Below are 48,158 nucleotides of genomic sequence, written 5' to 3' on the forward strand. Positions count from 1 at the left end.
AGGACTCGCTCCTTTTAACTTAAATGCCGGTTTGCTTGGTTTGCACATTAAGCATGGCACATAGTTAGGAGGGCGGGGCCATCTCATTTCCTACATGATTTGCAGGCTATAGGTTGAGGGAGATGTCCCAGTCTTTCCAGACGACTTCGCGGCCTTGGGCGCGGATGGCGTTGGCGACGTCGGTAACGCTGCGTTCGTCGCTGACTTCAAATTGCTCAAGAGCCTGTTGGGCGTCGTCGGCGTAGCCACCCGGCTGGGTTTTGGATTCGGCGCTCATGGTGGTAAAGCCCATACGCGCGGCGTGATTTCGAAACTCTGCCGATTCGCGGGTAGAGAGGCTCATTTCTAAGTCTGCATCGAATAAGCGCCATGCGGCGATTAGTTGCACCAGTTCTAGATCGGAGATCACGGACTTGGGCTCGATGCCGCCCGCACAGGGGCGGATGCGTGGGAAGGCGACGCTAAAGCGTGAGCGCCAGTAGCGTTTTTGCAGGTGTCTTAGGTGGTGCGCCATCATCATGGAGTCGGTGCGCCAGTCGTCTAACCCAAGCAATACGCCTAGACCGATTTTATGCACCTTGGCTTGGCCGATGCGATCGGGTGCGTCCAAGCGGTGGTTAAAGTCAGATTTGTTACCGCGAAGGTGATGCTCAAGATAGGTGCTGCGACGGTAGGTTTCTTGGTAGACCAACACGCCATCAAGACCCAGCTCTTTGAGCCGTGCATATTCGTCCGTTTCCAGCGGCTGTACCTCCATGGAGAGCTGACTAAACGCCGGTTTAAACAGCGGCAGCATGCGCTCGAAGTATGGCATGGAGACTTTTTTAGTTTCGCCTGTTACCAGCAAAATATGATCAAAGCCCTTTTGCTTAATCGCCGCGATCTCGCGCTCGATTTGTTGTTCGTTCAGCGTGAGGCGTTTGATCGCGTTGCTCATGGAGAAACCACAGTAGGTGCATTCATTGGCGCAGGTGTTGGACAAATACAGCGGCGCAAACAGGCTAACGATGTTGCCAAAGCGCTGCTGAGTTAAGCGCTCGCTTTGCGCCAGCATCTCATTAAGAAACGGTTTGGCGGCTGGCGATATCAACGCCGCAAAGTCGTTGATATCACGTTGTGGTTTGGCCAATGCTCGGCGCACATCGGCCTCGGTCGCGTCTACATGCTTCGCCGTGGTGGCGTCCCAATTTAGCGATTCTAGTGCTGCGCTAAACTGGCCGTCTACCGCGGGACTTTGGTGTAATACGCGAACGGTGCCACTCATGATAGCTCCTTTAAGAACTCGGTAAAGGGGCTGGAGGCGGCGGCCGTGTGCTGCACTTGCCCTGTGCCCGATTCATAGGCCATGCGCCCTGCTTCGACGGCGAGTTTAAAGGCTTTACCCATGGTTTCAGGTTCGCTTGCCACCGCCATGGCCGTGTTCACCAATACGGCATCGGCCCCGGCTTCCAGCGCTGCGGCCGCATGAGACGGCGCGCCAATACCAGCATCCACGATCACCGGCACGTTGCTCTGCTCAATGATGATGTCGAGAAATGGCTTAGAGGCCAAACCTTGGTTGGATCCTATCGGCGCGCCAAGGGGCATGACACATTGTGCGCCCACTTCTTCTAAGCGTTTGCACAGCACGGGGTCGGCGTGAATGTACGGCATCACCACAAAGCCCAAACGTACCAGCTCTTCAACGGCTTTTAACGTCTCGATCGGGTCGGGCATGAGATAGCGTGGATCGGGGTGGATTTCGACTTTCACCCAGTTGGTGCCTAGGGCTTCTTGTGCCAGTTGTGCGGCGTAGATCGCTTCTTTGGCATCCCGAGCGCCCGAGGTGTTGGGCAGCAATTTGATGCCCAGTTGCTGTAGCGGTTTGAGAATGTTGTCCGACCCGCTTTTGAGATCCATACGGCGCAATGACAGCGTGGTCATGTCGCTGCCGCTGGCGACAATCGAAGCGATCATTTGCTCTTGATTAGCGTATTTGCCCGTGCCCGTGAATAAGCGCGAGCTGAAATCGTGACCTGCTATGGTGAATGACATGTTAACCCCCTGCGATGGATTCAAAGATATCGATACGGTCGTTGTCGTTTAATAAACACTCAGACCACTGACTGCGCGGCACCACTTGTTGATTCACCGCGACGGCCACGCGTTGCTCACTGCTCACGAGCGCATCGATCAGAGCCGATAACTGACGGTGCTCAGATTGCACCAGCTCATCATTCACATACAACTGCATAAGCATCCCCTTCTTTCTTCGTTACGGCGTTTAATAAGCGTCGTGTGGCCGCTTTGGGATCTTCGGCTCGAGTAATGGCGGTCACCAGAGCAATCGCATCCACGCCAGTGGCGTTGACCTTGGGTAAACGCTCGGCGTTGATGCCCCCGATGGCGACGGTGGGATAAGCGCCATCGATCAGCGCCACGTATTGACCTAAACGCGTGACGCCCTGAGGCTGGGAGGGCATGTCTTTGGTCACGGTCGGGAAGATATGACCCAGCGCGATATAGCTGGGCTTGAGGTTGAAAGCACGCATGATTTCAAAGTAACCGTGAGTACTGATCCCTAAGCGCACGCCCGCTTGCTGGATGGCAGTTAAATCCGCCACTTCAATGTCTTCTTGCCCCAAATGCACGCCATAGGCGCCCAGCTCAATCGCCAATTGCCAGTAATCATTGATAAACACCTGCGCGCCGTATTGCTCACCCAAGGCAATGGCCTGCTGCACCTTTTGCTTTAGATCTGGGTCACTCGGGTCTTTAATGCGTAATTGCGCGGTGGTCACCCCTTGCTCGAGCACGAGTGCCAGCCACGCCACGCTGTCCACCACCGGATACAAGGTGAATTGCTCTTTGCGAATCGGACTAAATGCAGCGCCTTCTGGAATCACATGATCGTCGGCAAAACAGGTACGTGGAAACCAAGTGCGATCTTCAGGCCAGCCTGCACCCGCGGCGCATGCTTGTTGCGTTAGCCACGCCAACGCTAAAGTCATCGCATCCAGATGCTCGTAGCCCTGTTCGATAAAGCAGGCCAAGGCGACGGCCAGATCGTTACGATTAACCTTAAGAAGCTTGGGGGCTTCTAGCATGGCAACACGCTGATCCGGCAGCTGTACCGTTACTTGGCTGCCTTGGCAACTGGCCTGATACGCTTGGTTATCGCTGCTAAGGGCACTGACAAAGTGCCAAGTTTCACTCTGAGTTTGTAGCGTTAAGCCCTGCGCCGTTGGCTCGATACGGGCGCTGTCTGTTGTGGCATGACCCACTCGACACCCAAGGTGTCGAGTGCTGTCCAGAACAGATGACTTGAATCCTGCGTCGGTCAACGCGATGGTCTTAATCTCTGTATCGCGCATTTACTGCTCCGTTTCGGCTTCAGCCAGCTTGTCTGTGCTTAACTTATCGGTGGTGAGATACACATCACTGCCCAGCTCTTTAAAATGCTCAGACATCTTCTGCATGCCTGCTTCGGCGGTGACATCGAGCGCTTCGATTTTCTCAAGGCCCGCGGCGTAGTCGCGCACCTCTTGAGTAATCTTCATTGAGCAGAATTTTGGCCCACACATAGAGCAAAAGTGCGCCACTTTGCCTGACGCTTGTGGCAGCGTTTCATCGTGATAGGCACGCGCCGTTTCAGGGTCTAGCGACAAGTTAAACTGATCTTCCCAGCGGAATTCAAAGCGCGCTTTTGATAGCGCATTGTCACGTACTTGCGCGCCGGGGTGACCTTTCGCCAAATCTGCTGCGTGGGCCGCGATTTTGTAGGTGATCAGACCTTGCTTCACGTCTTCTTTGTTGGGTAAGCCAAGGTGCTCTTTAGGCGTCACGTAACACAGCATGGCACAGCCGTACCAACCAATCTGCGCCGCACCGATGCCGGAGGTGATGTGGTCGTAACCTGGAGCGATGTCTTGCGTCAATGGGCCTAAGGTGTAGAACGGCGCTTCGTGACAATGCTCCAATTGTAGATCCATGTTCTCTTTGATCAGCTGCATCGGCACGTGACCGGGGCCTTCGATCATCACCTGTACGTCGTAATCCCACGCAATCTTGGTTAGCTCGCCTAGGGTACGCAGCTCCGACAATTGCGCTTCGTCGTTGGCGTCCATGATGGAGCCTGGGCGCAGGCCGTCCCCTAGCGAAAGGGCCACATCGTAGGCGGCACAGATGTCACAGATCTCTTTGAAACGGGTGTACAAGAAGTTTTCTTCGTGGTGCGCCAGACACCATTTCGCCATAATCGAACCACCGCGTGACACGATACCCGTTAGACGTTTCGCCGTCATGGGCACGTAGCGTAACAATACGCCACAGTGAATCGTGAAGTAGTCAACGCCCTGCTCCGCTTGCTCGATCAGTGTATCGCGAAACACTTCCCAGTTAAGATCTTCAGCGACGCCGTCGACTTTTTCTAAGGCTTGGTAAATCGGTACGGTGCCGATCGGCACTGGCGAGTTACGCAGAATCCATTCGCGCGTTTCATGGATGTTTTTGCCGGTCGATAGATCCATCACGGTGTCGGCACCCCAGCGTGTAGACCATACTAGCTTCTCCACTTCTTCTTCGATCGAAGAGGTCAGCGCCGAATTACCGATGTTGGCGTTGACTTTCACAAGGAAGTTACGACCAATGATCATGGGTTCGGTTTCTGGGTGGTTAATGTTGTTAGGGATGATCGCGCGGCCTTCGGCGACTTCTTTGCGTACAAACTCCGGCGTAATCTGCGTTTGAATATTGGCGCCAAAGCTATGGCCTGGATGTTGTTTTAGTAGCAACTCAGACTTAATCGCTTGCAGGTTTTGGTTCTCACGGATGGCGATGTATTCCATCTCGGGTGTGATGATGCCTTGACGTGCGTAGTGCATTTGCGTCACGCATTGACCCGCTTTGGCTTTACGCACACGTGGCAGGTGTTTGAAGCGTAGCTCGTCCAACTCATCGTTGGCTAAACGCGCTTGAGCGAAGTTTGAACTGACACCTTCTAGGATTTTCGTGTCATTGCGAGCGTCAATCCATGGCTGACGCAGAGCCTTTAGACCCGCGTGTACGTCAATGCTTTCAGCTTGATCACCGTATGGACCCGAAGTGTCGTACACATAGATCGGCTCTTTGAGTTCAAACGTCAGATTGTCTGGGTCTGAGCCAATCGGTGTGTCGCTTAGATTGATTTGGCGCATGGGCACTTGAATAGAGGCGTCTGAACCTTGTACATAGATACGTTGCGACGATGGAAACGGTGTTGCCTGTAAAGATTCAATAAACGCTTTGGCGTCTAGACGGGCTTTTTCGCGTGTTTTTTTATTGGGTTTTGGTGGTGCAATCGACATAAGCAAGTTCCCATTTATAGTGGTTTGGAAAAAATGCTTGTCAGGAGGACACACGCTTCCACGCATGTGCGGTTGTTTTTGGGCCGTCCTTCGCAGGGGGCAAACAACGCTATTTCGGCAGAAAAGAAAAGATGCTTTCTTGTTCCCTTCGCAGGTATTAGCCTGATCAGGTTCTGCGGATCCCGCATCTAAATGCGATCTCAGCCAATTAAGGCACTCCGACAAGTTGAAACGCAAGTATACGCGTTTGGAAGTCGCTGTAAACTCCCAAACGGTGTTCGCTAATTTAGCAGATTAGGATTCGTTCATTACCAGCGCTTGTTTATACAAGGCATTTTTCTTCTCGCCTGTGATTTCTGCGGCTAAAGCTGCGGCTTGTTTCACTGGCAATTCTTTTAGCAATATCGTGAGTACTTTAAGGGCTTCAGTATTGCCTTCTTGCTCGGCAGGAAGTGACACCATCATGACGAATTCACCACGGGTTTGGTTGCTATCGTCTTCTAAAATTTGCTTAATCTCAGAAACCGAACCAGACAAGAATGTCTCGAATGTTTTCGTTAATTCACGTGCCAAGGCAACTTGTACTGTGTCGCCCCAAACCGTATTCAGGTCTTCTAAGCAGTCTAAAATGCGGTGTGTCGATTCATAGAATACTACGGTACCGAGGCTGGGTACCCAACTGGACATCTCATCACGACGCGATTTGCTTTTGGCCGGTAAAAAGCCAACAAAACTAAAACGGTCGGTGGGTAACCCCGATGCACACAACGCCGTGATTAGTGCCGATGCGCCCGGGACCGGCACAATGCGATGCCCCTCTTGACGTAAAAAATGAACTACATGATACCCTGGATCAGAAATCAGCGGCGTACCCGCGTCGGAGATCAAAGCGACGTTTTTACCTTCGTCTAATAACGATGCAATGTACGCGGCTTTGTCTCGCTCATTGTGGTCGTGCAAAGCAAATAATCGAGTCTCAATACCAAAATGATTCATCAATCGTTTGCTGTGTCGAGTGTCTTCCGCCGCTATAAAGTCAACTTCTTGTAAAACTCGTTTCGCACGATCCGTAAAATCATCCAGATTGCCAATTGGGGTCGCTACAATGTAGAAGGTTCCTCTCACATCATTATCAGACTGTGTTACCATGTTTCCTCTTTATCGGCTTAAGTATTGCGTACATATGAGTTTGTTTAGATCCCGTATCATACCATTATCCTTAGTCACATTGTCTCTTATTGGCTGTGGAGCCATGGAAACTTCCACATCCAATCAAAGCCCTGTGATTGCACAACAAATGCAGCAAGGTGATCTTCTTGATTACGAGTTTGCTATGGCTCAGGCTAAACAACAGTCTAGCCCTGAACAGTCCGCGCCATTTTATCTCGCTGCCGCAAAAGCCTTAGTGAGAGATGAGCAATATCTACAAGCTCGTATGATCCTTGAAGCGCATGTTATTAACCTCGATACGCCATCGAAATTTGGCGGTTTACTTGAGTTAAGCACAGTCGCTATTGCGCTTGAAGTGCCCATGTTAGCAGTGCAGGTACTGAGTCAAGCGGGTCAAATGCCCATCGCGCAACGGCCAGAGAACAATATTAAGCTGTTACAGCATCATGCCGCGGTCATGTCTTCTTTAGACAGTTGGCCAAGTGCTGTAAGAGACTATATGCAGCTTACTTTGATGCTGCCTGTTGAACAGCAAGAAGCCAATCGTCAACAACTTTGGCTAGCCATTCAAAACCTTACCGACAATGAAGTTTCTTACTTAGAAAGCAGCCCTATTCCGCTACTCGATGGCTGGCTTCAAGTGTCAAAAATCTTACGCGAGCAAGCACAGACGGTTGACCAGCAAGTACAAGCTTTCCACATCTGGCAAGCTCAGAACCCAGGCCATCCTGCGTCAATGAACCCGCCATTAGATTTCCAGATCATGGCATCACTTGAGCAGCACATGCCAACCTCTGTTGCCATCATGCTACCGATGAGCAAAGAATTAAAAACCGCATCTGACGCGATTTTAGATGGTATTTTACAACAATATTATTCCAACACATCGGTGCAACCGGACCTGCGTATCATCGATACGGATTCTTTTACTACCTTCACAGAAGCGTATCAAGCAGCCTTAGCAAGTGGTGCAGAAACTATTTTAGGACCTTTGCGAAAGCAGAACGTTGCTCAACTTCCTAACCTGGTTACAGATGTGCCAACTATTGCACTGAACCAACTTGAAAGTAATACGATCGTAGCAAACTTATATCATTTTTCTTTGAACGTAAGAGACGATATTCGTGAATTGATGACGTTTGCCAAGAAAGAAGGCGCTCAAAACTCTGCTGTTTTGTCTATGCAGCCAACTTGGGCTTTACGCCAAAGCGATCAATTCCGCGAGATTGCCAACGAGCTTAACATACCCGTACTAAACGCCATCTCTTATGAGAATACCCCTACGGGTCGTGCCTCAGCGGTTAAACAGTTACTCCAAGTGGACGAAAGTGAAGCGCGTATTCACAAAATTCGTCAATGGACAAAGCAAGATGTTGAGTCAACACCTCGAGCACGCCAAGATTTGGATTATGTATACTACGTTGGCAAGCTTGACGATGCGAAACAGATACGCCCTCTGCTAAACTTCTATTTTGCCGAAGATATTCCGTTATTAGCGTCGCAAACGATCCACGACAAAGCACCAAACTCCACCACTAAAAGTGAAGACATTGAACGCATCATTTTTACGGAGCTACCTGCAGTCCTAGATACATCTAGCAAAACCGGGGATACGCCGTTTGTTCTGCAACGGTTGACCGCGTTGGGAAATGACAGCTATTTACTTGCTAAGAGATTAGCTTTGTTTACCAATGTAAAATCAGCAAGAGTATCCGCTAGAACAGGGATCATTACGCTAGATGACGACGGAATCTTCAATCGACGACCAAATATAGTGACGTATAAGCAGGGAGAGCTTATCGATGCTAAAGAAAGTTATTTCGCCCAGAAAAAAGAACTCTGATGGAGAAAATGCAGAGCGATTAGCCGAACAGTTCTTGGTCTCTCAAGGTTATGTTGCTATCGCTCGAAATTTCCATTCGCGTGTTGGTGAGGTCGATTTGATTATGCAACATCGATCTACCTATGTATTCGTTGAAGTTCGCTACAGGGCCAACGCCACACGAGGCAGTGCTAGCGAAAGCATCACAGCCGCAAAATATCGCCGAATTCTGAAAACCGCAGAATATTGGTTAATGAAAAACAATCTGCAGCATAGCCAATACCAAATTGATGTAATTGCCATAGATGGCCTTTTAGATTTACATCATATTGATTGGCTACAAGCAGTGTAGACACAGTAGTTGTTATGGATTATCAAGAAGCCATTTATACCCAATTCGCACAAAGCTTTGAGTCTCAACAGTATGCTCTGGAAACATTACCCGCTCACATAGAGCATGCCGCTATTGTGTTATTTAATAGCATTGCAAATGGCGGTAAGGTCGTTGCCGTTGGGAATGGAACAGGCTCATTTATTTCACAATACTTTAGCACGCTGTTGTTAGACCGCATGGATCGTGAACGTCCAGGTCTACCTGCAATTTCTCTAACCAGCAATGGCAACGCTCTACTCGCGATCACTCATAACGACAGTTACCACGATGTGTTTTCAAAGCAGATTACAGCACTGGGTAATCCTGGTGACGTGTTGTTTGTGGTAGCAAATAAAGGCAATACGTCGCCGATTATTCAAGCAATTCAGGCAGCACACGAACGTAAGATGAGCATTGTTGCATTGACTACTCCGGACGCTAAGAATGTCTCATCACTCACATCACGGGATGATACGGAAATAAAAATCAATCTAACGGGAACGGCACGCGTACAAGAGGTACAAACAACTGTCGTTCACGCACTGGTAGATCTTTTGGAACGACAGCTATTTGGTTACGATGACTAAGGCGCTATTTCACAACTTTTAGTGTGAAGCCTTTTTTTGGCGGCTCTGGCGGCGTTGGTTCTGGCTCTGGAGTCTCATCACCAAATTCCTCTGGCGGAAAGGCCAACCCATCCCCATTTTCTTTCGCATAAATCGCTTCAGCGGCGGCCATCGGCACAAACACCTGCATTGGCTTTCCACTAAAACGCGCTTCAAACGAAACACCGGCTTTATCAATATGCAAATGACGCACAGCACTCATACTGATGTTTAAGACAATTTGACCGTCTTTCACAAACTCAAGCGGTACAACCGCCCCTTCATATTCAGCATTTACCAATAGGTAAGGCGTCATCTCGTTGTCTGCAATCCACTCATAGGTTGCATTCAATAAATAAGAACGCTTTGGAATCATTACTTGCACTCCAGATAAAATAAAAGGGGCAATATGCCCCTTTTGTTATTCGTAATTAACCTTAATCAAGGCGCATTTCTTGTTCAGCTTCAGAAAGGCTTTCTTTGAACGATTCACGTTCAAATACTAGATCCATGTATTTGTACAAACCAGGCGCTTGAGATTTTTCAATATCAACACCCAGTATTGGCAAACGCCATAATACTGGAGCAAGACAGCAATCAACAATAGTGAATTCTTCACTCATGAAGTAAGGCTTTTCTTCAAAAATTGGTGATACGCTTACTAAGCTCTCACGCAATTCTTTCTGGGCTGTTTCAACTGTTTCACGGTCTTTACTTGTCAATATTGTATCAACTAATACCGCCCAGTCACGCTGAATACGGTACATGTAAAGACGGCTTTCGGCACGTGCAACTGGATAAACCGGTAGCAATGGTGGATGCGGAAAACGCTCATCCAAGTATTCCATCATTACGTTTGGCTCATACAAAACAAGTTCTCGGTCAACCAGCGCCGGCAACTCGTTGTAAGGGTTAATATCCGCCAATTCCTCTGGCTTGTTGAAAGGATCAACATCAATAATATCTACGGTTACCGCTTTTTCAGCCAACACAATACGTACGCGATGGCTGTAGTGATCTTCTCCATCAGAGAAGAACGTCATTGAAGAGCGCTTTGCAATAACACCCATGTATAACCCCTATTCAATAAACAACGAAAACCCCATGAAGGGGTTAACTTAACAAACTATTGTGTAAATGTCCCTCCATTGGAGGGACATTTCGAGCAAAACTCAGCTGTTCATTAGTGAATTTCACGCCAATATTCTTTGTTCAATAGGTATGCGAATATACCAAACAGAACAATGAATAGTAACACTTTTATGCCTAATGATTCAGCCTGTAGACGGCTTGGCTCACCCATATATACTAAGAAATTTGTAACGTCGTAAGCAACTTGGTCAAATTCCTCTTCGGACAATTGCCCTTCAGTCTTTTGAACCACAACGTTACATTGCTCTTCAGTTAAGATATCACCTGTAAGTGTATCAAATTTTGGCTTGCCATGCTCATCCAAAGATGGTGCTTGTGCGCACGTCATGTGACGCACACCTTGTAGATGCTCAAGTACGTTCGGCATCCCCACACTCGGGAAGATCGTATTATTCACTCCCCATGGACGAGTCTCATCTTCATAGAACGATTTCAGGTATGTGTATACCCAATCATGGCCGCGCAGACGCGCCTCAAGCGTTAGATCTGGAGGTGTCGCACCAAACCAGTTCTTGGCATTGTCGGCATCCATTGAATTCGTCATCAATTCGCCAATCTTCTTACCAGATGGCAGAAGGTTTTGCTCAAAGATATCTGCTGGAATACCTAAATCTGTCGCGGCACGTTCATAACGGGCGTAACCCATTTCGTGACAACCGGCACAATAGTTAGTGAAAACCTGCATACCGCGCTGTAGAGACGCTTTGTCATGCAAATCTGGAGCCATATGCTCTAAGTGAACCGCAGAACCACCAGATGCGAAAGTCATCGCTGACGCAAACACTAGCGCCACTGTTGCGAACATCTTTTTCATCATTACACCCTCTCCGGAACTGGTTTAGTACTTTCCCATTTTGTATAGAAAGGCATCAAAATGAAGTATAAGAAGTACACTAGTGATGCAATTTGCGCGATCTTAGTACGGCTCTCAGTTGATGGCAGCACACCTAATACACCCAAAGTCACGAAACTAATACAGAACAAGATTAGGGCAACTTTACTCATCCACCCTTTATAAAGCATCGATTTAACCGGGCTACGATCCAACCAAGGCAACACAAACAGAATGGCAATTGCACCGCCCATTGCAACTACGCCCCAGAACTTAGCATCCAGACCAAATAGCGGGTACGTTACCGCACGCAAAATGGCATAGAACGGCGTAAAGTACCAAACAGGCGCAATATGCGCAGGTGTCTTCAACGCGTTAGCCGCTTCAAAGTTAGGCTTCTCAAGGAAATAGCCACCCATTTCAGGGAAGAAGAAAATTACACCACAGAAGACAAATAAGAACACTGCCACACCCACAATGTCATGCACTGTATAGAAAGGGTGGAATGGAATACCATCTAAAGGAATGCCGTTTTCATCTTTATGCTTCTTGATATCAACACCTTTAGGGTTGTTTGACCCCACATGATGAAGTGCTAACAAGTGCAATACAACCAAAGCAACCAGCACCAAAGGCAAGGCAATGACATGCAAAGAGAAGAAACGGTTCAATGTGATACCTGAGATCAAGTAATCACCACGGACCCATTGCGCTAGGTCGGGACCAATCACTGGAATGGCACTGAACAAAGAAATAATTACCTGAGCACCCCAGTAAGACATCTGCCCCCATGGTAACAAGTAACCCATGAACGCCTCAGCCATTAACGCTAGGTAAATCGCCATGCCAAACAACCACACTAATTCACGCGGTTTTTGGTAAGAACCATACAAAAGGCCGCGGAACATATGCAGATACACAACCACGAAGAACGCTGACGCACCAGTTGAATGCATGTAACGAATTAACCAACCATATTCTACATCACGCATGATGTATTCTACCGAAGCAAACGCGCCTTCAGCCGATGGGTTATAACTCATCGTCAACCAAACACCCGTAAGCAGTTGATTAACCAATACCAGCAAAGACAACACACCAAACAAATAGAGAACGTTTAGGTTCTTAGGTGCGTAGTATTTGCTCATGTGCTTTTCGAAGGCTTGAGTCACTGGAAGACGAGCATCCACCCACGCCATGAAGTTTTTCATAACAGCCATTACGCGTTACCTCCAGTATCGACACCAACTTCAATGACCGCATCACTAAGGAAACGGTGCGGCGGCACAACAAGGTTAGTTGGCGCAGGGACTCCTTTGTAAACTCGGCCTGCAAGATCAAAACGGGAACCATGACATGGGCATAAAAAACCACCCAACCAGTTCTCCCCAAGATCTTCAGGGGCAACTTCTGGTCGATAGGTAGGAGAACAACCAAGATGGGTACAAATACCTAACAAAACGGCGAACTCAGGATTGATTGAGCGATATTCGTTTTGCGCGTACTCTGGCTGTTGCTCAACAGCAGATACTGGATCCGCTAATTGGTCATTTAATTTGGACAGATCTGCAACTGTTTCCTTAGAACGACGAACAACCCATACAGGCTGACCACGCCACTCCACGATCATTTGCTGACCAACTTCTAATTTACTAATATCGGCCTTCACCGGTGCACCAGCCGCTTTCGCTTTGGCACTTGGATTCCATGAGGCAACAAAAGGCGTTGCAATCCCTACTGCACCCACTGCGCCAATCGCGCTGGTTGCACCCAGTAGAAATCGACGACGGCCTTCATTCACGCCGCTTTGACTCATTATGGTTCTCTCCCACCAATTTACTGTCAACGAGTTCAAACCCATAAAAACAATAAGGATTTGAATGCTTTAAAGGATGGTATGGGAAAGGCATTTTGTAGACAAGGCAACATTTTTGCACAATCACAAAACACTGATTTGAGACATAAAAAAACGCCTGCTATGCAGGCGTTTTGAAAATACGAAGCGTAGTAGAAATTAACGCTTAGAGAACTGAGGACGACGACGAGCTTTACGTAGACCGACTTTCTTACGCTCAACTTTACGAGAGTCACGCGTAACGAAACCAGCAGCACGAAGGCTGCGACGTAGTGTCTCATCGTATTGCATTAGCGCACGAGTAATACCGTGACGGATAGCACCGGCTTGACCAGAAATACCACCACCGCTTACAGTAACGTATACGTCGAATTTTTCAGTTGCATCAACTAGTTCTAGTGGCTGACGAACAACCATGCAAGAAGTTTCGCGACCGAAGTATTGCTCTAGAGAACGGTTATTGATAACTAGGTTACCAGAACCCGCTTTAAGAAATACACGAGCAGTAGACGTTTTACGACGACCTGTTCCGTAGTATTGAGTAGCTGACATATTGACCTTCCCGTATTAGATGTTAAGTTCTTGTGGCTGTTGAGCTGTGTGCGGGTGATCTGTACCAGCATACACTTTCATTTTCTTGTGCATTGCACGGCCTAGAGGACCTTTAGGCAACATACCTTTAACAGCGATTTCAAGAACGCGTTCTGGAGCGTGATCAATCAACTTCTCAAAGCTCATAGAACGTAGGCCACCTGGGTAACCAGTATGACGGTAGTAGTTCTTATCAGCAGCTTTGTTACCAGTTACACGTACTTTCTCAGCGTTGATTACAACAATGTAGTCGCCAGTATCAACGTGAGGAGTGTATTCTGCTTTATGCTTACCGCGTAGGCGACGAGCAATTTCTGTAGCCAAACGACCAAGAGTTTTGCCTTCAGCATCAACCACGAACCAGTCGCGGCGTACTTCAGCAGGTTTTGCAGTAAAAGTTTTCATTAAAAAACCCTTTATCATTTACATGCGAGTGCGCATGTCAATACCTATTATTATTGGTTATGAAGTCACAAAATGATTTCATAACGTACACATACTCAATTTCAGAGCGCGCGAATTATAACCAAAGACACGGTAAAACTAAAGCATTTTAATAAAAAAATTACGGTCGATGCTCTAGTGACAGGTATTCTTCAGACTGCATTTCGAGCAGTCGACTTACCGTTCGATCGTATTCAAATGCCAACCGCGTCCCTTTATAAATATCAGCAATGCCGACCTCAGAAGAGATAATGACTTTTACGTGACGATCGTAAAATTCATCAATCAAATTGATAAAGCGGCGCGCCATATCATCGCGAGACGAATCAAACTGCGGCAAATCAGAAATAATGATCGTTGAGTATTGCTTCGCAATTTCAATGTAATCTACCTGACTACGCGGACCATCACACAACGCTTTAATATCAAACCAAGCAACATCATCATAACTTCGCAAGAGAGGGATCATTCGCCCTTCGATCTCAACGCCCCCACCTTCATCAACATTATTACGATTCACTACCAAACTCAAAAAACGCTCAGATAATGCGTTTTGCGATTCTTCTGACAAAGGAAAATGATACAACTTTGCTTGCTTCAATGTGCGTAAGCGGTAGTCCACACCACCATCAACATTCATTACCTTAGTATGCTTATTGACAAGATCAATGGCAGGTAAGAAGCGTGCGCGCTGCAAACCGTTTTTATAAAGGCCATCAGGCTCAATGTTAGACGTCGCAATCAACACTGTACCGTTGATAAACAACTGCTCTAAAAGACCAGCCAAAATCATCGCATCGGTAATATCCGTTACAAAAAATTCATCAAAACATAACACCTGAGCCTTTTCAGAAATTTGCTTACCAACAATTTCCAGCGGATTTTTAGTATCATTTAGCTTACGCAGCTCTTGATGAACCATCTGCATAAAACGATGAAAATGTAAGCGCATTTTGCGCTCTATCGGTAGACACTCATAGAAGGTGTCCATCAAATACGTTTTACCTCGGCCAACGCCACCCCAAAAGTACAAACCTTGCTCAACTTTAATCTCTGGTTGCTTTTTCTTAAAAAAACCAAACAGAGATTTCTGTGGTTTAACGACACTTGATCCATTTGCGACAATACGCTCATACAAATCTTGTAGGGCCTGCACAGCTTCCTCTTGCGCTGGATCATAATTAAAGTCTGGACGCTCTAAGTCTTCCTGATATTTCGATAACGGGGTCATTGTCTGGGAATACACCATTGCATGTTAGATTGCGACATCTTACCAAATTGATACAGAAACCTCACTATTCCCTATATTTCCTATGGTGTATTTCCGTTATAATTATCGGAGCTGTTTTTGGGAGTAAACCATGGAACTAGAAGTATTCGATATTATCGTCTTTGTTACAGGCATCATTATTGGTTTTGCTGGCGCATTGATTTTCCGCTCACTTAGCAAAAAAGGCTCGAGCGATAAACACCGCTCTGCCGGCGCAACCATTGAAGCTTTGCAGCAAGAACTAGAACGACGCCAAGTATTGGCTGATGATCATTTTTTACAGCTGCATGCGCACATCTCTGCTGCAGAGAAAAAGTTAGCTGACGCTCGTAAAGCCGTACTAGAAGGCGCTTCATCATTGGCGACCGTTGAACTAGAAAAACCGGAAGAGACTAAAGAGACCGATTCGGACTCAGAGTTCACCACTGCGCCACCGCGAGATTACGCTGCCAAAGAATCTAGCGATGAGGGCACACTTAGTGAAAGCTATGGCCTGCACCGCAACGCCTCTGAAGAACCAAGCCGCGCTATTTAATTAAAGTTTTGTTGCTAACAGCTAAATCTATACCCATAAAAAAGCCTGCTTTAAGCAGGCTTTTTTATGTTAAGCAGGATTTGGAATATCAATAAATTCGCAGTCAACCCCCCACTCCTCTTGAATGTATCCAGCTAATGCACGTGGACCAAAACATTCTGTCGCATGATGACCTGCAGCACAAAAATGAATACCTTCTTCACGGGCTGTATGAATCGTTTTTTCCGACACCTCTCCAGTGATAAAGACATCCGCATTCGCTGCCAAAGCTTTATCTATATACCCCTGAGCACCGCCAGTACACAACGCCACCTCAGTAATTAGATCCTCAGAGACCGCTTCAAACAAAACCTCACGCCCTACAGCGGTTTCAATTTTCGCCTTAAAATCAGCTGGAGAGACGCCCTCATGAATTCGGCCAACAACGCCAATGCTTTCCTCCAATGGCTTTTCCTTCTCAAGAGGCCTCAACTCCATCAACCCAAGCGCACGCGCCAAACCGGCATTATTGCCTGCCAGTAAGCTCGCATCCATTGGCAAATGATAACCAAACAAATTAATATCATTTTTTATCAAGGCAGAAATACGGCGATACTTCATACCAACAATTTCTTCACTTTCGCCTTTCCAGAAGTAACCATGATGAACAATAATGGCATCGGCTTGCTTCTCAATTGCAGCCTCAATTAAGGCCATAGAGGCCGTTACACCCGTTACAATCTTGTTAATCTCTTGTTTGCCTTCCACTTGTAAACCATTAGGCGCATAATCCTTAAAGACTCGCGGCCGATAGAGTGCCGTCAACTTTCTTTCAAGCTCTGTTCTATTCATGAAAACTCCTAATGCATTAAATATCTTAACAAACCGTAATAGCTTCGTCTGGGGGCTATTAGGCTTGTGGCTTGGCACTATTCTATTATTTATTCAGCATTTTCAAAATGAAGGCTCGCAAAATTTTGCCAATGCTGCTGCAAAAACCGCCAATTCAGTGGTAAATATTTACACTTTCTCCAATCAAGATTCACCCTTCGATCACACCAGTAAGCAAAAAATCACCAATCTTGGCTCAGGCGTTATTATCACCAATGATGGCTATATCTTAACGAACCATCATGTTATCCAAGGTGCCAGCACTGTGATTGTCTCATTAAACGATCAACGACAGACAAGAGCACGACTTATTGGAAGTGATCCTGCGACAGATCTAGCCGTATTAAAGGTTGAGCTAAGTGATCTAACCCCAATTCATTTGGGAAACAGCGATCGCATTCGTGTCGGGGATCAGATTCTCGCCATAGGCAATCCATTTGGCATCGGCCAAACCGTCACTGCGGGTATCATCAGTGCAAAAGGTCGTGACAGCATAGGCCTTAACACCTATGAGAACTTTATTCAGACAGATGCGGCCATCAATCCTGGCAACTCCGGTGGCGCCTTAGTAGATCTAAAGGGCAAACTTGTTGGCATTAGCTCAGCAATATATTCAAGCTCCGGTGGCTCACAAGGCATAGGCTTCGCTACTCCCATCAATGACGCCATCAGCATTATGCAATCCATCATCAAGCATGGCAGTGTCGTTCGAGGCTACCTTGGCTTACAAGTACAAGAAAACAATACTCAAGTCGCTATTGCGCTAAATTTACCTACTGCAGAAGGACTCATTGTCACAAGCGCTGTTCCAGAAGGCCCGGCAGACAAAGCCGGACTACGCGCTAGAGATATTTTGATTGCTATCGACGATCATACCGACCTCAGTGCACACAACGCACAGCAGCTAGTTTCAAGCTTAACACCCGGCAAACGCGTTACAATTAAAGGTATCCGAGGTACGCAAAGCTTTATAACGAAAGCCTTGGTAGAGAAACTGCCTGCGATGCAGGCAGTTGAATAATCTATTACTGATTAAGGTTCGCTAAACTTGTTTCAATATTGCTTCCAGCAATTCGATTTGCCACTAAAGCCAAATAGGGACTTAAGAAGCCAGCATCCAATTCACCTTCAATGACCCATTGCAGCTGAGTTTGACCCGTATTTGAAGTCGTAATCATTAGCGAATTTGGGATTGGCTGTGTTTTCTGATTTGGCTGAACAGTAAACTCAATTGAGTTACTGGAAACCGAATCAATCACTATTGAACCCTGTTTCGTTGTCTCACCATCATAAACAATCAAATAACGATCACCTGAGGCTAATGCTTGAGAACCCTCTTTAACCACTAAGTGCCCTGATTCAATATGCATCCATTCAACCCATTCAGCGGGGTTATATAAACGTTCTTGCAGCAGATCATATTTGGCACTGGAAACAGTAACGTTCCGTTCAATTCGATAGTCAGCAGGCAGAAAAAAACCCACAGCAACGGCCACTAATATAATGACAGCTGCAATGCGGGTTATATATCGCAGTGACACAAGCGCTTGTGTTGGCTGCACCGATTCTACCCCTTAGGCTTTATCGATCATACGGAACTCAGCGGAAAGAGCGTGCGCCTCAAGTGACTCGCCACGAGCCAACGGAGAGGCAATTTTCGCCATTTCACTAGCACCTTCATGTGAACAGAAGATGATTGAGCTACGTTTTTGGAAATCATAAACGCCTAATGGCGAAGAGAAACGTGCTGTACCTGATGTTGGTAGAACATGATTTGGACCTGCACAGTAATCCCCTAACGCTTCTGGCGTATAACGACCCATAAAGATCGCACCAGCGTGTCGAATTTTACCGACCCATTCTTCTGGGTTTGCAATAGACAATTCCAAATGTTCTGCAGCGACGATGTTAGCCACTTCTACCGCTTCTTCCATCGATTCAACATGGATCAAAGCACCACGGCCTTCCAAAGAGGTTTTTATGATCTCTTGGCGCGACATGTCATCAATCTGACGCTCCATCGAGGCTTTTACTTTCTCAATAAAAGCAGCATCTGTGCTGATCAGGATAGATTGCGCATCTTCGTCATGTTCAGCTTGCGAAAACAAGTCCATGGCAATCCAATCTGGATTAGACTCACCATCACTTACCACAAGAATTTCAGATGGACCGGCAATCATATCAATACCAACAGCACCAAAAACCATGCGTTTAGCAGTTGCCACATAAATATTGCCAGGACCTACAATCTTATCAACTTTTGGTACCGTTTCCGTGCCGTAAGCCAATGCGGCAACAGCTTGCGCACCGCCCACAGTAATCACACGATCAACCCCTGCCACATGCGCAGCGGTTAACACGATATCATTTACTTCACCGTCCGGTGTCGGTACGACCATGACGATCTCACCCACTCCAGCAACTTTTGCCGGCATAACGTTCATCAAGACGGAAGACGGGTACGCTGCTTTACCGCCAGGTACGTAAACACCCACACGATCTAACGGCGTAATTTGCTGACCCAATATCGTGCCGTCTGCTTCTTCGTATTGCCATGAAGGCTGAACTTGACGCTCGTGGTAGCTCTTAACACGCTCAGCGGCCTGCTTTAACGCATCTACAATTTTGCTATCAACACGCTCAGCCGCTTGCGCCAACTCATCGGCTTCAATGACAAGCTCTGCTGCACAAGAAACCGTTCGACGGTCAAACTTATTCGTCAACTCAATCAATGCCGCGTCCCCCTCAAGGCGAACACGGTTGACAATCTCTTCGACACTTTTCTGAACTCGCGTATCGGAGACACTTTCCCATGACAGCAATTGTTCTAGGTCTTTACGGAAATTTGCATCTTTTGATGAGAACTGTCTGATATTTAATTGCATAACTTATACCTCAGCAGACACTGCACCGTTCAACATATCTAGAATAGGCTGAATGTGCTCATACTTGGTTTTGTAAGCAGCTTTGTTCACTACAAGACGCGTACTGATATCAGCAATCAAGTCTCGAGCCTCAAGGCCATTTGCACGCAGTGTATTACCAGTATCGACGATATCAACGATCAAATCTGCTAGCCCCATTATCGGTGCCAACTCCATTGCGCCATAAAGCTTTATGACATCCGCCTGAATACCTTGCTCAGCAAAATACGCTTTTGCCGTTTTGGTAAATTTAGACGCAACCTTCAAACGGCGGTTAGGTAATTCTTGGCCCTGAACACCTGCCGTCATCAAACGGCACTTGGAAATCTTCAAATCCAAAAGTTCATATAGGTTGCTAGTATTCGCTTCCATCAACACATCTTTACCCGCAACACCAAAGTCCGCTACACCATGCTCAACGTAAGTTGGCACATCTGTTGCTCGCAGGATCACAAGTTTAATATGCTCATGATTAGTGTCGAAAATAAGCTTACGGCTTTTGCTAATATCTTCCAGAGGAAAAATATTCGCTTTCTCAAGCAGAGGAAGCGTTTCTTTTAAAATGCGCCCTTTCGATAGCGCTATCGTTAAGGTTTCGCTCATATTAATTCAGAACCCTTGAAATCTTCGCACCCAATGCACCCAGTTTTTCCTCGATGCACTCATAACCGCGGTCGATGTGATAAATTCGATCGATCTTTGTTTCGCCTTCAGCAACCAGCGCTGATAACACCAATGAAGCTGACGCACGTAAATCTGTCGCCATCACAGGCGCACCTTGCAATTTTTCTTTACCGCGAACAATTGCCGTATTGCCATTCACTTCAATGTCTGCCCCCATGCGCATCATTTCATTGACATGCATAAAGCGATTTTCAAAAATATTTTCAATGACACTGCCTACACCGTCCGCAACAGCATTAAGCGCCATGAATTGTGCTTGCATATCCGTCGGAAAAGCCGGATAAGGCGCAGTTGAAATATTCACTGCTTTTGGTCGACGACCCTCCATATCCAACTCTATCCAGTCATCACCACAGGTAATCTTGGCACCCACTTCTTCAAGTTTTGCCAGCACAGCCTCTAAGCTGTCTACATCGGTATCAATCACGCGCACTTTACCGCCCGTGATCGCACCAGCGACTAAGAATGTTCCTGTTTCAATTCGGTCAGGCATCACTGAATAGGTTGTACCAGACAAACGCTCTACACCTTCAATAGTAATAGTGTCCGTACCATGACCCGTGATTTTTGCACCCATCGCAATTAGACATTCAGCCAAATCAACAACTTCAGGCTCGCGAGCAGCATTTTCAAGAACCGTGGTTCCTTCTGCCAAGGCCGCCGCCATCAATAGGTTTTCGGTCCCAGTCACTGTCACTTTGTCAAAGAATATACGAGCACCTTTTAGACGACCATCAACTTGCGCAATAATGTTACCGTTATCAACCACAATTTCAGCACCCATCGCTTCTAGACCACGAAGATGCAAGTCAACTGGACGACTACCGATGGCACAACCACCAGGCAGGGATACCACTGCACGACCAAAATGTGCTACCAAAGGGCCTAACACCAAAATTGATGCACGCATTGTTTTCACTAGTTCGTAAGGAGCCTCACAGTTATCCAGCGAGGATACATCAAGCTCTACATTCATACGTTCATCTACGACAACGCCACACCCCATTGAACCTAAAAGCTCCAACATTGTGGTAATGTCATGCAAATGTGGCAAGTTACGGATCGTAATAAGATCCTTGGTTAGTAATGTAGCAGCAAGGATTGGTAGGGCAGCATTCTTTGCACCTGACGCACGCACAACTCCATTAAGAGTGTTACCGCCAGTAATCAGCAATTTATCCATTTACATCTCTCTTAGATTTTAAAGACTTTCAAACTGAACTGGCGTGTAGGTTTTCATGGTTACCGCATGGATGGCACCCGATGAAATAGCGTCTTGCAGATGAGAGTAAACAAGCTGTTGTCTTTTAACGGTATTCAGACCTTCAAAGGCCTCCGCTACAACAATAATTTGGAAATTACAGCCTTCACCTAGAGAGGTTACTTGGCTACCTTCAATTTTCGATTCTAATAAAGCTTTCACTTCGGAGGCGTTCACAAAAACTCCAATATTTATTCAATGTTCTATGCGGGTATTGTACCTTACCCAATCATCTTTTTGTCAGCTTTATAACGCAAAAACAGGAGTTTCCTCCTGCTTACGATTTCTATGCAAACTGAAAGATGCACTCGACACCATAGAGTTTTAACATTTCTCGAAATTCTTCTCGACATCCTTTTAATGTCAAGGAGTCGCTGTGCCGCCTTATCTCAATCATCAGCGCGATGACGGGAGCATTAATTGACTTCAACTCAGACAAATCAAGAACACCATCTTGCTGGGTCTCTTGTCGCATCAACTTTTGCTTAATCTTTAATAAGCTGTCAGCGGTATAATGCCCCTCTAAACGCCACCCCTGATTCGAGGAGTGCATTTCCATATTATTCTTCTCCGCTCGAAGCCAGTGACGCCTGCCAAGCCGCAATCGCCTGATCAATATCATTACCATTTTGCTGCATCATAACGCCAAACTGTTTGCGAAAGGTTAGGCCGAAATTAATGTTATTGATAACAACATTACTGAGCACCCAGTCATCATCAGACTTAGGCTCCATGTAGAACGCAATATCCACTGGGCTGCCATCACTCAGCTGAAACTTAGCATCCACTCGAACTTCTTTACCTGGCTTTTGACGCGCCAAAGGCAGCACAGTTAGTCGCTCTGGATCAAAGTCGATGACTGCCGCACTGTAAGTTCTTAACAACGTACCTTCGGTCACTTCAACAAAATCGGATATTTGCTGCGCAGTGGCACGACGATAATATTTGCCCATAACTTTTTTAGCTAAATCATCAAAATCCACCACCGGCGAAATAATCTCCTGCATAGTAGAGCGAAGCTTCTGAGGATCGACCGATAACTCTTCACGCTGATCAACGATCTTTGTTTTGAAGTCATTTACAACACGCAAGACCTCTGAACGAGCACCTTCAGGATTGACCGCCGCAAAGGCCGCTGATGAAAGCACCATCAATACACTTAATAAACCCAAAATAAGTTTACGCATTAGCTGTCACTCCCCGCATTCATTAAAAATTGGCCAATTAGGTTTTCAAGTACCAATGCAGATTGGGTATCATAAAGTTCGCCACCGTCCTTTAGAACCTCTTCTTCTGCACCAATAGAAATACCTAGATATTTCTCACCGATCAACCCGCTGGTCAAGATAGCCACGGAGCTGTCTGTCGGAATATTATCAACCTCTGAGAAAATGGTCATTACAACCTTAGCCATATAATATTCTTTGTCGTACTCAATACTCTCAACTTGGCCCACTGTCACACCTGCGATGGTCACCTTAGCACGATCAGTTAAACCACCAATGTCGTCAAATCTAGCCTGAATCGTGTAACCTTGAGTTTTATCATTAAACGCGAGCCCACTTACCTGCATTGCAAGATAAATAAAGGCCGCTACGCCTAAAAGCATAAAGATGCCAACTAATAAACCGGCTTTCTTATCCTTCATCACTAAAAATCTCCAAACATCGCTGCTGTTAACAGAAAATCTAAACCTAATATTGCCAATGACCCCATCACAACCGTTCGAGTGGTTGCGCGCCCAATACCTTCAGACGTTGGCTGACATACATAACCTTGATACACCGCGATCCAGACAACGGCAACAGCAAATACAAACGACTTGATAACACCGTTCATAATATCTGTATCAAAAAAAACTGATTGCTGCATACTCGCCCAGAAAGAGCCTTCATACACACCTAACCAATGCACTGATACCATCATACCCGCCCAAATACCTACAGCAGAGAAAATCAACGCTAAAATAGGCATACAGGTGATACCAGCTAAAAGACGAGGCGCAATGACTCGACGCAGTGGGTCAATCCCCATCATTTCATAACTTGATAACTGTTCAGTGGCTTTCATAAGGCCAATTTCAGCCGTTAATGCTGAGCCAGCTCGCCCCGCAAACAACAACCCAGTCACGACAGGCCCAAGCTCTCTTAGAAGCGTTAGCGCCAACAATTGACCAACCGCCGATTCTGAACCATAACTGGTCAAAATACTGTAACCCTGAAGCGCCAACACCATACCTATGAAAGCCCCAGATACAATGATGATCACCAGTGACAAAACACCGACAGAATACACTTGGCGGACATACAATCGAACGGCTTCCCCCCATCGAACAGGCAAACGAAACAACGATTGAAAAAGAAATATGCCAGATTGTCCTAACGATTCAATAAAGCCATAGACACCAGCAAACAAATTTTTAACCAATCCCATCAATTACGCTCCAACAGCTGCTCGCGATATTCTTGCGCGGGATAATGAAAAGCAACCGGACCATCAGCATGCCCTTGTAAAAACTGCACTACACGCTCATCTGTCGATGAACGCACTTCTTCTGGTGTGCCCGATAAGATCACCGTACCGCCAGAAAGCAGACATACATGATCTGCAATACTGAGCGATTCCTCTACATCATGGGATACCAACACGCTGGTAATGTTCGCAGCGCGATTGAGTCGCTGAATTAACTCCACCAGCACACCTTTTGAAATAGGGTCTTGACCGGCAAAAGGTTCATCATACATAACTAGGTCAGGATCTAAGGCTATGGCACGAGCGAGAGCCGCTCGACGAGCCATGCCACCAGATAACTCAGAGGGCATTAAATGTGCCGCACCACGCAATCCGACGCTTTGCAGCTTCATTAGCACAATATCGCGGATCATGGTTTTATCGAAATTAGTGTATTCTTGCAGCGGAAGCGCCACATTTTCAAAGACACTCATGTCACTGAATAATGCGCCACTTTGAAACAACATCCCCATTTTGCGACGCGCTTCAAATAATTCTTTGCGGGAGGCTTGAGCAATATTCACACCGTCAACAGCAACCGTCCCGCTGTTTGGCATCACTTGACCACCAATCAGTCTAAGCAGTGTCGTTTTACCTACGCCACTCGGCCCCATGACAGCGGTAATTTTTCCTTTGGGAATCTGTAAGGTAACATCGTCATAAATGGCACGACCACCCCGACTAAAGGATAAATTCTTAACGTCAATATATACTTCCACAGACGACTCCCTATAACAAAATCGAACGGATACTAGCACCGCATTATAGTAAAAGATATGCCAACTGAATTCGTTACGCTTATGCAAGTCTTGAAATCCTTCAATAAACCACATTAAATGGGGCGTTTTACAAAACTCTCTCACTTTTCATCAGGTATAAAGCAGATGCTCTTGTTCTCCGCAGCCTTAATTGCTGGTCTCATATTACTCGTACTAAGCTCAGATAAGTTTATCGAACACGCCGCACTGGTTGCCGAAAAACTTAATGTAAGCCCTATTGTAATAGGTATTACGCTAGTAGCACTGGGTACGTCTGCTCCAGAAATGGTCGTTTCTGCTATAGCAGCCCTCGACAATGCACCAGGTATCGCAGTGGGTAATGTTATTGGATCGAATATCGCCAATATTGGTTTGGTTTTTGGTGCCACCCTTGTCCTTGCCGCCGTTCCGATTAACGGCAGCCTGGTTAAAAAAGAAATCCCTCTAGTCTTAGGCGTAACAATCCTTGCCGGCGTACTTCTGCTCGACCAAGCCCTTAGCGTGACAGATGGCGTTATATTAATAATTGCCTTTTTTGTGGTGTTATTTCTTTTACTACGCAACTCAGGAAATCTTGAAGATGAGTTAACCGAAGAATTACCCGAAGATGATGGCGGCAGTGTCACGCGTTCAGTGCTGATCGCAATCGCAGGTTTAGCGGTATTAATTGGCAGCTCTAAATTATTGGTTTGGGGGGCCGTCGGTATCGCCTCAGCACTAGGGGTTTCTGATCTCATTATTGGCTTGACCATTGTAGCCATCGGCACAAGCCTTCCAGAACTGGCCGCCTCTATTACCAGCGTACGTAAAGGCCACCATGATATTGCGATCGGCAACGTGCTCGGCTCGAACATTTTCAACCTTGCTACCGTGCTTCCGCTGCCAGCATTAATTGCCCCAGGAATGATTGATGCAACCGTGATCAATCGTGATTATTGGTGGATGTTAGGCTTTACCCTACTGTTCGCCTTAGCAGTTATCGTATACTCCAAGCATCGTAGCGTTAGCATTCCAAGATGGTTTGCCATCCCTTTACTGGGCGGCTATGCAGCGTACCTTTACCTACTGGCTGTTTCAGGATAACCCATGCTGGATTTTTTGAGAAAAACACTGAACCCTAAGGGCATAGCTGGGCTTTCCGCCTTAGTCATTGTCTTAGTAGCAGTGTTTTTGTTAGGCAACCGCCCTACCCTGTATATTTTAGAAGAGCAGAAGCTGTCCAATGCACCAGACTTCTTTTTAGAAGGCGTTACAGTGAAGTCTTTCGATCTTAATGGGCAACTGACAGAGACCGTAACGGCCGACATAGCGAATCATTACACGCAGAAGCAAACGGACTTAGACCATCCAGTCATTACTAGAATAGACGGTAATAGCAGCTCTATTGCCAGCGCTGAAACAGGATTTATTAATGACACCTCAAACAGCTTCACGCTGAGCAAAAACGCACAAATAACGCGCTTTAAAAATGAAACTGAAACGGCAAAGATCAAAGCAAATACAATAACCTACAATGACGAAAGCCAAACCATCGTAGGGACTCAGCAAAGCCAGCTCATAACCCCCCAAGGGGTAACCAAATCCGATATAATAAGCTTTGACTTAGCTAAAGAAACCGCCATTTTAAGCGGAGGCGTAACAGGACAATATGAAACCCCAACTCACTAAACATGCAATTTTAAGCGTTGCTCTTATGTTAGCGTATAGTGCGAGCTATGCTTTACCAAACGACAGACAGCAGCCCATCAGCATTGAAGCCGATTCAGCGTTTTTCGATCAAAACAAAGGTACCGCTAACTACAGTGGAAACGTCGTCGTAAAACAAGGTAGCATATTAATTGAAGCCCAAGACTTGTCGATTATTACTGATCCTACGACAGGCGATTTTAGAGCGTTAAGCGCTAAAGGCTCACCATCAAAGTTCTCTCAGCAGCTGGATCAAACAGGCAATACTATGCATGCGAACGGAGACACCTTAGATTACGATGTCACCAAGGGGCAGCTTGAGATACACAATAATGGCTACTTACAACGTGGTGAAGATGAAATTTCAGCAGACTATATTCACTATCTTCTGAATGATGGCACATTTAAAGCCGAAAACCGTGGTAGCGGTCGCGTTAACATGACTTTACAGCCTACCCTTATTGATCAAGCAGACTAATTTTCATGGCCATTCTTGAAGCAAAAAATCTAGCAAAAAGCTATAAGAAAAGACAAGTTGTAAAAGACGTATCACTCGAAGTAAGTTCTGGAGAAGCCGTAGGTTTACTGGGCCCTAACGGCGCTGGTAAAACCACCTGCTTTTATATGATCGTTGGCATGGTGGCTAACGATTTTGGTGGAATTTTTATCGACGGTGAAGATGTCACCAAAGATGCAATGCATACGCGAGCGCAGAAAGGCATTGGCTATTTACCGCAGGAAGCGTCTATTTTTCGCAAAATGTCAGTTGAAGACAACATTTTAGCAATTTTAGAAACACGCAAAGAACTTTCAAAGTCACAACGACTTGAGAAAATGGAAAGCCTTCTTGATGAGTTTCACGTTACTCATATTCGCAAGAACCTAGGAATGGCGCTGTCTGGCGGAGAGCGTCGACGCGTTGAGATAGCTCGAGCGCTAGCAATGAACCCGAAGTTTGTATTGCTTGATGAACCCTTTGCTGGTGTAGACCCTATTTCCGTCGGCGATATTAAAGAGATCATCAAACATTTACAAAGCAGCGGCATTGGTGTTTTGATCACTGACCACAACGTTCGTGAGACCTTAGATATCTGCGACAAAGCCTATATTGTGGGTAACGGGCACATCATTGCATCGGGTGATGCCGAGTCTGTTATCAATAACGAGCAAGTCAAAAAAATCTACTTGGGCGACAACTTCAGACTATGAGCCCCCTTATTTTTCGGGCAAAAAGGGAGTACTATGCATAAGTCATTCCAAAAACATCATAATAAAAGAGTTGCGTCATGAAGCAGTCTTTGCAACTTAAAATCGGTCAACAGTTAACTATGACTCCACAGCTGCAGCAGGCAATCAAACTGCTTCAGTTGTCTACGCTCGATTTGCAACAGGAAATTCACGAATTTCTTGAGTCTAACCCCTTGCTTGAACTAGACGAAGACGAAAACTTTCAGTCTGACTTAGAAATCAAACGAGGCGACTCATCCAGTACCAATGAGACTTCTCAAAAAGAAACGACTGAAGCAGCTTCTGAAGAAACGCCCCAAGTAGAATCCGAATGGACAGAAAGCATCCCTAATGAGCTATCCATTGATAGCAACTGGGATGATACTTATCAAAATTCAGCCGCTGCAGCAGACGTTCCTTCCTATGACGGCGAGCAAGATTTTGACAGCCGCAATGCCCTAGCTGAAAACATCCAAGATCATCTAATTTGGCAATTAAATTTAACCCATATGTCTAATCGAGATATTGAAATTGCCTATGCCATTATTGACAGTGTTCAAACCGATGGCTACCTATCAATCACCTTAGATGACATCTTCACGTCACTTAGTAAAGAATTAGAAGATCTCGAATTCGATGAAATTGAAGCTGTTCAGCATCGCTTGCAACGATTTGACCCTGTCGGTGTTTGTTCGCAAGATCTACGCGAGTGCCTATTGGTACAATTAGAAGGTTTTAAAGAGCATCCTTTGTACCGCTCTACCTTTAACATAGTTGACCAGCATTTAGCATTGCTTGGCAATCGTGATTATGCGCAACTGGGCCGCAAAACTAAGCTGAAAGAAGAAGCATTAAAAGATGTCATTACCCTTATTCAGCAGCTAAATCCGCGCCCAGGCTCAGCCATCGACACCAGTGAAACTGACTACGTCATCCCTGATGTCAGCGTGAAAAAACACAATGGCATTTGGCAAGTGGAGCTTAACAACGACGCTCTACCGCCTGTCAAAATCAATGAAACTTATTCTGCAATGGTTAACACCAAAGCATCCAGTGAAGACATCTCCTACATTAAGAACTCGCTTCAAGAAGCCAAATGGTTTCTGAAAAGCCTCCAGAGTCGTAACGAAACACTGCTAAAAGTCGCCAGCTGCATTGTTTCCAAACAGGTCGATTTCTTTGAGGTGGGTGAGGAAGCCATGAAACCTATGGTACTGCACGATGTCGCAGAGGAGGTTGGCATGCACGAATCAACAATTTCACGTGTCACCACACAAAAATACATGCATACTCCGCGTGGTATTTTTGAGCTAAAGTATTTCTTCTCCAGCCATGTAAACACCGCCTCTGGCGGCGAATGCTCGTCTACAGCAATTCGTGCAATGATTAAAAAGCTGGTGGCAGAAGAACCTGCAAAAAAACCATTAAGCGATAATAAACTGGCAATCATTCTTGCAGAGCAAGGCATACAAGTTGCTCGACGCACTGTTGCAAAATATCGCGAAGCTATGAACATTCCGCCGTCAAACGAGCGGAAACGACTTATTTAAAGGCCGCAACAATGTCTGTTAAAAACTTAGTCAAGCCTGAGTTAGTATTTGCTAAGCAACAAATTTCTAGCAAAAAACGATTGCTAGAACAATTGGCTGAATCCGTTGGCGATCGCATGCACTGCAACGCCGACGAAGTCTACGACGCACTTTTAGGTCGTGAAAAACTGGGCAGTACGGGCGTTGGCAATGGCATCGCCATTCCACATTGTCGCCTAGAGCAAGTAAACCGTGCCACCATCGTATTAATGTCACTCGAAACACCGATTGATTTTGATGCCATTGATCGACGTCCAGTGGATTTGATTTTTGCCCTACTTGTACCACCACACCAATGTGATGAGCACTTAGCAACGTTAGCGCAGATCGCCGAACTGGCTCAGTCCGAAGATAAGCTAGCACTTCTACGTGAAAAACAAACCAACAGCGAATTACTGGCAGCGTTTGACTCTTTGATATAAGGATATCCCCATGTTGGAACAATCTGTAGAGATTATTAATAAACTGGGATTGCACGCTCGAGCAGCGGGCAAATTAGTTGAAACAACAACCCGTTTTAATTCCGATATTACCATCGAAAAAGAAGGTCGTAATGTCGATGGCAAAAGCATCATGGCAATGATGATGCTGGCCGCCGCTAAAGGAACAACAATTAACGTCAAAATTAACGGCGACGATGAAGACGCCGCAATGGAAGCCGTGATTGCATTAATCAATGACCGATTTGGTGAGGGCGAATAGCCTATATGAGCGATCAGACTACGCTTGAACACTTACAAACTGTCGCTGACTCTCTTGAGAGCGGCGCAACGATGCAAATTCGCTATTTGCTGAACGGTGCTCTACCTGCGCAGGATGTTGCTCGCCTTTTAGAATCCTCTCCGCCTAGAGAACGTAAACTGTTGTGGGACTTAATTGACCACAATAACCAAGGCGACGTCTTACAATACGTTTCTGAAGAAATCAGTGTTCAGTTCATGAAATCCATGGACAGAGAGCGCCTACTGGCGGTTTCTGAACACTTTGATAACGATGATTTAGCCGACATCCTTCAACAGCTACCTGAAACACTAGTGAAGGAAGTTTTAGCCTCCATGACCGCACAGAATCGTGCGCGCATGGAGTCTTTGATGAGTTACTCGGAGGATTCTGCTGGCGGTCTGATGAACACAGACACCATCACCATCCGCCCGAACATCACCATTGATATCGTCTTCCGCTTCCTAAGACGCCACAATGAACTTCCTGAAATGACTGATAACCTCCTTGTTGTCAGTCGATCGGATCGTTTTTTAGGTATTCTGCCACTGCGCAAGCTACTGGTCGCCGACACGGACACGACAGTCCGAGACATCATGGAAACAGATTGTGATGTCATTTTTGCACACCAAACGGCAACCGAAGTAGCAGAGCTATTTGAAAAGATGGACTTGGTCTCTGCGCCCGTCATCGATCCGAACAGCAAAAAACTACTCGGTCGTATTACCATTGATGACGTGGTCGATGTAATACGTGATGAAGCAGAGCACTCCATGTTATCGATGGCAGGCTTGGACGATGACGAAGATACTTTCGCACCGATTATGCAAACGACTCGGCGTCGTGCTGTATGGCTTGGCATCAACCTTATTACGGCGTTTATTGCGTCTTACGTTATTGGACTTTTCCAAGATACATTGGACAAAGTCGTAGCACTCGCTATCCTTATGCCTATTGTGGCAAGTATGGGTGGCATAGCTGGATCACAAGTTTTAACACTTGTTATTCGTGGTATTGCACTTAACCAAATAGGTTCATCTAACGCCCGCTGGCTGCTGAACCGTGAAGTCATTGTAGGCCTCATAAATGGTATAGTATGGGCCACCGTGATTGCGATGCTCACTGTCGTTTGGTTTGATGACATTAAAATTGCTTATGTCATCGCTGGTGCCATTGTAATCAATTTACTCTTTGCCGCCTTGACGGGCACTCTTTTACCGATTGCCCTGAAAAAATTAGGAATCGACCCAGCCCTTGCTGGTAGCGTTATCTTAACCACCGTTACCGATGTTGTTGGCTTCTTATCCTTCCTTGGATTGGCGACATTATTTTTAATATAGAACGAATTAACCATGACTGATTTTGAATATTACGACGAAAACGAAGAAGACTATAAAAGCAAAACCCAGATCAAAAGGGAAATGGAAGCTCTACAAGACTTGGGCGCTAAACTGGTCAAGCTGAACCCTGCCCAACGTAAAAAAGTACCGATGTCAGATACTATGCGCGATGCTTTAGTGGAAGCAGACCGAATTAAACAGTGGAGCGCACAGCGTCGCCACTTACAATACATCGGAAAAGTGATGCGCACTGAAGATGCAGACGCTATCTCTGCACGTCTAGAGTTATTTGATAGCACATCAGCGGCCAACAACAAACGCTTCCATCAACTGGAAGGAACGCGTGATGCGTTAATTGGTGACGGCGGCAAAGAAATACTGGACCAGTATATCGTTGCCAACCCTCATGTTGATATTCAACAACTGCGCTCTCTGGTTCGTATGGCCAAAAAAGAAGTGGAGCAGAATAAGACAACAACAAGCCGTAAAAAGCTGTTTAAGTTCTTACGCGAAGCTCAAGATGCAAAGCTAGGTTTACTTTAAATCCTAGCGGATACGGCGATGCCCTTTACAAGGCATCGCCCGTCTGACCTTCTCAATCTCATTAAGGTCGAGCGCCACATTCAATATTGAAACCTCTTGATCATCTAAGCACCCCAACATGTCACCCCACGGCGAATAGGCTACCGTATTACCAAAAGTACGCCGAGTCTCATTGTGCCAACCAGCTTGATTTACTCCTAACATAAAATACTGATTCTCAATCGCTCGCGCCTGTAACAATGTATGCCAATGAGCAGACCCTGTTTTATGGGTAAACGCTGAAGGTACAACAACTAAGTCCGCATCTTGCTCTAACAAACAGCGATACAGCTCTGGAAAGCGCAGATCGTAACAAATACTCAAACCTAATTTAACGCCCGCCATGTCATAGACCACAGTCGAAACATCACCGGGCTCAATAAAACGCGATTCTTGGTACACAGCCGCCTTATCATTGACTAACACATCAAACAAATGCACTTTATCATAACGCGCTACCAACTTACCCTCATGGGAAATCAGCAAACAAGACTGCCTTACTCTACCGTCTTTAACATCACTGCCATCAGGGCGCTTTGCCATTGGATGAGAACCAATTAATATATACACCTGATGCTGACGAGCAAACGACATGATTTCAGACAGGATAATCTCTGTTCCTTCCCCCTCAGCCAATGCACGCATTTGCTTGGCGTCAAATAAAAATATATTCTCAGGCAGAACGATAAGACTAGGCTGAAAGGCTAACGACTGAGCCATTAACTCTACAGCTTGCTTTAAATTCCAGCGCCAATCCGTAGAGCTAGTAAATTGAACCAAAGAAACGTTGAACATAGTCGTCTCCTAATAACTCTATCTAATAGGGGAATAAGGCACTGGAGTGACTGTTGGCTCACTAAAGTCACCTTCTATCTTATATTGAATACTGGTTACCTTAGATATTTGATCACCAATGAGCTTATCTGTAATAAAAAGCAGGCCAGCTATCTGGGGCGTCGCTAACAGTAAGCCTGCAACGGGCAAGGAACTACTAATGGGCACTGTCGCAGTCAAACGCTCATTTAACGTTTCATTCACCAAGTTCGCAGAACCTTCGAGCGTTATTTCCGCCGTTGGCGATACCACTTTAACTGGCTCTGTGGTTTTCAAAATACCATTGGTAATGGTCAATACACTACTAAAGCGATCAAAAGGTGTGCCAGATTCATACAAATCTGAAAAATCAAATGTTAAGCGTTTAGCTAACGCATCCACGTTGAATATACCCAACAATCGAAGAAAAGGCGGTAATTGATCAACTTGGTTAAAGTTGCCATCACGCACTTGGAATTTAATTTTTCCATTTAATGACGATCGATCGAATGCAAGCAACGAATCAGCCCAATCCAACGACACATCGACATCATAATTTTTAGAAGTTAAAAACGGTGTTGGCGAGAACTTTTTAGTCAGCTCTCGAGCATTTTCACCTTTCGCTTGGATTGTTAACTTAACAGACTGCTCAAGCCCACCCTGCCATAAAATCTGCCCATTAAACTGGCCTTTTGGCAACTTAGTTGAAACATCCTCTATACGCACCGAATCCCCAAGATTCACCACCCTACCCTGCCAATCACCGTAAGGGCGATTATCTACGTACACTTCATCTACTTTAAGTGAGATCGACGGAATAACGCCTGGCTGAAATACTGTTTCATCAGTTTCAGGTTGATCGTTCGATGCATCTTGTTGAGTACGCCAATTTAGATAAGCAATGTAAAGCTCAGGACCCGCATCCGTTTGTCGTAAGACTGCGTTCATCTCATCTGACGTTATCGCAAGTGGATGCCCGTCTTTTGCACGGGTAAAGGTAACCTTTACATTATTCAATTCATTATTGTCATTAATAGGCAATTTATCGACAATGATATCAGCGGAACGCATCCACTCTGGTAATTCTGTCGTGAAAGGTTGAACGTCATCGCTCGCATTGCCCCCTGCCTCAACGTGGCTAAATTCACTCATGATAGGCGACCAAGGAAGCCAGTCCAACTGAGTAAATTGACCATAGAGTGCAATGCCTTTTTTCACTACCATGTCACTTTCTAGAGGCTTAAACGCTGAAATACTGCCACCTTGCAACGCACCCTCGGCTATTAGGAATTTACCATACAACCAATCCGCTGAGGACACGTCTAAAAAAACCTCACCCTGCATCACTGTCACAGATACCGATGTAGGCCGAATCTCATCCGAGCGCTTAGCCAAGGGCAAAGGCATAGCGAAAGAGACACCTTTTAAATCAGAAGTAACATTAAAATCAACTTGCTCAGGTTTAGAGCGACCTATTGCAAGAGTCGCTTGATACGATGTCTCACCTTCTAAGCGCGTAATAATAGGCTGAGGAGCCTGTCGCCAAATCGCTAGCTGCTTACTATCGAACACTCCGCTAATCACACCGTCGACCGCAAGGCCTCCTGACTCCAACCGTTCAGATGACAACGCTATGTTGCTATGAGCCCCCAGCGCCGCCACCTTGAAATTGGTATTGTAAAGACCCTTTTGATCACTATAATGTAGCGCGCCAGAGACAACTTTCACCGGCAAGTCAATCTGTGAGACCCGAACATTGTTTTCGGAAAATGCAAGGTCAAGAGATACGTTTGGCTCATCCTTTTGCCCTGATATCGGTACTGCCACAGCAAAAGAGCCCGAGACCTTCCCCCCCACTTCCCAATCAACAAAAGACTCAAGAACCGACTCTTTTAACGGCGTTTGATTTAAAGCCGCCAATAAATTGCTGGCCTTGTCAGAAACCTGTCCAGATACCTCAACCCAACCAGAGTGATCTCCCTTTAAAGGCACGACAATACTTAATCCTTTAACGGGTAAACCGGCAAAAACAGCACGCTTAACGACAACATCGACCTTATCGGAGTCAACCATCACGCGTCCCACTACTGACTTAGCCGAGGGCCAATTGCTATCAAATGTAACTTGATCTAATTCAGCATCGATGGCTAAACGCACATACGGCTGGTCACCTTTTTTTAAGCCCGTTCGTAACAGTAAATCAAGATTTTCAACCTCACCTGCGCCCAGAGATTGACTCAACCACGTTTGCAATGAGTCGGATAATGCATTAGGCGGGACAAAGATAAGACGGTCTTCCTCTTTAATATGCTGAGCATTCATATTTAAAGCCAGCCAGTCCTCACCTACCCCATTTTCAAGAGGCTGCTCTAAACGAAAACCACCCTGAATGGTTGCCCCATTACGCTGAATATTTAGTGACTGCCCCGTCACCACAAAGGCTTTATCTTGTCGCGTCCAACTTACTTCACCTTCAGCACTGGCAATATCCCATACATCATCATAGAGCGTTGGAAACGCCAATTGACTATTATGCGCCTTAAATTCAATACCACCCTGAGAGTCCGTAAGTGAAAATAAACCATTCACATGGTTAACTGCTGGAATACCGTCATGTCCTTTCACTTGGGCATCAATAATGTTACTCAAGAATTGATATCTTAATGTGTCATGTTCATCCCAAAGACGTAACGAAGCATTCCGCGCCTCTCCCTGAGGATCCAATCCCGTTAAGATTTGCGCTAAACGCCAGTCCTCAGGTATAAAGTTCAACGCGACACGCGTGGCAATTTGCGCATCCATTTTGTTAAATACAATATAAGCACGATTTCCATTTCGCTCCCACTCCGCATTAATGCGAACATCTTGATAAGAACGCTCACCGTCATCGAAGCGCAAACTGTCTATGGATGCATTGACACCGTCAGGTGTGTATTTAACTTTCCAATCGCCTTGCCCCTTAAGTGGCATCTGATCTTCAAAAGCCAATTCAAATGCACTATTACGGGCTTGTGCGGTGACGCCTTTTCCAGGCTGATAGGTAAGCCAGTATTGGCCTGCTAAAGATACCGAATTCAAGCTCTTCAGTGCATCCATACCCACCCAATCGAGCGGCAAGGTAACTTGAGGAACATCAATATAAGTAACAACTTGCTGCTGCAAGAAATTGGTTAAATCCGTGCTAATTTGAGCCCGCACTTGAACTGGGTCGTCCATGTCATTAACAAATATATCGGACCGCACAAGAGTTTTAGAAAATTGCTTAATGAGATACGTCGCGGGAACGGAGACATTTAGATCATCAAATCTAGGACTGGAAATGTTAACATCTACATCAATGAGTGACATTTGCTGCTGATCTGCAGCGTAATTAAGCACGCGAGAAATAGCAACTGAGTCACCACCTGATGTTTTAGTGGATTCTGCCAACCCCTTTAATGCAACATTCCCTGTACCATCTTCATGCAACAACAAGCTCACACCTGATAGCGCTACATTTTTAAACTGCGGGGAGAACGTTAAAAGCGTACGAGGAATATCTAACTCTAGAACGAGATGTTCAACACTAATAGCACTTGCTTGATAAGCTGTATCAATATGAATCCCTGAACCTCTCAGCTCAACATTGATCCCATTTAACTCACCAAACACCTCACCAACGCGTACTTTCATACCCGTTAGTTGTGTCAAATTACGCTCAATTTGAGGCTGGTATACGTTAACTAAGGGCAAGCCTACTTTTGCAAGCAAGACAACGCCAGCCAGCAGCACACTCGCAACAACCAGCACCCAAAACGTAAAATTAAACGCTGTCTTTATAACCCGCATAAGTAGAACCCCTGTTAGCGCAATACCACATCATATTGATCTTGGGTATAAACAGGGTCCACTTGAAAACGAATCGTTTTACCAATAAAAGCTTCCAGTTCAGCCACTGCCGTACTGTCTTCATCCAAGAAACGCTCTACTACTGAACTGCTTGCTAACACAGTATAGGTCTGAGAATCATAAGCTCGGTCTGCGCGCATGATTTCACGAAGCACTTCATAGCACACAGTTTCAGGTGTTTTGACAAAGCCACTACCACGACAAGAACGACAAGGCTCGCATAATACTTGCCCTAAACTTTCACGTGTACGCTTGCGAGTCATCTCAACTAAGCCCAGCTCCGATACGCCAGTTATCTTAGTCTTAGCGTGGTCGCTCTCTAAGACTTTTTCAAGCATACGCAACACTTGACGTTTATGCTCATCATCCTCCATATCAATAAAATCGATAATAATGATGCCACCAAGATTTCGAAGACGCAGTTGTCGACCAATCGCCGTTGCCGCTTCTAAATTGGTTTTATAGATTGTTTCTTCTAAATTCCGGCTTCCAACAAACGCACCAGTATTCACATCAATGGTCGTCATTGACTCTGTTTGCTCTATTAGTAGGTAGCCACCCGATTTAAGCTGAACTTTACGGTCAAGTGCACGCTGGATTTCATCTTCAACACTGTATAAATCAAAGATTGGACGCTCACCGGGGTAATACTCAATCCGATCCAGTAAGTCTGGAATAAAGTCTTCGGCAAAACCACGTAACTTAGCGTAGTTTTCTTTCGAATCAATGCGGATCTTCTCTGTCGAAAGACTGACCAGATCGCGCATAGTACGTAGGTGCAAGGGTAAATCTTCGTAGATTACGGCGGGAGCTTTGACATTGGAAATACGCTTTTTAACGGACTGCCATAATCGAGTTAAGAAATTGATATCGGAAAGAATTTCTTCTTCTCCAGCACGCTCAGCTGCCGTTCTAAGAATGTAACCACTGGTTTCGTCACGATCCTCAAGCGCCTTAGAAACCAACGATTTCAATCGATCACGCTCCACCTCATCCTCGATACGCTGACTCACACCGACATGTGCTTGATCTGGCATGTACACCAAATAACGGGAAGGAATAGACAAATGTGTCGTTAAACGCGCACCTTTGGTACTAATAGGATCTTTTGTTACCTGAACCACTAAAGACTGGCCTTCACGTAAGTAATCACCTATTTGGTCGCTGGGATTGACTGCATCTCGATCGGCCACTTCAGAAACATGGATAAACGCAGCGCGCTCCAGGCCAATGTCTACAAATGCGGCTTGCATCCCAGGCAAGACACGCACAACTTTACCTTGATAAATATTGCCTACGATCCCTTTTCGAGTAGAGCGCTCTATATAGACTTCTTGCAGCACACCGTTTTCAACGAGCGCTACCCGAATTTCCATGGGTGTCACATTGATTAATACATCTTCACTCACGAATTTTCTCCTTTAATGGGCTCACACCGAATTCAGCCAAAAGTTGCGTCACCTCATAAACAGGTAACCCAACAACAGCAGAAAAGGAGCCGGAAATATGTTTTACAAACATTCCACCCAATCCTTGAATAGCATAGGCTCCAGCTTTGTCAGCAGGCTCGCCAGTATTCCAGTAATGCTCAATTTCAAGATCCGAGATCTCACGAAACTCAACATCAGAGATTACATTACTTGTCGCAACACGGTTCAAACCAGCATTACAGACACACAAGGACGTCATTACTTGATGCTTTCGTCCTGACAGGGCTCGTAACATACTTTTTGCATGTTCGAAATCTGCTGGTTTACCCAAAATACTCTCTCCCAATACCACACTGGTGTCAGAAGCAATCACAATGTCCCGATGTGACAAGTCATGCTGACTGGCAACAGCCTCAGCTTTCTCTCTGGCCATGCGTACCACATATTCATCGGGGTTTTCTAAAGCATAAGGGGTTTCATCAATGTCTGCTGGAATGATTTGAAACTCATTCACCAGTTTAGAGAGCAGTTCTTTTCTTCTAGGTGACGCGGAAGCAAGAATAATCATTTAAAAGCCTATTATTGAATCGAATATAGCCTGCGAATACTGCGTAACAACACAAACAACCATGGCCATAAAATGGCAGACACCACGGCGGGCATAAAGATCATCAGTGTCGGGTCCGCATCACCGGTATAATGATCAATCCAAAACCCAACCAGCTGATTGATTGATATAAGCAGAAATATAAAAATACTCTGTTGCCAGCGACGATACATACGAAGCCGCTTATACAGGCTCGCACAAGCCGCCGTAACAATCACATATGTCAATGAGTGCTGACCAATGACACCCCCTTGCAACAAATCAACCAACAACCCTAAAAACCAAGCAATACCCACACCGACTTTAAACGGCAGCGCAATCACCCAATACAGAATAACGAGCAAAGTCCATTCTGGTTTGTACCAAATTAAATCGGAAGGAAACACCAACCCTTCTAACATCAAAGCCGCAATAAACGTCAGTCCAAAAATAATGGTAGATTTCATTTCTCTACCTCTTCGGCTCGCTCAATCAGCATAACATGTCGGCTTCGACCTAACTGGGCAAGCGGCACGACATCTACGTCAGCATAAGGCTTACCAGAAATGTGTCGTACATTTCGCACCACTCCAACGGGGTAACCCACAGGAAATCGATTTGCCAGACCATTTGTGGTCAAAATATCACCTTTTTTTATGTCCGCCGTATGCGGAACACTCATCAGTTCCATTCGTCGCATATCACCTGTGCCCCGCAACACACTTCTGAGGCCTGTCCGAGCCAACTCAACAGGTACAAAATGACTTGCATCGGCAATCAATAATACTCGACTAGTATACGCTGAGGTCTCAACCACTTGACCAAGCACGCCAGTGGCATCCAATACCGGTTGACCTACATAAGCACCATTAGAGAAACCTTTATCAATTAATACCTTATGGCTGTATGCATTTTGATCGAAGCCAATAACTTCTGCCATCACCACTTTCTCGTCAACACGCTGGGAAGCATCTAATAGTTCACGCAGACGTACATTTTCAGCCTTCAACGAATCTAACCGTTGCAGCTGACCACGTAACATAAGTAATTCTTGATTCAGTGATTGATTATGAGCAACAAGATCCTCACGACTATCAAGGTGCATTTCTGCCCAACTGATCATCTTTTGAGGTGCACTAACCACAACCTGAATCGGCGTCACCAGCCAAGTCAGGTAAGGACGGATAGGAGTAAAGACTTTATATTGCAACTCTCCCACAATCATTGCGAGGGATAGCAATACCAGCACAACAAAACGTGCGCTGGAAACTTTACTCGATAAAAACGCAGAACTGCTAATGGGAAAGGCTCCTAATCTTAGTCACTCTCAGGAGAGAATAATTCAGAAGCGTGTTTGTCCATCATTTCTAATGCCATACCACCACCACGCGCAACACACGTAAGCGGATCATCGGCAACGATTACAGGCAACCCTGTCTCATCACTGATCAATCGATCAATTTCACGCAACAACGCACCACCGCCCGTTAACACGAGACCAGATTCAGCAATATCAGCAGCTAGCTCCGGCGGAGATTGCTCTAGCACGCCTTTAATCGCTTGTACAATTTGAGCCAAAGGCTCCTGTAAAGCCTCTAGGATTTCAGTGCTTTTTAACGTGAAGGCACGAGGTACGCCCTCAGCTAAATTACGGCCTCGAACATCAATCTGAAGCTCTTCACCAGTGTGGTACGCCATACCGATCTCTGTTTTAATGCGCTCTGCCGTGGCATCACCAATCAAACTGCCGTACTGACGACGCACATAAGTAGTAATCGCTTCATCAAAGCGGTCACCACCAATACGAATAGATTCAGACGTTACGATGCCATTCAAGGAAATGATCGCAATTTCAGTGGTACCACCACCGATATCAATTACCATTGAACCAGAGGCTTCAGCAACCGGAAGACCTGCACCAATTGCAGCGGCCATTGGTTCTTCAATAATAAATACTTCGCGGGCCCCCGCTCCCAAAGCCGATTCTTTAATTGCGCGACGCTCAACTTGCGTTGATTTACACGGCACACACACTAAAACTCGAGGACTTGGTTTTAACATACTGTTTTCATGTACTTTAGAAATAAAGTACTGAAGCATTTTTTCGGTTACATGGAAGTCGGCAATTACACCGTCCTTCATCGGGCGGATAGCCGTAATGTTTCCAGGCGTACGTCCTAACATGCGCTTCGCGTCAGCTCCAACAGACGCTACAGTTTTTTGATTACCATTGTGACGAATTGCTACAACAGACGGCTCATCCAAAACGATTCCACGATCGCGCACGTAAATAAGGGTATTGGCTGTTCCCAAGTCGATGGATAGGTCGCTTGAGAACATTCCCCTAATTTTTTTAAACATGAATTTCTACACCCTGAAAAGATCCATTACGAATAGTGAGAAAATGTAACAACCCGAGGTACTTTGGGCAAGTCGAAAGGGCATAAATATGCGATTTCTTTACGCATATATCTTTGTTTATTGGTGGTTTTTCACTTGGCATAGGAATAATCGATATTTTTACTCCATGCGCTTTCTACCTTTTCGTAATGGCGCTACAATGAGCCTATTTTTTGAAAACCGATAAAATTAGGTGAAACATGTCTCTAGAAAAGCAAGACGTGCTCAAAATCGCGCACCTTGCTCGTTTATCGTTAGATGATAACGATGCCGAGCAATACCAGAATTCTTTAACAAGCATTCTTGATTTGGTTGAACAAATGCAATCCGTCGATACTGATGGAGTTGAGCCGCTATCTAATCCGCTCGAAGCAAAACAGCGCTTACGTGATGACGTCGTGACGGAGGGCAATCGTCGTGAAGCCTTCCTTGCAAACGCACCTCAAACCGAAGCGGGCCTTTTCTTGGTTCCTCAAGTTATCGAATAAGAGCTTAATTAAATGGTTGATCAAAGCATTACTTCGCTCGCCAAAAAATTGCGAGCAAAAGACATTTCCAGCGTTGAACTGACGCAAGACTATCTAGCGCGCATCAAGCAACTAGACGGCCAATTGAACAGTTACATTACCGTGAGCGATGAAATCGCCCTTGCCCAAGCAGAAGCCGCCGACAAATTAATCGCCAGCGGCTCAACAAGTGCGCTAGCAGGGATCCCCATTGCCCACAAAGATTTATTTTGTACTGACGGTATTTTAACGACATGCGCATCAAAAATGCTGCATAACTTCATACCGCCATACGAATCAACCGTAACCGGCCGTATGCAGGCGTCTGGCGCCATCACATTGGGCAAGACCAATATGGACGAGTTCGCCATGGGCTCTTCAAATGAAAACAGTCATTACGGCGCCGTCAAAAACCCTTGGAATCTAGACAAAGTACCCGGTGGCTCTTCTGGTGGCTCCGCTGCCGCGGTGGCTGCAGGCTTATGTGTAGCAGCAACAGGCACTGATACAGGTGGTTCGATTCGTCAGCCTGCTTCTTTTTGCGGCATCACAGGCCTAAAACCAACGTATGGTCGCGTTTCTCGTTTCGGTATGATCGCATACGCCTCCAGCCTTGACCAAGCCGGCCCTATGGCTCGCTCAGCAGAAGATTGTGCGCACATACTGCAATCGATTGCTGGCTTTGATACAAACGATTCAACGTGCTCAGAAATAGCAACAGAAGACTACACTGCAAACCTAGATGCACCCTTAAGCGGTTTAAGCATCGGCCTTCCAAAAGAGTACTTTGGTGATGGACTGAACAACGACGTTGCCAAAGCGATCCAAGATGCAGTCAAAGAGTTTGAAAAACTGGGCGCAACGGTTAAAGAAATCTCTTTACCAAACCTAAACCTAAGTATTCCATCTTATTACGTCATCGCTCCTTCAGAAGCATCCTCAAACCTATCTCGCTTTGACGGCGTTCGTTACGGCTACCGCTGTGAAGATCCAAAAGATTTAATGGACATGTACAAGCGTTCACGTGGCGAAGGCTTCGGTAAAGAAGTTCAAAAACGCATCATGGTTGGTACGTACGCTTTATCGGAAGGCTACTACGACGCTTATTATTTAAAAGCTCAACGCATTCGCCGCCTGATTAAAGAAGATTTCGTTAAGGCGTTCGAACAAGTAGATGTCATTATGGGCCCTGTTGCACCAACCACTGCATTTGGTATTGGCGCTAAAACAGACGACCCAATTGCCATGTACCTAGAAGATATCTACACCCTATCGGTTAACTTAGCTGGCGTTCCCGCCATGTCCATTCCAGCAGGTTTTGCGGATGGCATGCCAGTCGGCCTGCAAATTATGGGCAACTACTTTTCTGAGGCCAAGCTTTTAAATGTTGCACACAAGTTCCAACAAGCAACAGATTGGCACACCAAAAACCCTAGCTTGGCAGAAGGAGCGTAAATATGAATTGGGAAGTTGTCATCGGCTTGGAAATCCACGCCCAACTATCGACCAACTCTAAATTATTCTCTGGCGCCGCGACAAGTTTTGGTGCAGAGCCTAATACAAATACAACACTTGTTGATCTTGGTATGCCTGGCGCACTCCCTGTATTCAACAAAGAAGCCCTTCGTATGGCCGTCATGTTTGGTCATGCTGTCAATGCTGAAATTGGCATGACATCGATTTTCGCGCGCAAGAATTACTTTTACCCAGACCTGCCCAAGGGTTATCAAACCAGTCAGATGGACGATCCTATCGTAGGCAAGGGGTATCTAGACATCACACTAGATGATGGCACAGTGAAACGCGTAGGCATCACACGCGCCCATTTAGAAGAAGATGCAGGCAAATCTTTACATGAAGATTTCCACGGCATGACGGGCATTGATCTTAATCGCTCCAGCACACCGCTTCTTGAAATCGTCTCTGAACCAGATATCCGCTCAGCAAAAGAAGCGGTTGCCTATGTGAAAATGATTCATTCAATTGTCACTTACCTAGGCATCTGTGATGGCAATATGGCCGAAGGCAACATGCGCTGTGACGTCAACATTTCTCTGCGCCCTAAAGGTCAAGAAGCCTATGGTACTCGTACGGAAATCAAAAACGTAAACTCGTTTCGCTTTATTGAGCGTGCCATTTACACTGAGATCGAACGTCAAGCTGACATCCTCGAAGATGGCGGTAAGATCACTCAAGAAACTCGCTTATACGATCCAGACAAAGATGAAACTCGCAGCATGCGCTCCAAAGAAGAAGCCAACGATTACCGTTACTTCCCTTGCCCAGACTTACTGCCTATCGAGTTAACGCAAGAATACGTTGACCAAATTGCAGCCAACCTCCCTGAGCTACCCAAGCAAAAAGCGGATCGCTTTATGTCTGAATACAAGCTAAGTGAGTACGACGCGGGCGTTTTATCTGCTACACGCGCTATGGCTGACTATTTTGAAGAAACTGCAAACGTAGCAGGCAATGCCAAGCTTGCCGCAAACTGGGTCATGGGTGAGTTAAGCAAATACCTTAACTCAGAGTCGAAAGACATCTCTGAATCACCGGTATCTGCCGGACATTTAGGCGGTTTACTGGTTCGCATTGAAGACAACACTATCAATGGCAAAACAGCTAAAAGCGTTCTTCAAGCCATGTGGGATGGTGAAGGCTCAGCCGATGACATCATTGAAGCGAAAGGTCTCAAGCAAGTAACAGACACTGGCGCCATCGAAGCCGTAATTCAAAGTGTTATTGATGCCAATCCAGCTCAAGTTGAGCAGTTCCGCGCGTCTGATGAAGACAAACAGAAAAAAATGATTGGCTTCTTTATGGGGCAAGTCATGAAAGCCTCTCAAGGTAAAGCCAACCCAGGTATGGTGACACCAATCCTAAACAAACTATTAAAAGGCTAACCGTCTTTCAGTAGCAGAAAAGCCCGCACGCTGCGGGCTTTTTCTTTTATAGGACACATATAGCAGAGCCTAGTAAGCACCAACCTTTATGCTACTTCGCTATCAAACGGTTCGATACGATTTCGTCCGCCATTTTTTGCACGATATAGTTGAAGATCTGCAGATTCGAACGCTGCAATCAAACCATCCTTAGGTCTCATGCAAATACCAATGCTGCAAGTCACCGCCAAGCGCTTCTCAGTGAATAACATACAGCGAACCGACTTCATAAACTGCTGTATACTTAATCGCATTACACTTTCTGGCCTAGCTGAAATAACAGCAAACTCCTCACCGCCGTAGCGCCCTACAACATCACTCGGAAAGCTCTCCTGCAGTAATTTAGCAAATTGCACGATCAGCTCGTCGCCAATACGGTGCCCCAATGAATCATTCACCTGCTTAAACTCGTCTAAATCAAACATACAAACACTTAGACACTCAAGACTATCTCGCTTAGCGAACAACTCTTCACCCTGCTCAAACAAGTATCCTCGGTTAAATAACCCCGTTAGGGAGTCCAACTTCGCCGCCAACTGAATCGTTTCCAGCATTTCCATGGAATCCAAACTGCTAAACACACGCCAATAAAACTCTTCATGGTGAAATGGCTTCTTTAGAAAATCATTTGCACCACCTTTTATAAACTTTGCCGACATCAGGCCATCCCCTTCGGAAGATACCCCGATGAACACCAAATTCTGATAGCAAGGCTGTTCACGCAGCGCCTTCACTAATTCACAGCCATCCATATTCGGCATATGATGATCTGAAATAACCAGCTTAATATCAGGGTTTTCTTTTAATTTTTGCAAAGCCTCAAGACCATCATTGACGCTTTCCACTTCAAATTTGGCCTTTGTTAATAGATTGCAAATAATGTTTCTACTGACAGAGCTATCATCCACAACCAACACCTTCGTCTGCGTGTTTTTACGCAGACGATCGAGCACTTTGACCACTTGATTGTAGGCAAAGCGACAGTCTTTTGTAATGTAATCTAGAACACCTTCTGCCAACAAACGGCCGCGCAGGGTCTCACTGAAATTCCCAGTTAATACGACCGTTGGAATACCTTTCTCCAACACCTCATTAACCACCTCGCCGTTCGGGGCATCAGGCAAATTTAGGTCCACTACCGCAGCAAGAAATGCAACATCTTGCTTCATAGCTTCCCGAGCTGTCGCTAGATCCTTGCACATCACGCAACGAAAGAAAGGATTTGCACCTATTAATTTCGCGAGGATTTTTCTAACAACAGCGGTATCTTCAACCACTAATATGTTATACATTCTGCTACCCTTAAGATTACTCAAATTGAATGTAACAGCGTTTTGAACATTTAACGTCTGTTTCTTAGTAGTAAATCAGTGAACATTTGTAAAAAGAGTCCCATGAATTGTCGATCTCACTGCGGTGCTTGCTGCATTGCCCCTTCTATTTCCAGCCCCATTCCCGGCATGCCTAAAGGCAAACCTGCGGGCGTGCCCTGCATCCAGCTTGACGAGCAATTCGGCTGTAAAATATTTGGACAACCCGAGCGCCCTGCTGTCTGCGCAAACTTCAAAGCAGTGGAATATGTTTGTGGTAAACACCGAGACCAGGCGCTAGCAATCCTTGACGATATGGAGTCCACAACACAACCGAACATCCGCCTAAAGGATCTTACATGAAATCGTTTACACGTCATTTCGGTGCAGCGCTTGTCACCTGCGCCATGCTAGCCGGCTGCTCCTCCAACACACCCAGTACTCAGACTAAAAACTTCATTGAAACACCCCCTTCCGATACTCAGATTGAAAGTAGCGTTCGACAACAAGTGTCTTGGATGCTGGAAGCATTTACACCCATCGCGGGTCAAGCGTTACCAAACAAGAACGTCTTAGAGGCCTATGAGTTCCGGAATTTTGATCCTATATGGATTAAAGAGACACAACTAGACATGGCCATTTATAAGCTCGTTGATACACTCGAAAGCGCGCGAAGCCATGGCCTTAACCCTGTCCACTACCATCTTGAAATACTTAAAGAATACTTAGCAATCAAGAAGCCAAGTTCACAACAGCTTGCTGAACTCGACGTGATCGCAACCATTGCCCTTTCAAGCTATGCTCACGATCTTTCTAATGGCCGTTATGAGCCGCAGTTAATTGACCCCAATTGGCGCCTTGATGCACCTAGTAAAGACTGGCAAAACCTATTGCTCTTAGACTCGCCAACCAATATGGTGAATTACTTACCAACCCTTGCACCTCGGCAACCCGATTATCAAGTACTTCAAAATTGGCTGGTTTTTTATCAGGAAACCGCTCAAAAAGAAGGCGATATCCGTATTGAGGTAGGTGTACCTTTACGATTTGGCGATGAAGGACCGCGAGTGGCTCAGCTGCGTGCGCGATTGGTTCAATTAGGGGACATCAGATTCTCTAGTCGCAAAGTGAATGAAGACTATTTTGATAATGACATTCGTGAAGCGTTAAAACGCTTTCAAAAGCGCCATCATTTAGCACCTGATGGTGCAGCCGGCACTCAAACAATACAAATGCTCAATGTTCCTTTGGAAGAGCGCGCCAAACAAATTGCTTATAATTTAGAGCGCTGGCGCTGGCTACCCACACAACTTGAAGACAATCGTGTTTGGGTTGATTTAACTGCCTATACAGCTCATATTTTCTTGAACGACCAAAATGAAAGCATGAAGGTGGTGATTGGCAAGCCAGAACGAAGAACCAACGTATTTTATGGCAAAATGACTTATATGGTCACCAATCCAACTTGGCGCGTTCCTATGCGCATTGCCCGCGAGAATCTACTGCCTAAGCTGCAGAAGAACCCCAGTTATTTAACCGAAAATGGTTATCAGCTTTACTCTAGCTGGAGCATTGGCGCAAAACGATTGGATCCATTATCAATAAAATGGAATAACATCAAACCTGAAGACCTTCACTACCGCTTTGAACAAACGGCGGATGATGGTAATGCTCTGGGAGCCTATAAATTTATGTTTCCCAACAAGTTCGATATTTATCTGCACGACACGCCAGCGAAGCATCTTTTTAGAGAACAAGACCGCGCCTTCAGCTCTGGCTGTATTCGCTTAGAGCGTCCAGAAGATTTTGCCGATTTACTGGTGGCTGGCGATAAAAAACGCCAAAATCAGCTGGCTCAAGCACGCCAATCCAAGCAAACCAAAGTCATCTCATTGAAGGATGAGCTACCTGTCTATTTGGTTTACTTTACTGTCGTACCAAACAGTAATGGTATGCCAGAATTCCGTAATGACATCTATGAGCGCGATACATTAATGGAAGAAGCGATGGGTTATGCCCCTTTCCACACCAAAGAAAGCATTTAGGCAAAAGCAGGACACAAAAAATGGGGCTTAATCGCCTAATGCTGTTCACTTAAGGATTGCATTAAGTTAAATAGCCCAAGAAAATCCGATTAAGCATTCTTAATCGGATTTTT

General features: G+C 45.8%; 52 protein-coding genes and 1 riboswitch. Of the genes, 19 read left to right on the top strand and 33 right to left on the bottom strand.

Going from position 1 to position 48,158, the window contains the following annotated elements:
- Window positions 1–106: 106 nt before the first annotated feature.
- The 6 genes from thiH to rsmI all read right to left on the bottom strand — a co-directional run bounded on the left by thiH (window position 107) and on the right by rsmI (window position 6,473).
- The gene (gene thiH / locus AYW76_RS16475; RefSeq protein ID WP_067223194.1) at window positions 107–1,264 is read right to left on the bottom strand and encodes a 2-iminoacetate synthase ThiH; all 1,158 of its coding nucleotides are present in this window, start codon (window positions 1,262–1,264) and stop codon (window positions 107–109) included.
- Entirely contained in the window at window positions 1,261–2,034 is a 774-nt protein-coding gene (locus AYW76_RS16480) for a thiazole synthase (protein WP_067223197.1), read from the bottom strand. The genes thiH and AYW76_RS16480 overlap by 4 nt, the downstream gene beginning before the upstream one ends.
- 1 nt (window position 2,035) lies before the next feature.
- On the bottom strand, window positions 2,036–2,233 hold the full coding sequence (gene thiS, locus AYW76_RS16485) for a sulfur carrier protein ThiS (RefSeq protein WP_067223200.1): 198 nt from the start codon (window positions 2,231–2,233) through the stop codon (window positions 2,036–2,038).
- Entirely contained in the window at window positions 2,214–3,353 is a 1,140-nt protein-coding gene (thiE, locus tag AYW76_RS16490) for a thiamine phosphate synthase (protein WP_067223203.1), read from the bottom strand. The genes thiS and thiE overlap by 20 nt, the downstream gene beginning before the upstream one ends.
- Window positions 3,354–5,324 (bottom strand): phosphomethylpyrimidine synthase ThiC, encoded by a 1,971-nt coding sequence (gene thiC, locus AYW76_RS16495; RefSeq protein ID WP_067223206.1) that lies wholly within the window; start codon window positions 5,322–5,324, stop codon window positions 3,354–3,356.
- Window positions 5,325–5,450: 126 nt separating this feature from the next.
- Window positions 5,451–5,555: riboswitch (TPP riboswitch) on the bottom strand.
- A 63-nt stretch (window positions 5,556–5,618) separates the two neighbouring features.
- Complete coding sequence (rsmI, locus tag AYW76_RS16500; protein ID WP_067223210.1) at window positions 5,619–6,473, bottom strand: 16S rRNA (cytidine(1402)-2'-O)-methyltransferase; 855 nt, start codon at window positions 6,471–6,473, stop codon at window positions 5,619–5,621.
- Between the two features lie 103 nt (window positions 6,474–6,576).
- On the opposite strand from rsmI, the gene AYW76_RS16505 reads away from it, so the two are divergent.
- The 3 genes from AYW76_RS16505 to AYW76_RS16515 are packed head-to-tail and all read left to right on the top strand — an operon-like array spanning window position 6,577 to window position 9,276.
- Window positions 6,577–8,337 carry a penicillin-binding protein activator gene (locus AYW76_RS16505; RefSeq protein WP_197467846.1) on the top strand — a complete coding sequence of 587 codons (1,761 nt, stop codon included), beginning with the start codon at window positions 6,577–6,579 and terminating at the stop codon, window positions 8,335–8,337.
- On the top strand, window positions 8,297–8,668 hold the full coding sequence (locus AYW76_RS16510) for a YraN family protein (RefSeq protein ID WP_067223216.1): 372 nt from the start codon (window positions 8,297–8,299) through the stop codon (window positions 8,666–8,668). The genes AYW76_RS16505 and AYW76_RS16510 overlap by 41 nt, the downstream gene beginning before the upstream one ends.
- 14 nt (window positions 8,669–8,682) lie before the next feature.
- Window positions 8,683–9,276 (top strand): SIS domain-containing protein, encoded by a 594-nt coding sequence (locus AYW76_RS16515; RefSeq protein ID WP_067037575.1) that lies wholly within the window; start codon window positions 8,683–8,685, stop codon window positions 9,274–9,276.
- 4 nt (window positions 9,277–9,280) lie between these two features.
- On the opposite strand, the gene AYW76_RS16520 is transcribed toward AYW76_RS16515, so the two are convergent.
- The 8 genes from AYW76_RS16520 to zapE form a co-directional block, all read right to left on the bottom strand.
- Window positions 9,281–9,670, bottom strand: coding sequence for a ClpXP protease specificity-enhancing factor (locus AYW76_RS16520; protein ID WP_067037573.1), 390 nt, complete (start codon window positions 9,668–9,670; stop codon window positions 9,281–9,283).
- Window positions 9,671–9,731: 61 nt separating this feature from the next.
- Entirely contained in the window at window positions 9,732–10,364 is a 633-nt protein-coding gene (locus AYW76_RS16525) for a glutathione S-transferase N-terminal domain-containing protein (protein ID WP_067037571.1), read from the bottom strand.
- Between the two features lie 113 nt (window positions 10,365–10,477).
- Window positions 10,478–11,263, bottom strand: coding sequence for a cytochrome c1 (locus tag AYW76_RS16530; RefSeq protein WP_211564834.1), 786 nt, complete (start codon window positions 11,261–11,263; stop codon window positions 10,478–10,480).
- Entirely contained in the window at window positions 11,263–12,498 is a 1,236-nt protein-coding gene (locus tag AYW76_RS16535; RefSeq protein ID WP_231872640.1) for a cytochrome b, read from the bottom strand. Before AYW76_RS16535 ends, AYW76_RS16530 begins: the two co-directional genes overlap by 1 nt.
- Window positions 12,498–13,094 (bottom strand): ubiquinol-cytochrome c reductase iron-sulfur subunit, encoded by a 597-nt coding sequence (petA, locus tag AYW76_RS16540; protein ID WP_067037568.1) that lies wholly within the window; start codon window positions 13,092–13,094, stop codon window positions 12,498–12,500. The genes AYW76_RS16535 and petA overlap by 1 nt, the downstream gene beginning before the upstream one ends.
- A 198-nt stretch (window positions 13,095–13,292) precedes the next feature.
- Complete coding sequence (rpsI, locus tag AYW76_RS16545) at window positions 13,293–13,685, bottom strand: 30S ribosomal protein S9 (RefSeq protein WP_067037566.1); 393 nt, start codon at window positions 13,683–13,685, stop codon at window positions 13,293–13,295.
- Between the two features lie 15 nt (window positions 13,686–13,700).
- The gene (gene rplM, locus AYW76_RS16550; RefSeq protein WP_067037564.1) at window positions 13,701–14,129 is read right to left on the bottom strand and encodes a 50S ribosomal protein L13; all 429 of its coding nucleotides are present in this window, start codon (window positions 14,127–14,129) and stop codon (window positions 13,701–13,703) included.
- A gap of 160 nt (window positions 14,130–14,289) precedes the next feature.
- Window positions 14,290–15,399, bottom strand: a complete 1,110-nt coding sequence (zapE, locus tag AYW76_RS16555; protein WP_067037562.1) for a cell division protein ZapE — start codon at window positions 15,397–15,399, stop codon at window positions 14,290–14,292.
- A gap of 130 nt (window positions 15,400–15,529) precedes the next feature.
- Between zapE and AYW76_RS16560 the strand changes: the two genes are divergently transcribed.
- Window positions 15,530–15,973: a DUF1043 family protein gene (locus AYW76_RS16560; protein ID WP_067037559.1), complete on the top strand. Its 444-nt coding sequence runs from the start codon at window positions 15,530–15,532 to the stop codon at window positions 15,971–15,973.
- Window positions 15,974–16,042: 69 nt separating this feature from the next.
- Here AYW76_RS16560 and AYW76_RS16565 read toward each other — a convergent pair whose 3' ends face one another.
- Window positions 16,043–16,804 carry a Nif3-like dinuclear metal center hexameric protein gene (locus AYW76_RS16565; protein WP_067223219.1) on the bottom strand — a complete coding sequence of 254 codons (762 nt, stop codon included), beginning with the start codon at window positions 16,802–16,804 and terminating at the stop codon, window positions 16,043–16,045.
- Between AYW76_RS16565 and AYW76_RS16570 the strand changes: the two genes are divergently transcribed.
- Complete coding sequence (locus tag AYW76_RS16570) at window positions 16,803–17,864, top strand: S1C family serine protease (protein ID WP_082866281.1); 1,062 nt, start codon at window positions 16,803–16,805, stop codon at window positions 17,862–17,864. The two genes, AYW76_RS16565 and AYW76_RS16570, sit on opposite strands and share 2 nt — an antisense overlap.
- Window positions 17,865–17,868: 4 nt before the next feature.
- Here the strand turns inward: AYW76_RS16570 and AYW76_RS16575 are convergent, their stop codons facing one another.
- The 10 genes from AYW76_RS16575 to AYW76_RS16620 form a co-directional block, all read right to left on the bottom strand.
- Window positions 17,869–18,405, bottom strand: a complete 537-nt coding sequence (locus AYW76_RS16575; RefSeq protein WP_067223222.1) for an SRPBCC family protein — start codon at window positions 18,403–18,405, stop codon at window positions 17,869–17,871.
- Window positions 18,406–18,417: 12 nt separating this feature from the next.
- Window positions 18,418–19,728: a histidinol dehydrogenase gene (hisD, locus tag AYW76_RS16580; protein WP_067223225.1), complete on the bottom strand. Its 1,311-nt coding sequence runs from the start codon at window positions 19,726–19,728 to the stop codon at window positions 18,418–18,420.
- Window positions 19,729–19,731: 3 nt separating this feature from the next.
- Window positions 19,732–20,370, bottom strand: a complete 639-nt coding sequence (gene hisG / locus AYW76_RS16585) for an ATP phosphoribosyltransferase (protein WP_067037548.1) — start codon at window positions 20,368–20,370, stop codon at window positions 19,732–19,734.
- Between the two features lies 1 nt (window position 20,371).
- Window positions 20,372–21,634, bottom strand: a complete 1,263-nt coding sequence (gene murA, locus AYW76_RS16590; RefSeq protein WP_067223228.1) for a UDP-N-acetylglucosamine 1-carboxyvinyltransferase — start codon at window positions 21,632–21,634, stop codon at window positions 20,372–20,374.
- A gap of 18 nt (window positions 21,635–21,652) precedes the next feature.
- Window positions 21,653–21,889, bottom strand: a complete 237-nt coding sequence (locus tag AYW76_RS16595; protein ID WP_067037544.1) for a BolA family protein — start codon at window positions 21,887–21,889, stop codon at window positions 21,653–21,655.
- A gap of 109 nt (window positions 21,890–21,998) precedes the next feature.
- Window positions 21,999–22,271: an STAS domain-containing protein gene (locus tag AYW76_RS16600; RefSeq protein WP_067100342.1), complete on the bottom strand. Its 273-nt coding sequence runs from the start codon at window positions 22,269–22,271 to the stop codon at window positions 21,999–22,001.
- 1 nt (window position 22,272) lies between these two features.
- Entirely contained in the window at window positions 22,273–22,899 is a 627-nt protein-coding gene (locus AYW76_RS16605; protein WP_067223232.1) for an MlaC/ttg2D family ABC transporter substrate-binding protein, read from the bottom strand.
- The gene (gene mlaD / locus AYW76_RS16610) at window positions 22,899–23,360 is read right to left on the bottom strand and encodes an outer membrane lipid asymmetry maintenance protein MlaD (protein WP_067223235.1); all 462 of its coding nucleotides are present in this window, start codon (window positions 23,358–23,360) and stop codon (window positions 22,899–22,901) included. Before mlaD ends, AYW76_RS16605 begins: the two co-directional genes overlap by 1 nt.
- A 2-nt stretch (window positions 23,361–23,362) precedes the next feature.
- The gene (mlaE, locus tag AYW76_RS16615) at window positions 23,363–24,145 is read right to left on the bottom strand and encodes a lipid asymmetry maintenance ABC transporter permease subunit MlaE (protein ID WP_067037536.1); all 783 of its coding nucleotides are present in this window, start codon (window positions 24,143–24,145) and stop codon (window positions 23,363–23,365) included.
- Complete coding sequence (locus AYW76_RS16620) at window positions 24,145–24,942, bottom strand: ATP-binding cassette domain-containing protein (protein ID WP_231872641.1); 798 nt, start codon at window positions 24,940–24,942, stop codon at window positions 24,145–24,147. The genes mlaE and AYW76_RS16620 overlap by 1 nt, the downstream gene beginning before the upstream one ends.
- Before the next feature lie 165 nt (window positions 24,943–25,107).
- Between AYW76_RS16620 and AYW76_RS16625 the strand changes: the two genes are divergently transcribed.
- The 9 genes from AYW76_RS16625 (at window position 25,108) to yjgA (ending at window position 32,086) form a co-directional block, all read left to right on the top strand.
- Window positions 25,108–26,064, top strand: coding sequence for a calcium/sodium antiporter (locus AYW76_RS16625; protein ID WP_067223238.1), 957 nt, complete (start codon window positions 25,108–25,110; stop codon window positions 26,062–26,064).
- 3 nt (window positions 26,065–26,067) lie between these two features.
- Window positions 26,068–26,649, top strand: a complete 582-nt coding sequence (gene lptC / locus AYW76_RS16630; protein ID WP_067223240.1) for an LPS export ABC transporter periplasmic protein LptC — start codon at window positions 26,068–26,070, stop codon at window positions 26,647–26,649.
- A gap of 25 nt (window positions 26,650–26,674) precedes the next feature.
- A complete protein-coding gene (lptA, locus tag AYW76_RS16635; RefSeq protein WP_231872642.1) occupies window positions 26,675–27,145 on the top strand; it encodes a lipopolysaccharide transport periplasmic protein LptA in 471 nt (156 codons plus the stop codon).
- Window positions 27,146–27,150: 5 nt separating this feature from the next.
- Window positions 27,151–27,876: an LPS export ABC transporter ATP-binding protein gene (lptB, locus tag AYW76_RS16640; RefSeq protein ID WP_067223248.1), complete on the top strand. Its 726-nt coding sequence runs from the start codon at window positions 27,151–27,153 to the stop codon at window positions 27,874–27,876.
- Window positions 27,877–27,953: 77 nt separating this feature from the next.
- Window positions 27,954–29,444 (top strand): RNA polymerase factor sigma-54, encoded by a 1,491-nt coding sequence (locus AYW76_RS16645; RefSeq protein WP_067223252.1) that lies wholly within the window; start codon window positions 27,954–27,956, stop codon window positions 29,442–29,444.
- A gap of 11 nt (window positions 29,445–29,455) precedes the next feature.
- Window positions 29,456–29,905, top strand: coding sequence for a PTS sugar transporter subunit IIA (locus AYW76_RS16650; RefSeq protein WP_067223256.1), 450 nt, complete (start codon window positions 29,456–29,458; stop codon window positions 29,903–29,905).
- Between the two features lie 10 nt (window positions 29,906–29,915).
- Complete coding sequence (locus tag AYW76_RS16655; protein ID WP_067223259.1) at window positions 29,916–30,185, top strand: HPr family phosphocarrier protein; 270 nt, start codon at window positions 29,916–29,918, stop codon at window positions 30,183–30,185.
- Window positions 30,186–30,190: 5 nt separating this feature from the next.
- Window positions 30,191–31,543, top strand: coding sequence for a magnesium transporter (mgtE, locus tag AYW76_RS16660; RefSeq protein ID WP_067037521.1), 1,353 nt, complete (start codon window positions 30,191–30,193; stop codon window positions 31,541–31,543).
- A 12-nt stretch (window positions 31,544–31,555) separates the two neighbouring features.
- On the top strand, window positions 31,556–32,086 hold the full coding sequence (yjgA, locus tag AYW76_RS16665; RefSeq protein WP_067223262.1) for a ribosome biogenesis factor YjgA: 531 nt from the start codon (window positions 31,556–31,558) through the stop codon (window positions 32,084–32,086).
- A gap of 3 nt (window positions 32,087–32,089) precedes the next feature.
- Here the strand turns inward: yjgA and AYW76_RS16670 are convergent, their stop codons facing one another.
- The 7 genes from AYW76_RS16670 to AYW76_RS16700 all read right to left on the bottom strand — a co-directional run bounded on the left by AYW76_RS16670 (window position 32,090) and on the right by AYW76_RS16700 (window position 41,203).
- Window positions 32,090–32,920, bottom strand: coding sequence for a carbon-nitrogen hydrolase family protein (locus tag AYW76_RS16670; protein ID WP_067223268.1), 831 nt, complete (start codon window positions 32,918–32,920; stop codon window positions 32,090–32,092).
- 18 nt (window positions 32,921–32,938) lie between these two features.
- Window positions 32,939–36,766 (bottom strand): YhdP family phospholipid transporter, encoded by a 3,828-nt coding sequence (locus AYW76_RS16675; protein WP_067223272.1) that lies wholly within the window; start codon window positions 36,764–36,766, stop codon window positions 32,939–32,941.
- 14 nt (window positions 36,767–36,780) lie between these two features.
- Complete coding sequence (rng, locus tag AYW76_RS16680; RefSeq protein WP_067223275.1) at window positions 36,781–38,235, bottom strand: ribonuclease G; 1,455 nt, start codon at window positions 38,233–38,235, stop codon at window positions 36,781–36,783.
- Window positions 38,228–38,824, bottom strand: a complete 597-nt coding sequence (locus AYW76_RS16685) for a Maf family protein (protein ID WP_067223279.1) — start codon at window positions 38,822–38,824, stop codon at window positions 38,228–38,230. The genes rng and AYW76_RS16685 overlap by 8 nt, the downstream gene beginning before the upstream one ends.
- An 11-nt stretch (window positions 38,825–38,835) precedes the next feature.
- Window positions 38,836–39,309 carry a rod shape-determining protein MreD gene (mreD, locus tag AYW76_RS16690; RefSeq protein ID WP_067223282.1) on the bottom strand — a complete coding sequence of 158 codons (474 nt, stop codon included), beginning with the start codon at window positions 39,307–39,309 and terminating at the stop codon, window positions 38,836–38,838.
- Complete coding sequence (mreC, locus tag AYW76_RS16695; RefSeq protein WP_231872643.1) at window positions 39,306–40,091, bottom strand: rod shape-determining protein MreC; 786 nt, start codon at window positions 40,089–40,091, stop codon at window positions 39,306–39,308. Before mreC ends, mreD begins: the two co-directional genes overlap by 4 nt.
- 68 nt (window positions 40,092–40,159) lie before the next feature.
- Window positions 40,160–41,203 carry a rod shape-determining protein gene (locus AYW76_RS16700; protein ID WP_067037504.1) on the bottom strand — a complete coding sequence of 348 codons (1,044 nt, stop codon included), beginning with the start codon at window positions 41,201–41,203 and terminating at the stop codon, window positions 40,160–40,162.
- A gap of 239 nt (window positions 41,204–41,442) precedes the next feature.
- Here AYW76_RS16700 and gatC point away from each other — a divergent pair, with 239 nt between their 5' ends.
- From gatC to gatB, 3 genes are read left to right on the top strand one after another with little or no spacing between them, the layout of a single operon-like run.
- The gene (gatC, locus tag AYW76_RS16705; RefSeq protein WP_067037502.1) at window positions 41,443–41,730 is read left to right on the top strand and encodes an Asp-tRNA(Asn)/Glu-tRNA(Gln) amidotransferase subunit GatC; all 288 of its coding nucleotides are present in this window, start codon (window positions 41,443–41,445) and stop codon (window positions 41,728–41,730) included.
- Between the two features lie 12 nt (window positions 41,731–41,742).
- Entirely contained in the window at window positions 41,743–43,203 is a 1,461-nt protein-coding gene (gatA, locus tag AYW76_RS16710) for an Asp-tRNA(Asn)/Glu-tRNA(Gln) amidotransferase subunit GatA (protein WP_067223289.1), read from the top strand.
- Between the two features lie 2 nt (window positions 43,204–43,205).
- On the top strand, window positions 43,206–44,651 hold the full coding sequence (gene gatB, locus AYW76_RS16715; protein WP_067223291.1) for an Asp-tRNA(Asn)/Glu-tRNA(Gln) amidotransferase subunit GatB: 1,446 nt from the start codon (window positions 43,206–43,208) through the stop codon (window positions 44,649–44,651).
- An 86-nt stretch (window positions 44,652–44,737) separates the two neighbouring features.
- On the opposite strand, the gene AYW76_RS16720 is transcribed toward gatB, so the two are convergent.
- A complete protein-coding gene (locus AYW76_RS16720) occupies window positions 44,738–45,982 on the bottom strand; it encodes a diguanylate cyclase (protein ID WP_067223293.1) in 1,245 nt (414 codons plus the stop codon).
- A gap of 102 nt (window positions 45,983–46,084) precedes the next feature.
- Here AYW76_RS16720 and AYW76_RS16725 point away from each other — a divergent pair, with 102 nt between their 5' ends.
- Window positions 46,085–46,363, top strand: coding sequence for a YkgJ family cysteine cluster protein (locus AYW76_RS16725; RefSeq protein ID WP_067037493.1), 279 nt, complete (start codon window positions 46,085–46,087; stop codon window positions 46,361–46,363).
- Window positions 46,360–48,045, top strand: coding sequence for a L,D-transpeptidase family protein (locus AYW76_RS16730; RefSeq protein ID WP_067223296.1), 1,686 nt, complete (start codon window positions 46,360–46,362; stop codon window positions 48,043–48,045). Before AYW76_RS16725 ends, AYW76_RS16730 begins: the two co-directional genes overlap by 4 nt.
- The last annotated feature ends 113 nt before the right edge of the window (window positions 48,046–48,158 follow it).

Origin of the sequence: Marinomonas gallaica, from assembly GCF_001639745.1 — a bacterium.
GTDB classification, from domain to species: Bacteria; Pseudomonadota; Gammaproteobacteria; order Pseudomonadales; family Marinomonadaceae; genus Marinomonas; species Marinomonas gallaica.

Coding starts and splice junctions, on each gene's coding strand:
- AYW76_RS16655 (WP_067223259.1), top strand. CDS start 29,916: ATGTTGGAACAATCTGTAGAGATTATTAATAAACTGGGATTGCACGCT.
- yjgA (WP_067223262.1), top strand. CDS start 31,556: ATGACTGATTTTGAATATTACGACGAAAACGAAGAAGACTATAAAAGC.
- AYW76_RS16530 (WP_211564834.1), bottom strand. CDS start 11,263: ATGATGAAAAAGATGTTCGCAACAGTGGCGCTAGTGTTTGCGTCAGCG.
- AYW76_RS16685 (WP_067223279.1), bottom strand. CDS start 38,824: ATGATTATTCTTGCTTCCGCGTCACCTAGAAGAAAAGAACTGCTCTCT.
- rsmI (WP_067223210.1), bottom strand. CDS start 6,473: ATGGTAACACAGTCTGATAATGATGTGAGAGGAACCTTCTACATTGTA.
- AYW76_RS16510 (WP_067223216.1), top strand. CDS start 8,297: ATGCTAAAGAAAGTTATTTCGCCCAGAAAAAAGAACTCTGATGGAGAA.
- AYW76_RS16565 (WP_067223219.1), bottom strand. CDS start 16,804: ATGAATAGAACAGAGCTTGAAAGAAAGTTGACGGCACTCTATCGGCCG.
- lptC (WP_067223240.1), top strand. CDS start 26,068: ATGCTGGATTTTTTGAGAAAAACACTGAACCCTAAGGGCATAGCTGGG.
- AYW76_RS16645 (WP_067223252.1), top strand. CDS start 27,954: ATGAAGCAGTCTTTGCAACTTAAAATCGGTCAACAGTTAACTATGACT.
- AYW76_RS16675 (WP_067223272.1), bottom strand. CDS start 36,766: ATGCGGGTTATAAAGACAGCGTTTAATTTTACGTTTTGGGTGCTGGTT.
- AYW76_RS16650 (WP_067223256.1), top strand. CDS start 29,456: ATGTCTGTTAAAAACTTAGTCAAGCCTGAGTTAGTATTTGCTAAGCAA.
- AYW76_RS16730 (WP_067223296.1), top strand. CDS start 46,360: ATGAAATCGTTTACACGTCATTTCGGTGCAGCGCTTGTCACCTGCGCC.
- gatC (WP_067037502.1), top strand. CDS start 41,443: ATGTCTCTAGAAAAGCAAGACGTGCTCAAAATCGCGCACCTTGCTCGT.
- AYW76_RS16600 (WP_067100342.1), bottom strand. CDS start 22,271: ATGGAAATGCACTCCTCGAATCAGGGGTGGCGTTTAGAGGGGCATTAT.
- lptA (WP_231872642.1), top strand. CDS start 26,675: ATGTTAGCGTATAGTGCGAGCTATGCTTTACCAAACGACAGACAGCAG.
- hisG (WP_067037548.1), bottom strand. CDS start 20,370: ATGAGCGAAACCTTAACGATAGCGCTATCGAAAGGGCGCATTTTAAAA.
- gatB (WP_067223291.1), top strand. CDS start 43,206: ATGAATTGGGAAGTTGTCATCGGCTTGGAAATCCACGCCCAACTATCG.
- AYW76_RS16515 (WP_067037575.1), top strand. CDS start 8,683: ATGGATTATCAAGAAGCCATTTATACCCAATTCGCACAAAGCTTTGAG.
- mlaD (WP_067223235.1), bottom strand. CDS start 23,360: ATGAAGGATAAGAAAGCCGGTTTATTAGTTGGCATCTTTATGCTTTTA.
- zapE (WP_067037562.1), bottom strand. CDS start 15,399: ATGACCCCGTTATCGAAATATCAGGAAGACTTAGAGCGTCCAGACTTT.
- thiE (WP_067223203.1), bottom strand. CDS start 3,353: ATGCGCGATACAGAGATTAAGACCATCGCGTTGACCGACGCAGGATTC.
- mgtE (WP_067037521.1), top strand. CDS start 30,191: ATGAGCGATCAGACTACGCTTGAACACTTACAAACTGTCGCTGACTCT.
- mreD (WP_067223282.1), bottom strand. CDS start 39,309: ATGAAATCTACCATTATTTTTGGACTGACGTTTATTGCGGCTTTGATG.
- AYW76_RS16700 (WP_067037504.1), bottom strand. CDS start 41,203: ATGTTTAAAAAAATTAGGGGAATGTTCTCAAGCGACCTATCCATCGAC.
- mlaE (WP_067037536.1), bottom strand. CDS start 24,145: ATGGGATTGGTTAAAAATTTGTTTGCTGGTGTCTATGGCTTTATTGAA.
- AYW76_RS16525 (WP_067037571.1), bottom strand. CDS start 10,364: ATGGGTGTTATTGCAAAGCGCTCTTCAATGACGTTCTTCTCTGATGGA.
- petA (WP_067037568.1), bottom strand. CDS start 13,094: ATGAGTCAAAGCGGCGTGAATGAAGGCCGTCGTCGATTTCTACTGGGT.
- rplM (WP_067037564.1), bottom strand. CDS start 14,129: ATGAAAACTTTTACTGCAAAACCTGCTGAAGTACGCCGCGACTGGTTC.
- AYW76_RS16605 (WP_067223232.1), bottom strand. CDS start 22,899: ATGCGTAAACTTATTTTGGGTTTATTAAGTGTATTGATGGTGCTTTCA.
- AYW76_RS16725 (WP_067037493.1), top strand. CDS start 46,085: ATGAATTGTCGATCTCACTGCGGTGCTTGCTGCATTGCCCCTTCTATT.
- hisD (WP_067223225.1), bottom strand. CDS start 19,728: ATGCAATTAAATATCAGACAGTTCTCATCAAAAGATGCAAATTTCCGT.
- rpsI (WP_067037566.1), bottom strand. CDS start 13,685: ATGTCAGCTACTCAATACTACGGAACAGGTCGTCGTAAAACGTCTACT.
- AYW76_RS16570 (WP_082866281.1), top strand. CDS start 16,803: ATGAAAACTCCTAATGCATTAAATATCTTAACAAACCGTAATAGCTTC.
- AYW76_RS16520 (WP_067037573.1), bottom strand. CDS start 9,670: ATGATTCCAAAGCGTTCTTATTTATTGAATGCAACCTATGAGTGGATT.
- AYW76_RS16670 (WP_067223268.1), bottom strand. CDS start 32,920: ATGTTCAACGTTTCTTTGGTTCAATTTACTAGCTCTACGGATTGGCGC.
- AYW76_RS16560 (WP_067037559.1), top strand. CDS start 15,530: ATGGAACTAGAAGTATTCGATATTATCGTCTTTGTTACAGGCATCATT.
- AYW76_RS16535 (WP_231872640.1), bottom strand. CDS start 12,498: ATGGCTGTTATGAAAAACTTCATGGCGTGGGTGGATGCTCGTCTTCCA.
- murA (WP_067223228.1), bottom strand. CDS start 21,634: ATGGATAAATTGCTGATTACTGGCGGTAACACTCTTAATGGAGTTGTG.
- AYW76_RS16625 (WP_067223238.1), top strand. CDS start 25,108: ATGCTCTTGTTCTCCGCAGCCTTAATTGCTGGTCTCATATTACTCGTA.
- thiS (WP_067223200.1), bottom strand. CDS start 2,233: ATGCAGTTGTATGTGAATGATGAGCTGGTGCAATCTGAGCACCGTCAG.
- AYW76_RS16505 (WP_197467846.1), top strand. CDS start 6,577: ATGGAAACTTCCACATCCAATCAAAGCCCTGTGATTGCACAACAAATG.
- AYW76_RS16480 (WP_067223197.1), bottom strand. CDS start 2,034: ATGTCATTCACCATAGCAGGTCACGATTTCAGCTCGCGCTTATTCACG.
- thiH (WP_067223194.1), bottom strand. CDS start 1,264: ATGAGTGGCACCGTTCGCGTATTACACCAAAGTCCCGCGGTAGACGGC.
- gatA (WP_067223289.1), top strand. CDS start 41,743: ATGGTTGATCAAAGCATTACTTCGCTCGCCAAAAAATTGCGAGCAAAA.
- lptB (WP_067223248.1), top strand. CDS start 27,151: ATGGCCATTCTTGAAGCAAAAAATCTAGCAAAAAGCTATAAGAAAAGA.
- thiC (WP_067223206.1), bottom strand. CDS start 5,324: ATGTCGATTGCACCACCAAAACCCAATAAAAAAACACGCGAAAAAGCC.
- AYW76_RS16720 (WP_067223293.1), bottom strand. CDS start 45,982: ATGTATAACATATTAGTGGTTGAAGATACCGCTGTTGTTAGAAAAATC.